The organism is Clostridium muellerianum (assembly GCF_012926525.1).
In the GTDB taxonomy this organism is placed as follows: domain Bacteria; phylum Bacillota; class Clostridia; order Clostridiales; family Clostridiaceae; genus Clostridium_AM; species Clostridium_AM muellerianum.
Window position 1 is genome coordinate 57,672 of the sequence record NZ_JABBNI010000036.1, and the last position, 57,671, is coordinate 115,342.

At 30.0% G+C, this 57,671-nt stretch carries 59 protein-coding genes and 2 riboswitches (2 of these 61 cut by a window edge); of the genes, 46 read left to right on the plus strand and 13 right to left on the minus strand.

Going from position 1 to position 57,671, the window contains the following annotated elements:
• The 4 genes from HBE96_RS16380 to HBE96_RS26410 form a co-directional block, all read left to right on the plus strand.
• Nucleotides 1–381, plus strand: the final stretch of a protein-coding gene (locus HBE96_RS16380) for a WXG100 family type VII secretion target (protein WP_169298806.1). It extends 1,476 nt beyond the left edge of the window; only the last 381 of its 1,857 coding nucleotides appear in the window; the start codon falls outside the window, past its left edge; it ends in the stop codon at nucleotides 379–381.
• Nucleotides 371–745 (plus strand): hypothetical protein, encoded by a 375-nt coding sequence (locus tag HBE96_RS16385; protein WP_169298807.1) that lies wholly within the window; start codon nucleotides 371–373, stop codon nucleotides 743–745. Before HBE96_RS16380 ends, HBE96_RS16385 begins: the two co-directional genes overlap by 11 nt.
• 366 nt (nucleotides 746–1,111) lie before the next feature.
• Entirely contained in the window at nucleotides 1,112–1,339 is a 228-nt protein-coding gene (locus tag HBE96_RS26405; RefSeq protein ID WP_169298756.1) for a hypothetical protein, read from the plus strand.
• Nucleotides 1,340–1,353: 14 nt separating this feature from the next.
• Nucleotides 1,354–1,596, plus strand: coding sequence for a DUF4176 domain-containing protein (locus tag HBE96_RS26410; RefSeq protein ID WP_342590197.1), 243 nt, complete (start codon nucleotides 1,354–1,356; stop codon nucleotides 1,594–1,596).
• Between the two features lie 658 nt (nucleotides 1,597–2,254).
• Here the strand turns inward: HBE96_RS26410 and HBE96_RS16400 are convergent.
• Both HBE96_RS16400 and HBE96_RS16405 read right to left on the minus strand, forming a co-directional pair.
• The gene (locus tag HBE96_RS16400; protein ID WP_169298808.1) at nucleotides 2,255–2,962 is read right to left on the minus strand and encodes a vitamin B12 dependent-methionine synthase activation domain-containing protein; all 708 of its coding nucleotides are present in this window, start codon (nucleotides 2,960–2,962) and stop codon (nucleotides 2,255–2,257) included.
• Between the two features lie 428 nt (nucleotides 2,963–3,390).
• Complete coding sequence (locus HBE96_RS16405; RefSeq protein ID WP_169298809.1) at nucleotides 3,391–4,026, minus strand: 5-methyltetrahydrofolate--homocysteine methyltransferase; 636 nt, start codon at nucleotides 4,024–4,026, stop codon at nucleotides 3,391–3,393.
• A gap of 118 nt (nucleotides 4,027–4,144) precedes the next feature.
• A riboswitch (FMN riboswitch) is annotated at nucleotides 4,145–4,263 on the plus strand.
• Nucleotides 4,264–4,523: 260 nt separating this feature from the next.
• Here HBE96_RS16405 and ribD point away from each other — a divergent pair.
• The 4 genes from ribD to ribH all read left to right on the plus strand — a co-directional run bounded on the left by ribD (nucleotide 4,524) and on the right by ribH (nucleotide 8,266).
• Nucleotides 4,524–5,603: a bifunctional diaminohydroxyphosphoribosylaminopyrimidine deaminase/5-amino-6-(5-phosphoribosylamino)uracil reductase RibD gene (ribD, locus tag HBE96_RS16410; RefSeq protein ID WP_206154982.1), complete on the plus strand. Its 1,080-nt coding sequence runs from the start codon at nucleotides 4,524–4,526 to the stop codon at nucleotides 5,601–5,603.
• Between the two features lie 40 nt (nucleotides 5,604–5,643).
• Complete coding sequence (locus HBE96_RS16415) at nucleotides 5,644–6,297, plus strand: riboflavin synthase (RefSeq protein ID WP_169298811.1); 654 nt, start codon at nucleotides 5,644–5,646, stop codon at nucleotides 6,295–6,297.
• 177 nt (nucleotides 6,298–6,474) lie between these two features.
• Nucleotides 6,475–7,677, plus strand: a complete 1,203-nt coding sequence (locus HBE96_RS16420; RefSeq protein WP_169298812.1) for a bifunctional 3,4-dihydroxy-2-butanone-4-phosphate synthase/GTP cyclohydrolase II — start codon at nucleotides 6,475–6,477, stop codon at nucleotides 7,675–7,677.
• Between the two features lie 124 nt (nucleotides 7,678–7,801).
• The gene (gene ribH, locus HBE96_RS16425; protein ID WP_169298813.1) at nucleotides 7,802–8,266 is read left to right on the plus strand and encodes a 6,7-dimethyl-8-ribityllumazine synthase; all 465 of its coding nucleotides are present in this window, start codon (nucleotides 7,802–7,804) and stop codon (nucleotides 8,264–8,266) included.
• A gap of 650 nt (nucleotides 8,267–8,916) precedes the next feature.
• On the opposite strand, the gene HBE96_RS16430 is transcribed toward ribH, so the two are convergent.
• Complete coding sequence (locus HBE96_RS16430; protein WP_169298814.1) at nucleotides 8,917–10,257, minus strand: Na+/H+ antiporter NhaC family protein; 1,341 nt, start codon at nucleotides 10,255–10,257, stop codon at nucleotides 8,917–8,919.
• Nucleotides 10,258–10,483: 226 nt separating this feature from the next.
• Here HBE96_RS16430 and HBE96_RS16435 point away from each other — a divergent pair, with 226 nt between their 5' ends.
• On the plus strand, nucleotides 10,484–11,008 hold the full coding sequence (locus HBE96_RS16435) for a phosphatase PAP2 family protein (RefSeq protein WP_169298815.1): 525 nt from the start codon (nucleotides 10,484–10,486) through the stop codon (nucleotides 11,006–11,008).
• Between the two features lie 58 nt (nucleotides 11,009–11,066).
• Here HBE96_RS16435 and HBE96_RS16440 read toward each other — a convergent pair whose 3' ends face one another.
• Entirely contained in the window at nucleotides 11,067–11,822 is a 756-nt protein-coding gene (locus HBE96_RS16440) for a TSUP family transporter (protein ID WP_169298816.1), read from the minus strand.
• 82 nt (nucleotides 11,823–11,904) lie between these two features.
• Nucleotides 11,905–13,761 carry an LTA synthase family protein gene (locus HBE96_RS16445; RefSeq protein ID WP_169298817.1) on the minus strand — a complete coding sequence of 619 codons (1,857 nt, stop codon included), beginning with the start codon at nucleotides 13,759–13,761 and terminating at the stop codon, nucleotides 11,905–11,907.
• A gap of 341 nt (nucleotides 13,762–14,102) precedes the next feature.
• Here HBE96_RS16445 and HBE96_RS16450 point away from each other — a divergent pair, with 341 nt between their 5' ends.
• From HBE96_RS16450 to HBE96_RS16460, 3 genes are all read left to right on the plus strand, one after another.
• Nucleotides 14,103–14,657, plus strand: coding sequence for a hypothetical protein (locus tag HBE96_RS16450; RefSeq protein ID WP_169298818.1), 555 nt, complete (start codon nucleotides 14,103–14,105; stop codon nucleotides 14,655–14,657).
• A gap of 3 nt (nucleotides 14,658–14,660) precedes the next feature.
• The gene (rlmD, locus tag HBE96_RS16455) at nucleotides 14,661–16,013 is read left to right on the plus strand and encodes a 23S rRNA (uracil(1939)-C(5))-methyltransferase RlmD (protein WP_169298819.1); all 1,353 of its coding nucleotides are present in this window, start codon (nucleotides 14,661–14,663) and stop codon (nucleotides 16,011–16,013) included.
• A 486-nt stretch (nucleotides 16,014–16,499) separates the two neighbouring features.
• Nucleotides 16,500–17,015 (plus strand): GNAT family N-acetyltransferase, encoded by a 516-nt coding sequence (locus tag HBE96_RS16460; protein WP_169298820.1) that lies wholly within the window; start codon nucleotides 16,500–16,502, stop codon nucleotides 17,013–17,015.
• Nucleotides 17,016–17,289: 274 nt separating this feature from the next.
• On the opposite strand, the gene HBE96_RS16465 is transcribed toward HBE96_RS16460, so the two are convergent.
• A complete protein-coding gene (locus HBE96_RS16465) occupies nucleotides 17,290–18,069 on the minus strand; it encodes a dimethylarginine dimethylaminohydrolase family protein (RefSeq protein ID WP_243186970.1) in 780 nt (259 codons plus the stop codon).
• Between the two features lie 131 nt (nucleotides 18,070–18,200).
• On the opposite strand from HBE96_RS16465, the gene HBE96_RS16470 reads away from it, so the two are divergent.
• Nucleotides 18,201–19,091: a LysR family transcriptional regulator gene (locus tag HBE96_RS16470; protein ID WP_169298822.1), complete on the plus strand. Its 891-nt coding sequence runs from the start codon at nucleotides 18,201–18,203 to the stop codon at nucleotides 19,089–19,091.
• A gap of 189 nt (nucleotides 19,092–19,280) precedes the next feature.
• A complete protein-coding gene (locus tag HBE96_RS16475; RefSeq protein ID WP_169298823.1) occupies nucleotides 19,281–19,706 on the plus strand; it encodes a hypothetical protein in 426 nt (141 codons plus the stop codon).
• 491 nt (nucleotides 19,707–20,197) lie between these two features.
• Here the strand turns inward: HBE96_RS16475 and HBE96_RS16480 are convergent, their stop codons facing one another.
• The gene (locus HBE96_RS16480; RefSeq protein WP_206154970.1) at nucleotides 20,198–21,352 is read right to left on the minus strand and encodes a recombinase family protein; all 1,155 of its coding nucleotides are present in this window, start codon (nucleotides 21,350–21,352) and stop codon (nucleotides 20,198–20,200) included.
• Nucleotides 21,352–21,522, minus strand: coding sequence for a hypothetical protein (locus HBE96_RS16485; RefSeq protein ID WP_169298824.1), 171 nt, complete (start codon nucleotides 21,520–21,522; stop codon nucleotides 21,352–21,354). The genes HBE96_RS16480 and HBE96_RS16485 overlap by 1 nt, the downstream gene beginning before the upstream one ends.
• Nucleotides 21,523–21,747: 225 nt before the next feature.
• On the opposite strand from HBE96_RS16485, the gene HBE96_RS16490 reads away from it, so the two are divergent.
• The 5 genes from HBE96_RS16490 (at nucleotide 21,748) to HBE96_RS16510 (ending at nucleotide 26,997) form a co-directional block, all read left to right on the plus strand.
• The gene (locus tag HBE96_RS16490) at nucleotides 21,748–22,401 is read left to right on the plus strand and encodes a helix-turn-helix domain-containing protein (protein WP_169298825.1); all 654 of its coding nucleotides are present in this window, start codon (nucleotides 21,748–21,750) and stop codon (nucleotides 22,399–22,401) included.
• Between the two features lie 265 nt (nucleotides 22,402–22,666).
• Nucleotides 22,667–23,614 carry a hypothetical protein gene (locus tag HBE96_RS16495; protein ID WP_169298826.1) on the plus strand — a complete coding sequence of 316 codons (948 nt, stop codon included), beginning with the start codon at nucleotides 22,667–22,669 and terminating at the stop codon, nucleotides 23,612–23,614.
• A gap of 400 nt (nucleotides 23,615–24,014) precedes the next feature.
• Nucleotides 24,015–24,605: a hypothetical protein gene (locus HBE96_RS16500; RefSeq protein ID WP_169298827.1), complete on the plus strand. Its 591-nt coding sequence runs from the start codon at nucleotides 24,015–24,017 to the stop codon at nucleotides 24,603–24,605.
• A gap of 5 nt (nucleotides 24,606–24,610) precedes the next feature.
• Nucleotides 24,611–25,636, plus strand: coding sequence for a hypothetical protein (locus HBE96_RS16505; protein WP_169298757.1), 1,026 nt, complete (start codon nucleotides 24,611–24,613; stop codon nucleotides 25,634–25,636).
• 647 nt (nucleotides 25,637–26,283) lie between these two features.
• The gene (locus HBE96_RS16510; RefSeq protein ID WP_169298828.1) at nucleotides 26,284–26,997 is read left to right on the plus strand and encodes a class I SAM-dependent methyltransferase; all 714 of its coding nucleotides are present in this window, start codon (nucleotides 26,284–26,286) and stop codon (nucleotides 26,995–26,997) included.
• Between the two features lie 513 nt (nucleotides 26,998–27,510).
• Here the strand turns inward: HBE96_RS16510 and HBE96_RS26415 are convergent.
• Nucleotides 27,511–28,317, minus strand: coding sequence for a DUF5661 family protein (locus HBE96_RS26415; RefSeq protein WP_243186971.1), 807 nt, complete (start codon nucleotides 28,315–28,317; stop codon nucleotides 27,511–27,513).
• A 611-nt stretch (nucleotides 28,318–28,928) separates the two neighbouring features.
• On the opposite strand from HBE96_RS26415, the gene HBE96_RS16520 reads away from it, so the two are divergent.
• The 8 genes from HBE96_RS16520 to HBE96_RS16555 all read left to right on the plus strand — a co-directional run bounded on the left by HBE96_RS16520 (nucleotide 28,929) and on the right by HBE96_RS16555 (nucleotide 37,314).
• Nucleotides 28,929–30,995 (plus strand): methyl-accepting chemotaxis protein, encoded by a 2,067-nt coding sequence (locus tag HBE96_RS16520; RefSeq protein ID WP_169298829.1) that lies wholly within the window; start codon nucleotides 28,929–28,931, stop codon nucleotides 30,993–30,995.
• Between the two features lie 729 nt (nucleotides 30,996–31,724).
• Nucleotides 31,725–32,432, plus strand: a complete 708-nt coding sequence (locus HBE96_RS16525) for a response regulator transcription factor (RefSeq protein ID WP_169298830.1) — start codon at nucleotides 31,725–31,727, stop codon at nucleotides 32,430–32,432.
• 7 nt (nucleotides 32,433–32,439) lie between these two features.
• Nucleotides 32,440–33,357 carry a sensor histidine kinase gene (locus HBE96_RS16530; RefSeq protein ID WP_169298831.1) on the plus strand — a complete coding sequence of 306 codons (918 nt, stop codon included), beginning with the start codon at nucleotides 32,440–32,442 and terminating at the stop codon, nucleotides 33,355–33,357.
• Between the two features lie 158 nt (nucleotides 33,358–33,515).
• The gene (locus HBE96_RS16535) at nucleotides 33,516–34,439 is read left to right on the plus strand and encodes an ABC transporter ATP-binding protein (protein ID WP_169298832.1); all 924 of its coding nucleotides are present in this window, start codon (nucleotides 33,516–33,518) and stop codon (nucleotides 34,437–34,439) included.
• The gene (locus tag HBE96_RS16540; protein ID WP_425350754.1) at nucleotides 34,426–35,163 is read left to right on the plus strand and encodes an ABC transporter permease; all 738 of its coding nucleotides are present in this window, start codon (nucleotides 34,426–34,428) and stop codon (nucleotides 35,161–35,163) included. Before HBE96_RS16535 ends, HBE96_RS16540 begins: the two co-directional genes overlap by 14 nt.
• Before the next feature lie 10 nt (nucleotides 35,164–35,173).
• The gene (locus HBE96_RS16545) at nucleotides 35,174–35,908 is read left to right on the plus strand and encodes an ABC transporter permease (protein ID WP_169298833.1); all 735 of its coding nucleotides are present in this window, start codon (nucleotides 35,174–35,176) and stop codon (nucleotides 35,906–35,908) included.
• 12 nt (nucleotides 35,909–35,920) lie between these two features.
• Nucleotides 35,921–36,064 carry a hypothetical protein gene (locus HBE96_RS16550; protein ID WP_169298758.1) on the plus strand — a complete coding sequence of 48 codons (144 nt, stop codon included), beginning with the start codon at nucleotides 35,921–35,923 and terminating at the stop codon, nucleotides 36,062–36,064.
• 323 nt (nucleotides 36,065–36,387) lie between these two features.
• Nucleotides 36,388–37,314, plus strand: a complete 927-nt coding sequence (locus HBE96_RS16555) for a DUF6263 family protein (RefSeq protein ID WP_169298834.1) — start codon at nucleotides 36,388–36,390, stop codon at nucleotides 37,312–37,314.
• Nucleotides 37,315–37,786: 472 nt separating this feature from the next.
• On the opposite strand, the gene HBE96_RS16560 is transcribed toward HBE96_RS16555, so the two are convergent.
• Nucleotides 37,787–37,888: a putative holin-like toxin gene (locus HBE96_RS16560; RefSeq protein ID WP_169298835.1), complete on the minus strand. Its 102-nt coding sequence runs from the start codon at nucleotides 37,886–37,888 to the stop codon at nucleotides 37,787–37,789.
• Nucleotides 37,889–38,397: 509 nt separating this feature from the next.
• Here HBE96_RS16560 and HBE96_RS16565 point away from each other — a divergent pair.
• From HBE96_RS16565 to HBE96_RS16595, 7 genes are all read left to right on the plus strand, one after another.
• Nucleotides 38,398–38,961: an L-2-amino-thiazoline-4-carboxylic acid hydrolase gene (locus tag HBE96_RS16565; RefSeq protein ID WP_169298836.1), complete on the plus strand. Its 564-nt coding sequence runs from the start codon at nucleotides 38,398–38,400 to the stop codon at nucleotides 38,959–38,961.
• A 194-nt stretch (nucleotides 38,962–39,155) separates the two neighbouring features.
• Nucleotides 39,156–39,404, plus strand: coding sequence for an AbrB/MazE/SpoVT family DNA-binding domain-containing protein (locus HBE96_RS16570; protein WP_169298837.1), 249 nt, complete (start codon nucleotides 39,156–39,158; stop codon nucleotides 39,402–39,404).
• Between the two features lie 268 nt (nucleotides 39,405–39,672).
• Complete coding sequence (locus HBE96_RS16575; protein ID WP_169298838.1) at nucleotides 39,673–39,894, plus strand: YdbC family protein; 222 nt, start codon at nucleotides 39,673–39,675, stop codon at nucleotides 39,892–39,894.
• A gap of 155 nt (nucleotides 39,895–40,049) precedes the next feature.
• On the plus strand, nucleotides 40,050–40,478 hold the full coding sequence (gene hepT, locus HBE96_RS16580) for a type VII toxin-antitoxin system HepT family RNase toxin (RefSeq protein WP_169298839.1): 429 nt from the start codon (nucleotides 40,050–40,052) through the stop codon (nucleotides 40,476–40,478).
• A gap of 73 nt (nucleotides 40,479–40,551) precedes the next feature.
• Entirely contained in the window at nucleotides 40,552–40,950 is a 399-nt protein-coding gene (gene mntA / locus HBE96_RS16585) for a type VII toxin-antitoxin system MntA family adenylyltransferase antitoxin (RefSeq protein ID WP_169298840.1), read from the plus strand.
• A gap of 337 nt (nucleotides 40,951–41,287) precedes the next feature.
• Nucleotides 41,288–41,908, plus strand: a complete 621-nt coding sequence (locus HBE96_RS16590; RefSeq protein ID WP_169298841.1) for a hypothetical protein — start codon at nucleotides 41,288–41,290, stop codon at nucleotides 41,906–41,908.
• 10 nt (nucleotides 41,909–41,918) lie between these two features.
• A complete protein-coding gene (locus tag HBE96_RS16595) occupies nucleotides 41,919–42,473 on the plus strand; it encodes a hemerythrin domain-containing protein (protein ID WP_169298842.1) in 555 nt (184 codons plus the stop codon).
• 196 nt (nucleotides 42,474–42,669) lie between these two features.
• Here HBE96_RS16595 and HBE96_RS16600 read toward each other — a convergent pair whose 3' ends face one another.
• On the minus strand, nucleotides 42,670–43,365 hold the full coding sequence (locus HBE96_RS16600; protein ID WP_169298843.1) for a Crp/Fnr family transcriptional regulator: 696 nt from the start codon (nucleotides 43,363–43,365) through the stop codon (nucleotides 42,670–42,672).
• Between the two features lie 118 nt (nucleotides 43,366–43,483).
• Here HBE96_RS16600 and hcp point away from each other — a divergent pair, with 118 nt between their 5' ends.
• Both hcp and mutT read left to right on the plus strand, forming a co-directional pair.
• Nucleotides 43,484–45,187, plus strand: coding sequence for a hydroxylamine reductase (hcp, locus tag HBE96_RS16605; protein WP_169298844.1), 1,704 nt, complete (start codon nucleotides 43,484–43,486; stop codon nucleotides 45,185–45,187).
• A 217-nt stretch (nucleotides 45,188–45,404) separates the two neighbouring features.
• Nucleotides 45,405–45,797, plus strand: a complete 393-nt coding sequence (gene mutT / locus HBE96_RS16610) for an 8-oxo-dGTP diphosphatase MutT (protein ID WP_169298845.1) — start codon at nucleotides 45,405–45,407, stop codon at nucleotides 45,795–45,797.
• A 118-nt stretch (nucleotides 45,798–45,915) separates the two neighbouring features.
• Here mutT and HBE96_RS16615 read toward each other — a convergent pair whose 3' ends face one another.
• On the minus strand, nucleotides 45,916–46,206 hold the full coding sequence (locus tag HBE96_RS16615; protein WP_169298846.1) for a hypothetical protein: 291 nt from the start codon (nucleotides 46,204–46,206) through the stop codon (nucleotides 45,916–45,918).
• A gap of 294 nt (nucleotides 46,207–46,500) precedes the next feature.
• Here HBE96_RS16615 and HBE96_RS16620 point away from each other — a divergent pair, with 294 nt between their 5' ends.
• The 3 genes from HBE96_RS16620 (at nucleotide 46,501) to HBE96_RS16630 (ending at nucleotide 49,963) form a co-directional block, all read left to right on the plus strand.
• The gene (locus HBE96_RS16620; protein WP_169298847.1) at nucleotides 46,501–47,439 is read left to right on the plus strand and encodes a M15 family metallopeptidase; all 939 of its coding nucleotides are present in this window, start codon (nucleotides 46,501–46,503) and stop codon (nucleotides 47,437–47,439) included.
• A gap of 590 nt (nucleotides 47,440–48,029) precedes the next feature.
• A complete protein-coding gene (locus tag HBE96_RS16625; protein ID WP_169298848.1) occupies nucleotides 48,030–48,953 on the plus strand; it encodes an MBL fold metallo-hydrolase in 924 nt (307 codons plus the stop codon).
• 239 nt (nucleotides 48,954–49,192) lie between these two features.
• The gene (locus HBE96_RS16630; protein ID WP_169298849.1) at nucleotides 49,193–49,963 is read left to right on the plus strand and encodes a DUF2087 domain-containing protein; all 771 of its coding nucleotides are present in this window, start codon (nucleotides 49,193–49,195) and stop codon (nucleotides 49,961–49,963) included.
• 257 nt (nucleotides 49,964–50,220) lie between these two features.
• Here HBE96_RS16630 and HBE96_RS16635 read toward each other — a convergent pair whose 3' ends face one another.
• The gene (locus tag HBE96_RS16635; RefSeq protein ID WP_169298850.1) at nucleotides 50,221–51,615 is read right to left on the minus strand and encodes an amino acid permease; all 1,395 of its coding nucleotides are present in this window, start codon (nucleotides 51,613–51,615) and stop codon (nucleotides 50,221–50,223) included.
• Nucleotides 51,616–51,757: 142 nt separating this feature from the next.
• Nucleotides 51,758–51,845: riboswitch (glycine riboswitch) on the minus strand.
• Between the two features lie 260 nt (nucleotides 51,846–52,105).
• On the opposite strand from HBE96_RS16635, the gene proC reads away from it, so the two are divergent.
• From proC to HBE96_RS16670, 7 genes are all read left to right on the plus strand, one after another.
• The gene (proC, locus tag HBE96_RS16640) at nucleotides 52,106–52,891 is read left to right on the plus strand and encodes a pyrroline-5-carboxylate reductase (protein ID WP_169298851.1); all 786 of its coding nucleotides are present in this window, start codon (nucleotides 52,106–52,108) and stop codon (nucleotides 52,889–52,891) included.
• 54 nt (nucleotides 52,892–52,945) lie between these two features.
• Nucleotides 52,946–53,353: a hypothetical protein gene (locus HBE96_RS16645; protein ID WP_169298852.1), complete on the plus strand. Its 408-nt coding sequence runs from the start codon at nucleotides 52,946–52,948 to the stop codon at nucleotides 53,351–53,353.
• A 186-nt stretch (nucleotides 53,354–53,539) separates the two neighbouring features.
• On the plus strand, nucleotides 53,540–53,800 hold the full coding sequence (locus HBE96_RS16650; RefSeq protein ID WP_169298853.1) for a YkuS family protein: 261 nt from the start codon (nucleotides 53,540–53,542) through the stop codon (nucleotides 53,798–53,800).
• Nucleotides 53,801–54,240: 440 nt separating this feature from the next.
• On the plus strand, nucleotides 54,241–55,194 hold the full coding sequence (locus HBE96_RS16655) for a GTP-binding protein (RefSeq protein ID WP_169298854.1): 954 nt from the start codon (nucleotides 54,241–54,243) through the stop codon (nucleotides 55,192–55,194).
• A 123-nt stretch (nucleotides 55,195–55,317) separates the two neighbouring features.
• Nucleotides 55,318–56,187 (plus strand): uroporphyrinogen decarboxylase family protein, encoded by an 870-nt coding sequence (locus HBE96_RS16660; protein WP_169298855.1) that lies wholly within the window; start codon nucleotides 55,318–55,320, stop codon nucleotides 56,185–56,187.
• Nucleotides 56,188–56,230: 43 nt separating this feature from the next.
• On the plus strand, nucleotides 56,231–57,301 hold the full coding sequence (locus HBE96_RS16665; protein WP_169298856.1) for a uroporphyrinogen decarboxylase family protein: 1,071 nt from the start codon (nucleotides 56,231–56,233) through the stop codon (nucleotides 57,299–57,301).
• A 32-nt stretch (nucleotides 57,302–57,333) separates the two neighbouring features.
• Nucleotides 57,334–57,671, plus strand: partial view of a corrinoid protein gene (locus tag HBE96_RS16670; protein WP_169298857.1) — the 5' portion only. Its footprint extends 319 nt past the window's final position; the window shows 338 of its 657 coding nt (coding positions 1–338); the start codon lies at nucleotides 57,334–57,336; its stop codon lies beyond the right edge, outside the window.

The following is a 57,671-nucleotide window of genomic DNA, read 5'->3' on the forward strand; positions in this document are numbered from 1 at the left end:
TTAGAACGTACTATGGTTAATGAAGAGACTATAGAGATACCAAGGAAAAGGAATATGGCAAAGGCATTTAAAGAAAATCTGCCAACGGAAATTATGGTTACAAGACAAGCTAGTCAGACAGTATACACTACTCAAATAATTGATGAAAACAATCCAACACCAATGATATTAAAACGTGTAATAGTTAAAGATCCAACATTTAATGTTAGAAAATTTAATCCTAATAAAGCAAAGAAAGTTGATTTTATCTCTACTATAATTGATATGCGTAATACTTTTAACGAAAATGGCACAGTGAGATCCTGGACTGACTCAGGTGATACTTATATTAAATCTAATCCAGACTTAGCAAAGGTATATGGTGGCAATAATGAAAAATAATAATGAAAAGGAAACAAGTTTAAAACAAGAAAATACTTTAAACAAGAATAAATATGAATACAAATTAATTTATTATGTAATTTGTTATGCAATCGGATATGTTATATCATTATGTGTTACTGGTGTACCTAACTTAATGTATTTAATACCTATTAAACTAGACGCATTGGCTATATCCGTAATTACAGGTACACTTTGGAATACGATTCATTATAAGATAACTGGATATGATGCACGTAGATATGGATTTCTTCCAGCAATGGTAGTATTATTATTACTATTCATAATACTTATCTTAATTAAGGTATTACTTTTATTTGAATTAATTGTAGACCCCAATCCTTTTTTGGGTTTTACTGCATAAATTGAACGTAGCTAAGGCTTTGCAATGCCCCACGGGGGCATTAACAATATTGTGACATCTACAAATAAATATATGAAAACAATACATTCAACACATATAGAATCGACTTTAACAAGAAAAGGCGTTGAAATATAAAACAAAATCCTTCCTACATATAAACTTGTTAGCAATACAAAAAAATATTATGAGAGGGTCAAAAATATATATAGCGAATCTATAGAATCAAGTTATAAACCAATATTAACAAAGTATGAAGGGATTACAATAAAAATATATGATAATAATAAGAAAGAAAAAAATAGAAAGCAAATGAAGACACAATTTAAATGTTTTTTTATAGTAGCAACCATTCCATTTATTTTTAGTATGTTTTTCAAATCAGTAAGAAGTGATCTTACTATTAAAATAGCAATCCAATTATATGGTTGTTTCTTTATATTTGCAATGGTAATTGTACTTTTAGCAACATATTTTATGGAAGATTTAAAAAAGTTTATTTATGCAAATACAAAAACAAAGATAGGTATGTTAATAACATTTATTTTAGGTGTATTAATTGTAATTTCAAAGGTAATGGAGCGACATGGAAAATAACAAGTTTATTACCAATAGGTTCAGTTGTATTAGTTAAAGATTGTGAAAAGAGACTAATGATTTATGGTATTAAGCAAAAAAATAAGGAAGATAATCAAGAATATGATTATGTAGCTTGCGGTTATCCAGAGGGAAACATAAGTGCTGAATATAATTATGTTTTTAATCATGAATCTATTGAGAAAATCGAATTTATAGGTTTTATAGACTCAGAATTTCAATCATTTAGAGCAGCTTTAAATGAAAATGTGTCATAAGAAGATGTTTAAGTTTAAGAAATAAATTATTATATGAATAGGGTTAAGGTGGTATAAATTTAACTTTAGTTTGGTCATATCTTTCTTATTTAACAATTTAATTCTGAAAATCAAATAATTTTTATGAACACTGTATTATTCAGTTGTGAATTTTGAAGTGGTTTTAGTTGCTTTTTCAAAAGTCACATTTTAATATTGATATATTAAAATAAACAGATAAATTTATAATATAAAAATAATGTGACGCAAAGGTGTAGTAGCAGTTTGGATTTTAACTTTTATTCCATGATATATGGTAAGTATTAAGAAAGCTACGCTTTTTTATTGAGATCTATATCATAATGTATTATAAGCAATTTTTAATATTAGAATTACAATAGTTACTACACAACTTTTTAGGTGGAGGGAGCTTTGAATATATGGTGTATAAAAGCTTTTGAGAGAATTTAGGAGCTCTTATGTCTAAAATTTAAAAAATCCCGTAATTTGAATCAGGACGATTCAAGCCGCGAAAGTCCCAGGAGGGGACATTTGAGCGGGTAGAGATTTTTTGAATTTTAGGCATTAGAGCTCCTTAATAAACGGTCAGCTTTTTTACACCATATATTCAATGCGGACTCCACCTAAAAAGTTGAGTTGCAATATGCTTAAAATCTTATTACATTCCAATGAAATTTTGATAATTTTCCGCATAATAATTCTTATCATAAGGTACTTCCCTTAGAGGACAGTCCGTTCCAGGACACATAAGACAATTCTTATAATTAGTTTCATTATGAAAGTAAATTCCCGAATAGGCTTTAGAAGGAGTCATAAAAAAGTTATCATTAAGAGATACTCCTATAAGTTCTTTAGGATCTCCTAAAATATTAAATATCTTTTTTAATTCTTTCATATCCCAATCTATTGTAGAACCAGGATTTACTCTAGCTAATGAACCAGTGTTAAATTTGTTTTCTATAAATTTTTGGAGTTCAAGGTGTACTCGTATTAAAATAGATTGATTGATATGTTCACTTATTTTATTAACAAACTTGTCTTCTTTTGATTCACACCATTTTTGAAGCTCTGTGCCTGCGGTAATTATATATGGAAAAGCTATTAGTTCATTACTTAGATTCACACGTATAACTTTACTAAAGAACTGTTCATTACCAAGTATTGTTGAATCATTAAGTTTTTTTTCTATATTACATTTTTTTAATAGTGCCTTAGGACTAGCAATTTTTTTTGCCTCTACTATAAGTTCTTTTACTATGTTAGATTCGATATCACTAGTGATCTTCAACTCATCACATAGTTTTGAGTGTTCTAGATTAAATTTTAAATCGTCTAATATAATACATCCATTAGTTAACGTTTTCATAATATTGATCAACTCCTTAATATATTTTAGTGTATATATTTAACACAAAATAAGCAAAATGTCACGCAAGGTTCGGTGAAAGTTTTGAAATCTATGCTTTTTAAATAAAGATATACACAATGTACTAAGAAGTAACTTTCAGAGGTATGAAGGCTGATATATGTTGTGCAGGAACATTCGAGCAAATTTTAGAAGTTATTTGCTTGATATATTGAAAAATACCGTAATTTTTGCCAGGACGGCAAAAGCTCCGAAGGTGACAGGACGTCACATTTGAGGAGGTAGGTATTTTTCAATATATCAAGCATTAGAACTTCTTAAATGAAGTGAGTATTCCTGCACAACATATATCAGGCGTAATACATCTGAAAGTTGCTTCGGTTACTTGCGTCACATTATTTTTTAAACTCCGAAAGTTGAGTTATTTGCTATTTCTTTCTCATGCTGCATTGATCTTTGTTTTTACATCTGATGCAATCATGATCTATATTACTTAAAGGCTTATTTTTATCTGCGCCATAAATGTAAGCCATAGACCTGAGTGATGTAAGCATAAAGTCTTCATTTACATAAATGTCAAAAAAGTTTTTAGAATCAAGCTTATCCAGGATGTTTTTTTGGTACCATAAAGGAATTTCTCCATCTCCAGGGGATATTCTATAACTAAGGCCTAAACTCAATTCTTCAGCTTTTGTATGTATATGATTAAATAATTGAGAACTTATTTCAAACATATAAGAGGTGGCCATAGCATCTAATACCATGCCTTCCTTCATTTTTGCGTAAGAGAAAAATTCATTTACTTTTTCAGAAATCTTATCACCAATAGTAATTAAACAGTAAACAATATATTTATAATCTTTTATTACCTCAAAGGTAAAGTCTGTATTTTTTTCTGATATAGTAAACATGGCAGCAGGTTGTACACATTCATATAAATTAGGTAAAAGTTTTTTATACAAAGAATTTATATCTTCAACAGTTATAGTTTCACAATATGATTTTAAAGTATGAATAACTTGCTGTTTATCCAATTTGAAATCAAAATCTAGTATTACCTCCATTTTCGTACACCTCCATAAATATATTATACACTATTTAAGCTGCTAATTTAGATAAGAATTAATAATTGACAAAATTATTAGAATAGTGTATATTGAAAGTGTAATAAAAATTTAATATATAAACTTTCGGGGCAGGGTGTAATTCCCGATCGGCGGTAAAGTCCGCGAGCTGATATGTCAGCATGAACTGGTTAAATTCCAGTACCGACAGTAAAGTCTGGATAAAAGAAAGGTAAAGCAATTATGCAATTGAGTGATTTAAGTAATTAAATTAAGTAGTTGAGTAATTAGCGTTTAAGTATGCTTTTAAGTATTTTGCATATAATAATCCCTGAAGGTTTCTTCAGGGATTTTGTTTTATAAAATTTTATAAAATTTAGGAATAGCTATACCTATACAATTCAATAAAATTGAAAATCAGTAATTAAATTCAAATAAATATATTAAGGAGGGGTAAGGATTTGGAGAGTCAGGAGAAAACTTTAAATAAACATTATATGAAAATAGCACTAAAATTAGCCTTGAAAGGACAGGGAAATGTAAATCCTAATCCTCTAGTAGGAGCAGTGATTGTTAATGATGGAAACATTGTTGGACAAGGGTATCACAAGTTCTATGGAGGACCTCATGCAGAAGTTTATGCTTTAAAAGAAGCAGGAGAAATGGCAAAAGGAGCAGATATTTATGTATCTTTAGAACCATGCTCACATTATGGAAAAACACCTCCTTGTGCAGAAGCTATTTTAAAAGCTGGTATTAAAAAGGTAATAATAGCTATGAAAGATCCCAATCCTTTAGTAGCAGGAAGAGGAATTGAACTCCTTCAAAAAAATGGAGTAGAAGTAGTTACAGGAATTTTAGAAGAAGAAGCAAAAAAAATCAATGAAGTATTTATAAAGTACATAACAAAAAAGATTCCTTTTGTGCTTTTAAAAACTGCTATGACATTGGATGGAAAAATAGCTACACAAACAGGGGAATCAAAATGGATAACTGGAGAAGAATCTAGAAAATATGTACATAAAATTAGAAATAGTTTAATGGGAATAATGGTTGGAATAGGAACTATTAAAAAAGATGATCCATTGCTTACAACCAGGCTACCAGGAGGTGGCAGAAGTCCTATAGCTATAATTTTAGATTCCAAGCTTTCAATATCTTTAGAATCTAAAATTATTACCACTTTAGATAAAAGAAAAATTATAATAGCATGTACGGAAGGCTTTGATACTGAAAAGTCAGAAATACTAAAAAACAAGGGAATAAAAATAATAATTACTCCTAAAGATAAAGATAATAGAGTAGATTTAAAGTATTTGATGAGGGAATTAGGAAAAGAAGGAATAGATGGTATTCTACTGGAAGGTGGAGGAGAGCTTAATTTTTCAGCAGTAAATTCTGGAATAGTAGATAAAATATTATGTTTTGTAGCTCCTAAAATTATAGGTGGTGCTTTATCAAAAACTCCAGTTGAAGGTAAAGGCGTTGAAATTTTAAAGGGCGCTGCATTAATTAAAAATATGAACTGCAAAAATATTGGAGAAGACTTACTTATTGAGGGATACTTCAATAGTTAAAAATAGCAAGTAAAATTAATATTTAAAAGGAGGGGGCTCGTTGTTTACCGGAATTATAGAGGAAGTTGGAAGAGTTTTAAATATATCTAAAGGCTTGAACTCTGCTCAGATTAATATAGAAGCTAAGAAGGTTATAGAAGATGTTAAGCTTGGCGACAGTATTGCTGTAAATGGGATTTGCCTTACGGTAACAAGTTTTAAACAAAATAATTTTACTGTAGATGTTATGCCTGAAACTATGAGGAGAAGCAGCTTAAACAGTTTAAAAAAAGGAAGTTTAGTAAATTTAGAAAGAGCACTGGCTTTAGGTGAAAGATTAGGTGGTCACATAGTTAGCGGGCATATAGATTGCACAGGAAAAATAGTTAGTATAAAAAATGAGGATATAGCTACCTGGGTTACTGTAGAAGTACCTGATGATACGCTAAAGTATATTGTACTAAAGGGTTCAGTAACAATAGACGGAATAAGCCTTACAGTAGCAGAATTAAAAGAAAAATCCTTTAGTGTTTCTCTCATACCTCATACCAAGGGTGAAACTACTCTTTATGAAAAAAGTGTAGGTGAAGAAGTGAATATTGAGTGTGATTTAATAGGAAAATATGTAGAGAGATTAATTTTCATGAAGGAAAAACAGGAAAGTAAAGAGTCTAAAATAACAGAGGATATGTTAAGAAAAGCTGGATTTATGTAATATTTCAAGTAACTACTGGTTTAACTTAAGATGGAAATGTTATTAACCATAAAAACTGCTTTGAATTAAAGTGTTAAAGTACAGATGTTTTCTTAATCTATACAAAATATTAAAAACAAATAAGTATATAGCAGTTATTTAACTGACTATAAATTCATTATACGGGGAGAGATAAAGATGGAATTTAAATTTAATACCATAGAAGAAGCGTTAGTAGATATAAAAGAAGGAAAAATGGTAGTAGTAATAGATGATGAAGATCGTGAAAATGAGGGAGATCTTCTTATGTCTGCAGAGAAGGTTACACCAGAAGCTATAAATTTTATGACTAAGTTTGGAAGAGGACTTATATGTACACCTATGACAAAAGAAAGACTTAAAGAACTTAATATAGAGCTTATGGTAAGCGATAATAGTGAAAAATTTTCAACAGCTTTTACAGTGTCTGTTGATGCAGTAGGAACTTCTACAGGTATATCAGCTTACGACAGAGCATTAACAATACAGAAGCTTGTAGATTCAAAGTCAACTGGAGAAGAGTTTGAAAGACCAGGACATATATTTCCTCTTGAAGCTAAAGATGGTGGAGTACTTGTAAGAAATGGACATACTGAGGCCGCTGTGGATTTATCAAGATTAGCAGGACTTTTTCCAGCAGGTGTAATTTGCGAAATAATGAATGAAGATGGTACTATGGCAAGAACTCCAGAGCTTATGGAATTTGTAAAAGAACATAATATTAAAATTATAACTATAAAGGATTTAATAGTTTATAGAAAAAAAACAGAGAAATTTATTGAGAATGTAGCACAAGCACATATACCAACAAGGTTTGGAGATTTTAAAGCTGTAGGATATAAAAATATTTTAAATGGAGAACATCATGTAGCTTTTGTAAAAGGTGAAAATTTTGGAGATGAACCAGTACTAGTAAGAGTTCATTCAGAATGTCTTACAGGAGATGCGTTCCATTCTTTGAGATGTGATTGTGGAGATCAATTAGCAGCAGCTTTAACTCAAATAGAAAGAGAAGGAAGAGGCGTGCTTGTATATATGAGACAGGAAGGAAGAGGAATAGGACTTTTAAATAAGTTAAAAGCTTATGCTCTTCAAGAGCAGGGTATGGATACAGTAGAAGCTAATCTTGCATTAGGATTTCCAGCTGATTTAAGAGATTATGGTATATCAGCTCAAATTCTTAAGGATTTAGGAATAAATAAGGTAAGACTTCTTACTAATAATCCTAAAAAAGTATCAGGTCTTTCTGAATATGGAATAGATATAGTAGAAAGAGTGCCAATAGAAATGGAATATTCAAAAGAGAGCATAGAGTACATGAAAACAAAGAAAGAAAAGTTAGGACACTTACTTAAATTATAATTTAGAAAGTGATTAAATTAACTTTTGCACATACAAAATTTTGACTTAATACAAGCAAAATGCCATATAACTTTTTAGAGGAAAATTGAGTAATTAATTTATTTAAAATTTGGAGGTATAAATTATGAAAATATATGAAGGAAAGTTAAGTGCAGAAACATTGAAATTTGGTATAGTAGTTGGAAGGTTTAATGAATTTATAGGATCAAAGCTTTTATCAGGAGCATTAGACTGTCTAAAAAGACATGGTGCTTCAGAAGATAATATAGAAATAAGCTGGGTTCCAGGAGCTTTTGAAATTCCATTAGTAGCAAAGAAAATGTCAGCAATGAAAAAGTATGATGCTGTTATATGTCTTGGAGCTGTAATTAAAGGTTCTACACCTCACTTTGATTATGTATCTAGTGAAGTATCAAAGGGAGTTGCTCATGTATCTTTAGAAGCAGAAATACCTGTAATATTCAGTGTACTTACTACAGATAATATAGAGCAAGCTATAGAAAGATCAGGAACTAAAGCTGGTAATAAGGGCTGGGATGGAGCTATGTCTGCTATAGAAATGGCTAACCTTATGAAAGAATTGAAGTAACATAATGCGACGCAAGTAACCGAAGAAACGTTAAGCTGTATTCCGGCTGATATATGTTGTGAAGGAACACTCGCTTCATTTAAGAAGTTCTAATGCCCGAGATATTAAAAAATGACTACCTCCTCAAATGTGACCTCCTGTCACTTTCGGAGCTTTTGCCGTCCTGGCAAAAATTACGCCATTTTTTAATATCTCAAGCATAAGAACTTCCGAAATTTGATCGAATGTTCCTTCACAACATATATCAGTCTTCATACAGCTTAACGTTTCTTCTTAGTGCATTGCGTATAGCATTATTTCAAAAGGCTTTTAGCTCTATATTTAAAAAGCGTAGCTTTCATAATGTTTATTGCTTACATAAAGACATACAAATCATTTAATAGAAAACTGTCTAACTTGTTAATCATTTTCGAGATATTTATATAAAATAAAAAATAACTTCTACATAAATTTAATATATTAGACAACAGGCTCCGCCTCAATTTTTTTAGCGATATTAACTTTTAATCAAATACAATTTTGATTAAGCCAAATTATATATAACAATGAACCTAAACTAGCACTGCACTTTAATATCTAGTTGCGTCGCAATATTTTTAAACTGGGAAAGTTGAGTGATTATAATTAAAAAGTATATAATTTATATATTCTTAAGTTCCAATGGAGGAAGAATCTTGGTCTTCTAGTTTTAATCCGCTTTTAGCTGGGGTTTTAAACTTTGGTACTCCAAGTATTATAGCTAATATTGATGCAATTCCTAAAAGATATGGGTAACAAAGATATTTCATTATTAAAAATGGTGAAATTGCTGCAAGGCTTGAAGCAACTAAAAGTTGAGCTCCATAGGGAATACATCCCTGAACAAAGCATGCAAAGGTATCCAAAAGACTGGCAGCTTTTCTTCTATCTACACCATAGCTTTCTGACATGTCTTTAGCTAAAGAGCCAACTATAATTATAGAAACAGTGTTATTAGCAGTGCATAAGTCTACTAAACTAACCAATATTCCTATACCAAATTCAGCACCTTTCTTAGAGTGAACTCTTTTCTGTATTGCATGTAATATATAATCTATACCTCCGTTGAACTTTATTAATTCGCCTATGCCTCCGATTAATATAGATATCATGGATATATCCTCCATACCTGCAATACCTTTTGCACAAAGTTGAAATACTGTGAATATATCAAAAGATCCATAAATAAGACCTATTATAGATGCCAGTACAATACCACCAACTAATACTAATATTACATTAAAACCTGTTAAGGCTACTGCAAGTACGGCTAAATAAGGCAGTATTTTAATAAATTCATAGTTGTATGCTCCTGTATGATTGATGTTTATGCCTACAGTTAAAAAGGCATATATAATCAGTGTTATTAAAGCAGCAGGAAATACTATTTTAATATTAGCTTTGAACTTGTCTACCATTTCGCAATCTTGGGTTTTAGTAGCGGCTACAGTGGAATTTGATATCATGGATAAACCATCACCAAACATAGCTCCACTAACTACAGCTGCAATTAAAAATGCCATAGGCAAACCTGTTTTGTGTGATATTCCAACTGCAATAGGGGTTAGGGTTACTATGGTTCCAACAGAAGTTCCAAGGGACATAGATAAAAAGGAACCAATGATAAATATACCAGCTACCATAAGACTAGACGGGAAAACAGATAGACCCAAATTTACAGTAGAATCTACAGCTCCCATAGCTTTACTGACTTCTGCAAAAGCACCTGCTAAAATAAAAATTAAGCACATAAGTATGATGCTAGAATTACCAGCACCTCTGCAAAATCTTTCAACTTTTAATTCTATAGGTATTTTTCTGTTTTGAAGTATAGCTATGGTGGATGCAATAATTAAAGCTACAACTACAGGCATCTTATAAAAGTCTTTCATTATAATTGAAACGCCGAGAAAAAGCAGCATAAATACTCCTAATGGTAATAAGGCTGCGGCACTTCCTTTTTTTTCATTCATTAATCAGAATACCTCCTTAACTTTAGTAGAAACTTTTAATAAAAAGCCATATGAAATAAATATTTCATATGGCTTGAAATATTTTATTAATTAAAGCGAAAAAAATATTTATAATTACAAACATAATATTTAAACAATGTGTAAACTGTAGGTGTGTACATTGTTTATACAATTTGTATATAGTATAATATATTAGTTCAAATTAGGAAAGGAATATTTTATAATAATGCATTTAATACAAAATTTAGATACGAATTTGCTAATTTTCATACAAGAAAATATGCATACAGCATTAATGGACAAGATAATGCCTGTAATAACTTTTATGGGAAGTAAAGGATTAGTGTGGGTATGTATAGGAGCATTGCTTTTAATAAACAAGAAACATAGAAAAGTAGGAATAATGCTAGCATTAAGTTTAATATTAGTTACTATTTTAGGAGAAGGAATAATAAAACATGTTGTTCAAAGAACAAGACCATGTGTAGATATACCTACAATGAAAATGATTATAAAAGGCCCTACGACTTATTCATTTCCATCAGGGCATACAGCTGCTAGTTTTGCAGCAGCAGGGGTACTTATGAGTAATTTTAAGAAATACGGTTTATATGCACTGATATTAGCAATTTTGATTGCTTTTTCAAGATTATATTTATTTGTTCATTATCCTTCAGATGTATTTGTTGGAATGATATTAGGATTAATTTGTGCTAAAATATCAAGTATGATTGTTAAAAAGTTTGTTTAAAGTAATAGGGGACTTCTCAAAATGTATATGTGTATTCTGAGAAGTCCCTTTTTTATTGTTATTTAATAGCCCCATAAAGTATCTTTAAAGCCACACATAAGGACATAGTTACGAAAAGTGGTTTTATGATTTTAGCACCATTTTTAAGTGCTACTTTAGTACCAAACTTGGCACCTATTATCATGAAGATAGCTACAGGTATTCCTACCTTATAATTAATTTGTCCTCTAAAAGCAAACATTATTAAAGATGCAACGTTACTTCCAAAGTTTAGAACCTTTCCATTTCCAGCAGAACGTACAAAATCAAAATTATATATACCTATAAGTCCAAATATTAAAAAAGAGCCTGTCCCAGGTCCGAAGAATCCATCATAAAAGCCTAAAGATAAAGCAAGTAGTATACCTAAAATTAAATTTTTCTTAGTTAACGCTTTAAACTTATCTTCTTTTCCAATTTCTTTTGAAAATAAACTATATATGCCTACAAATAATAATAAGGTAAGAACTATCATGTTAAGATATTTTGCATTTATTATAAGTACTGTATTAACACCTAAAACAGCACCAATAAGTGTAAAAGGTAATAAAAATCTTAAAATTTTTAAATCTACTTTTCCAGACTGCATAAATTTAAGAGAACTAGTAAATGATGCGCAGGTAGAGGAAAACTTATTTGTACCTAAAGTTATGTGAGGAGGAATTCCTGCCAAAAGAAAAGCTGGTACGCTTATAATACCTCCACCTCCTGCTATAGAATCAACAAAAGCTGCAAAGAATCCAGCAATGCATAAAAAAATTAAACTAATTGTCATAAAAAGTCACCACCAATATTTAGTTGTTTACTCTGATTTCTTTTAATTTTAACATAAAATTTGAAAATTCGCTTAAAAAGTTCTATTTTTTAGATTCAAATTTTTTTAATAAGTTATGTTTTAATATTTCATCTGAATATTGAAGTTGATTTACTACATGCGTTTTTTTATTTTTTAGAAAAGCGTTTTCACTAACTTTTTCTCCTGTAGATATATTATAGTAAGTATTTTTTTGACTCATGTAATAATAGTTACCATCTATAAAAGAACTATTTCTAAAGATTATATTACCTTCTGAAGAGTTAAAAAGATCTTTTCCCATGAATGTTGTATAAGGCAAATTAAACAGGTTACACATTGTAGGGTATATGTCCATTTGACCACTACAAATGCTATTTACTCCTTTAATAGATTCGCCAGGAAAATGTATCATCATAGGAACCTTTTGAAGCTTCATCCATTCTATATCAGATAAATAGTTCTTTCCTAAAAATTTGCTTAATTCCTGCTGATGATCCTTAGGAATAGCGTAATGATCACCGTACAGTACTACTACAGAATCTTTTAAAATTCCTTCTTCTTCTAATTTACTTAGAAACATTCCAAGCTGCGTGTCTGCATAATGTATGGATTTTAAATAATTTCCCAGGAAAGTATCTTCGTAGGCACCTACATTAAAATCTCCGTAATTTTCAACATCATCATAAGGAAAGTGGCTGCTTAAGGTTATTAAAAATGAATAGTATGGTTTATTTAGTTTTTTCATTTTATCTATTGATTGATTAAAAAATGATTTATCACTTAATCCTAAACCAATATTTTCATCAATGTTATAATCTTTTTCGCTATAAAAATTATCAAAACCAAATCTTTTATAGATTACATTTCTATTCCAAAAGCTTTCTCTGAATCCATGAAATGCAAAAGTAGAATAACCTAAATTTTTAAAACTTTTGGGCATAGAATTAAATTCATTACCGCAGTATAAAAAATAAGCAGCACCAGATGAAGCTGGATATAAGGAGTTATTTGACATAAATTCAGCATCAGAAGTTCCTCCAGCAGATATTTGATAATAAAAATTATTAAAATATTCACTGCGGTTTGCCCATTTATTTAAGTTTGGAGTAATTTCCTTATTATTAACCTTAACATTAATAACAAATTCTTGAAGAGCTTCTACTTGGATCATAATAAGGTTTTTTCCTTTAGTCATCCCTTTTAAATTATTAGTAGAAGATAAGTTGGTTTGGAAAAAAGTTTGTATTTCTTTTTCCTCTGATTTTGATACAGGGGTTTTTTTACTTAAATCAGCATATAGGAAGTTATAGAAATCTAAATAGTGATAATTAATGGTTCCTAAGTTCTTAACTATATATACTTTGTTGTACATAGTAGTCAAAAGTTTTGGCTGATCTTTTGATAAGCTATAAAAGTTTTGAAAGTTGATGACTATTCCCATAGTTAATAAACCTAAAAAAGCAAAAAATTTTACAGACTTTTTTTGAGGAATGGTTTTTCTATATTTATATTTGGTAAATAAAGGAGGTATAATTATAAGATCTAATGCATAAAAAAAATCGGTAAGTTTTATAAGACTGCTTACACTAGATTTTACAGCACCAAGTTGAAATCCATTTATAAGAACAGAAATAGATATTACATCTTTAAAATATCGAAAATAGGTTAGATCACTTATGATAAAAATAGTTATAATTAAGTTGCATATATATAAAAAAGGAGCACGTATTTTATCACTTAAAATAAAGGATAACGCTGCAATTATTATAACAGAGGCAAACACAGGTGAAAGTAATGAAATATATGAAAAATATCCTGATTCCATTTGTCTTCCATATACGATCACTTTTACGCATACCAGGAATACAAATAATATTATATCTATATATGTAATAATGAGTGGTTTTATTTTTTTCATTTTATACCTCCTGGATGTAAAAAATTTACCATTACGCTTATAAGATTAGTATATGCATAATTTTAATACATTAATAAATTGTTTCAAAAAAATTAACACTTGTCAAGGAAAACACTATTTATATAGGTTTTGCAATTTAGATAAATATTGTTTAAAATTATTAATAAGCGCAGTTGTAGGCCAAATTTATAGATGCTTTAAATTTTTTTATTATTAGAAATATGTATCGAAATGTTAAGTTATGTGGGGGGTATTTACTAAAGTGACTATTTACATAAAGAGAATAGTATAGCATAATATACTTGTTATAGTAACAGAAATTTTTAGGAGGAATAAAAAAGATGGATGAAAATAAGGAAGATATTAAAGAAGAAATAGTAATAGATGAAGAAGAAGCTAGAAAGCAGTTTTTAGAAGAACTTAAAAGTAAGAATAAAGAAGAACAAAAAAAATTAATAGAAATGAAAGAAGCTAAATTAGCAGAAGCTAAAGCAGCGGAGGAAGCTAAATTAGCAGCAGAAGCCAAGGCATTAGAAGAAGCTAAAGCTCTAGCATATAAATCTGAAGCAATAGAAGAAGTAGTTGCTGCAAAGGAAGAAGAAAGTACTCCAGTAAGTGATTCTGATAAACCTCATGCAAAATTCAGCTGTAATTCTTTAAAAGCAACTGTCATTGATACAGCAGTAGTAGGTGTAGTTTCAATTGCAGGCGTAGGGTTACTAGATCTTATATTAAGACTTGTATTTGGATATTATATTGTAGATTATAAAGGATTTTGTTTAATATTTTTAATAGTATTATTAATTTTATATCCATTAATAATGGAAAATACGAAATTAGGAAAAACTTTAGGACAGAAGTTAAATAAAAAGGAAGTTCAAGAAAGGAACGAATAGGAATTGAGAAAAGGCAAGGAATATGAATTTTATATAGAAAACACCCAATTCCCAGGTACTGGAGTAGCAGTACAGGATGATGTTAAAGTACTTATTAAAAATGGAGTTCCAGGACAAAAAGTACTAGCTAGAATTACCAAAAAGAGAAGAGATAAAGCAGAAGCTAAAATATTAGAAGTAATAGAAAATGTAGATTATGCAGTAGAACCTATATGTCCACATTTTAATTTATGTGGTGGTTGTACAACTCAATTTCTGCCTTATGAAAAACAATTAGAATTAAAAACTCAGCAGGTTATAGATCTTTTCCATAATGCAGGCATTGAAGATTATGAATTTTTGGGTATAGAAAAAAGCCCTGAAGAATTTGAATATAGAAATAAAATGGAATTTACCTTTGGTGATGAGGAAAAGGGTGGAGAGCTAACTCTTGGAATGCATATAAAAGGAAAAAGCTTTGGAATAGTTAATGTAGATAACTGTAAAATAGTTGATGAAGACTTTAGAAAAGTTTTAGATACTGTAATAAGTTATTTTAGAAAAAATCCCCTTCCTTATTATAGGGTTATGAGAAGAGAAGGATATTTAAGAAACCTGGTAATTAGAAAAGGTAAAAACACAGGTGAAGTATTAATAAATTTAGTAACAACTTCACAAATAGATTTCAATTTAGAAGAGCTTAAAGAAATTCTTTTAAATTTAAATTATGTTGGAGAATTAAAAGGAATATTACATACTATAAATGATAGCTTTTCAGATACAGTTCAGGCAGATGAGGTAGAAATACTTTATGGTAGAGATTACATAATTGAAGAACTTATGGGTCTTAAGTTTAAAATAGCACCAGAATCCTTTTTCCAAACAAATTCAAAGGGTGCAGAAAAGTTATATGGTATAGTTAAGGAATTTTTAGGGGATGCTTCTTCAAAAGTAGTTTTTGACCTGTACTGCGGTACTGGTACTATTGGTCAAATAGTAGCACCTAATGCTAAAAAAGTCCTAGGAATTGAACTTATAGAAGAGGCTGTTAAAGCTGCAAATGAAAATTCCAAACTAAATGGTTTAAATAATTGTGAATTTATAGCTGGTGATGTAGCTAAGGTTATAAAAACCGTAACTGAAAAACCGGATTTAATAATACTAGATCCACCAAGACCAGGGGTTCATCCTGTGGCATTGGATTATGTTATAAAATTTAATGCCCCTGATATAGTTTATGTATCATGTAATCCTAAAACTTTGGTTACAGACTTACAGGTTCTTATAGAAGCTGGTTATAAAGTTGAGAAGATTAAGATTATGGATATGTTTCCCAATACGCCGCACGTTGAGACAGTTGTTAAGCTAAGTAAGTAAAATCAAGGTATATAGAAATTAATAGTATATTAAAATAGATATTTTCCACCATTTTTCCACCGAGATTTTATGCTTGGTGGAAAAATTTTAATATTATAATAAAAAGTGTGTTGCTACTATTTATTGATATTGATGTATCAATAAATATGTAGTTGCATAGAATAAAATTGCGTAAGAATATCAGATGGGGAAACAAGTAGCTACTACTATGCAGAAATGCGGTAGGATATGTAGATTACAACTTACCTGTATTCCAACAAATTTATTCCATGGTGCATTTGTGCCGTGGAATTTATGTTTTTAAAGTAAAAAAATTATTTAGCAGTATATGGTGTTCTTATAGCTAAAATAAGAGCTATAATGGATATTACAAAACAAGATATAATATCTTTAATATTTACACCTACAAGATGAACAATTGTAAAAAAAGTATAAAATATAGTCAAGTTGTAATCAAATAAATAGTAGTTTATAGGAGGAATGAATATGATTATTAGACCAGTAATAGATGATGATATACAGGCTATTGCTAAAATATATACTGATAATTGGAAAACCACATATCAAAATATCTTACCAGATTCTTTTTTGAAAAGCATGACGTATGAACATTCAAAAGAAAAATGGTCGTCATATATTCATACAGATAAACAAGGGGCTTTTGTTGCATTAGACGAAAATGATATGATTATTGGTTTTTCAGCCTACAAGCCATATTCTGACTTGAAGAAATGTCTATTACTTGATTCATTACATATTATACAATCAATTCAAGGTAGTGGAATCGGCAAGAAATTGATTTTTACAATTGGTAAATATGCTTATAATAATGAGTATGAAAAAATGTACATCTGCATTGTAAAAGGAAATGATAGGGCAGAAGGAATATATGCTCATTTGGGTGCAAAGCATTATAAAGATTTTATTGATGATTTTGAAGGGACACCATCTAATTCATCGGTTTTGCTATGGGACGATTTAAACATGTTTATTTCTAAATAAAAAATTAATAAAAACTGGAAGTGAAACAAGCAATATTTGTTGCTATTGAGCGAGAGAATTACAATAAACCGAAGTCTGAAAATGGCAAACAGCCGAAATGCCCACCTGAAAAGGAACGGGTAATCACGGAAGCATTGAAGCTTTAGACTTAACAATAGCCACGATTGCTGCTCCAAAAACAGAGTATTAGTCGTGGCTCTGCTTTCGCTTTTAGTCTTTCTTCCTGCTCGTAAAAATAACGCAGCCGAAGCTGCGTTAGAAATATGAATTAGTATCAGAATCTTAGTGACAAGCAAGTGAGGCTGCCGTCGATTTTCTTGAACTCGCTTGTATCAACTAGCCTTACCTGGTAGCCTAGGTTCTCGATGATTTTAAGAGTCTTAGGATATCCTTCAGGAACAAGAACTGTACCGTTAATGTACAGACTGTTGATTGCGTAAAGTTCGTCAGGGGCTACAACGAAGCGGTTAAAGTCTTTGAAAGCTTCTAGCTTGTCAACGGTTTCTGTAACAAGCATATTGTTGTTTTCAAGGTAGATTGCGAAATCCTTTAGATGAAGGCCTTCTGTTACAGGTACTGTGGATGAAGTGTAGCCGAATTTTGTAACTATTTCGTTGAACTGGCGGGCACCTTCTGCGTTTGTTCTGTCGCTCTGACCAACGTAGAAGTGATCTCCTACACGCATTACATCACCGCCTTCCATTGTTCCTGGAGCTTCGATGTGAAAAATCTGGTCATCTGAGTAGAACTTACGAATAGCTGGAAGGATTTCTTCCTTTTCGCCATTACGGGAGTCCCTTGCAGGGTTTGTGATCACTGCACAACGTTCCATAACAACGGCTGGGTCTTCTGTAAAACATGAGTCAGGGTAACGCTCATCGGCTTCTAAATCTAAAACTTCTAATCCAAGAGATTCAAGAATCTCAACATATTTATCATGCTGTCTGGAGGACAATCCGTATTCTGGCTTTTCGCCTGGTTTTACGAACTGAGCTGTGGATATTCCGTCGATTAATGCTTTGCAAGGTTTCTTAGTAATAGCTTTTGTAAACATATTCATACCTCCGTAAAATTAAGTCGATTTTTTCTATGATCTGAGTATATAATACAAATAAGGATTTGTAAATTGCAAGTATATCATGGTTTCCATGAATAATTATCATATAATGGGCAAGGAGGTTAATCATGAGTTTTTCACAATACGAGGCATTTATCAAAGCTGTCGAGACTGGAACAATGACTCAGGCGGCGGAGGAGCTTGGCTACACACAATCAGGGCTTACTAGAGCATTAAATACACTAGAAGAGCAATGGAATGTAAAACTATTAACTAGAGGACGAAACGGTGTACAACTTACGACAGAAGGGCAACTGCTATTGCCATATATAAGAACAGTCCTTCATGACCAGCGTAGACTTTCCGAGCGAATCGGAGAGATCAATGGTCTTCGTGAAGGTCTTATTAGAATTGGAACATTTAACAGTATCTCCGCACAGTGGCTCCCTGGGATGATAAAGAGATTCCAACATGATTACCCTGGAATCAGATTCGAGCTGCTGCACGGAACAGATACTCAGATTGGCAGTTGGATAGCTGATGGACGAGTGGATGTGGGTTTTGTTGCATACCCAACTTTACCAGAACTTGAGTCCGAATTCCTGTACCGTGACCCCATCGTAGGCATTTTTTCCGAAGATTCTCCCTATGCCAGAATGGAAAAACTCAACATTTCCGAGCTGCCAAATCTGCCATATATTGCGCTTAACGAGGGTGTGGAGGATGAGATTACAGCCATTCTGGACAAAAACAGGATTACCCTAGACGCGCGTTTCGTAGAAAGCGACGATCACGCCGTAATCGCTATGGTAGAGAAAGGGCTGGGCATTAGTCTTATGTCTGTAATGATGATACAGGGTTTTGACCGACGAATTGTGGCGATTCCATTGGACCCTCCGGGCTACCGCGACCTTGGAATCGCTTGCCGAAGCCATAACCTTCTGTCTGGCGCAGCATCAAGGTTCTACGAGTATGCCCGTCACTGGGTAGCTGAGGAGTACAAGCCTATCGAACTATGACATATTTACAAGGGACTATGCGTCCACAAAATAGCATCGCAAAAATTGCAAGAAAATAATTGCCGAACAGCACACAGTCCGGCAATTATTTTGGAATTCATAATGGAATGACTTTGTTTGGTATTGGACTATTGCGCTTTTGTAGAGTGTGTAAAATGAAGTTATACGCATACAAAAGGAGGTGTGATTGTGATTGAAATTTCCAAAATAGTCATCAAGGGTGCGTCAGGATATTGTTGTGTGGACGAGGCTTACTATGATAAGGTTATAGTAACAGGGGAGAGCATAGCATACGAATATCATCCTATGCTTGAAACAGAAATAAATCCTTCAAGGAAGTGGTCTTATAAAACTACCAGTCCAATATTTAAAAAGCTGTATGCCGATTTGGTTAAGGTCATGCCTATAATTGTAAATCATGACACAGATATGTTCTGCACAGATATAGGTGGAATAGAATTTATTATTACATATTCTGATAAAACTAAATTCAAGAAGACATTCTTTCTGCCAGGGGATGAGTTTAAGGATTGTTTTCAAATCATAAAACGCATGGTTCCTGAATGTGAGTATGTTCCGGCAGTGTTGATAACAGAAGATGATTTTGAGAACTAGATAATGGATATATTTACGACAACTGTTAGGAGCAAAAAGTCGGTGGATATATTTCCATAAATAGAAAGAAGTCAGTAGATATGTTCCCGTAAACGAGAGGTAGCATATGACGTACTTGCTATCCTATCGAGCCATGTGGAGTGCTGTGTGTTGCTAAAAAAAGCTGAAAAATAAATGGATGACTCCGAGAATCTATAAAAGATTTTCGGAGTTCCATCTGCTTTAACTTCAATACGTTCAACAAATCTATTTAAGACTTCTGGGGTAAGTTCTTTCAAATCAATAATCTTTTCTTTTAGCTTGTCTAATTCATCTATAAGAGTTGTGTTAAATCTTTCAGCGATAAGTGATTTATATTCGTCCTCTTTTTTAGTGAGTTCATTAATTTTAAAATCTATTGTAAATTTAAATGTGTCATAATCTTCTTTTGTTAGTTCATCATTTATAAATTTGCTTAATGCTTTACTCTTTTTATTTGTTAATTTTTCTATTTACTTAGAGTAATTTTTAAGCTCTTTTTCTAATTTCTTCTTCTGAGTAGTGACTTTCTTATTTATTTCAGATATAAATTTTTCGTTTTTAATATTAGATAGCATAAATTTAATATCGCTCAATATAGCATTAGCAAGTTCAGCTTCTCTAATAATATGGTCACTACAAGCTTTTTTACCATGTTTATTGAAACTTCCGCAGACATATCCTTTTCTATTTTTTTTAAAGTGCATACCATGCTCACAATCCGAACAAAATAGAATATTAGTAAAAAGGTGTGTGTTTTGCTGTGGTCTAATTTTTTTTCGAGAATTAATTAATTGTTGAACAGATTTAAAATCAGTTTGTGTAATGATTGGCTCATGTGTACCTTTAATTATAATACATTCTTCTTTACTCTTTTGATTACGTTTATTAGTAGTAACACTTATTGTTTCTGTCCTACATTGAACCAAATCACCAGTATAGTGAGGATTTTCTAAAATTAGTCTTACAGATGAACCATGCCATTTATCCGAAGCGTCAGATTTTCCTGCTACTTCCCCAGGAGTTGGAATACCTTCTTCATAAAGCTCTCTCGCTATCCTGTCAAAGCCTTTTCCAGATAAATAATCTTTAAATATCCTTTTTACTATAGTTGGGGTATTATCTTCACTGATATACAGCTTTTTGTCTTTCATATAATAGCCATAAGGGGCAAAAGAACCTTTGAAATAACCTCGCTGAGCTTTAGTTTTAAGTGCTGACTTCATTCTAATACTAATACGTTGTGATTCTTGTTCGTATAGCCATGCGTACATACCAAACATGTTGGCATTGCCTTCCATTGTGTTTATTGCGTTATCTAAGGTTATTATATGAATATTATTATTTTCAGCAATATCTCTTATCTGATATGAAAGTTGACCACTACGAGCCAAACGTGAAAGTTCTTTTGCAAGAATAACATCAAACTTTTTTGACTTAGCGTCTTCAATTAGTCTTTGAAGATTCTTTCTCTTAGATTTAGTTCCAGATTCTACATCTTCATAAAAGTCATATAAGTCCCAACCGTTATCTTGTATACATTTTTCAAATAACTGTTTTTGATTAGTTAAAGAAGTTTTTTGTTCTTCTCTATTAGTTGATACTCTTATGTATACTGCACATTTCATTACGCAACATCTCCTTTTAAACTTATTTCATATGTTGTAGTTAAATTCGCTTTGTTTGAATTGGAGTATTCAACAAAGTTATTTTCGATATATTCTGTAATTAGAGAATCCATTATATCGGTAAGGGTTAAACTATTACTGTTACTAAATATTCTTTCAATTTTTAGCATATACATCACCTCATTAGTTTGTTTTTATAGGAATAGGGGGAGACTTTTTAGGATATAAGGTAAATTTATTCGGGAGAACAATTTACGTATCGTCAAAATAATTTACAATTTGACTATAAGTAAATTATAACGATATATTACGCATTGTCAAGAAAAAAAATAAATTGTATATCGGAAAAGAGTGTGGTACTATATGTATATAGGAATTAAAAAGGAGTTTTTTAAATGAAATTCGGTAATTTGGTTAAATTGAAAAGAACTAACAAGAACATAACTTTGACAGACTTAGAAGGAAAAACGAAGATAAGTTCATCATATATCAGTCGTATAGAAAATGACTTAAATAAAACCCCCTCCGCAGAAACAGTATTCAAACTCTCGAAAGCTTTGGATATATCAATTCAAGATTTGCAAGATTGTTTTGAAGTAAAATTAAATGAATCTGATGAAAATAGTACATTGAAGTTAATAGAAGAAACTGATTATGTGCTAATAAAACAAGCGGAAGAGTTAATGGTTAGGATAGCTAATAATAAAGAGGAATACTATAATGCTATTAATAAGCTATTGAATATAACTAATAGACTAAGAAAAACACAGGTAAGGGTAATATGTTCTGTAAAACATGATGACAAAAATGTGGACTATGTGGTAAATATAAGGATTTATGAAAATCATATAGTAGAAGCAGTTAAAGATATGTTAAAAAGTAGGTTTAAAAATGGGAGAATTAAAGTAGTAGAAGGACGTTTTTTAGAAAATAGTGAAGCATATTATTATGATTTGAATGAATTTATAGAGTCTATGCAAGAATTGGACTGTGTCAACGAATTTGAGATAGAAGAGTTGCTTAACTATTTAAAAAAAATAAATTACTAATTGCGTATTGCCAAAAGCATTTATTTTTATTGACTATTAAATCAATAAAAATAAGTGCTTTTTTGTTTTGTCTATTGTCAGACATCATTCCAATTATAAAAAGCATATGTACTGTCTATTATGAATTAACAACGTCTATAAAAAGGTGTAGAGGGGATATAAATATATTCTGTTCGGGAAAATAAAATCACTAAAAGTACAAGCTTAAACATTGAAAATAAAGGGATTATAGAATTCCCTATAAGAAACAAAAGGAGAGATAATTATGATACATACAGCAAAATTTTATTTAAAATTAAGTAATGAGGATATAAATTTTCTTGAAAATAAATATTGGGAGTTTATATCTCTAACATCATGTAAAATAGATGATGTATATAAGGAAAAAGGTATAGCGACCACATTCACTAAGATTTATAGTAATTGGTATATGTACTGCACTATTGATTTTATTAAGTTAATAGGTAAAGCTGATATTAAAGAAGCTGATTATTCAAGGGTTCAAGATAAGATAAATCAATACCTTTATGATATATTTCAAGATAATAAAAGGGAGTTAATTTTAATACGATTAGATTATAGATTAGATGTAAAGATAGAAACTAAAAAAGATAGAGAATTAATTATGTATTTATATAATAAGACAGCAGAAAAATACAAATTTAAGAGGAAGTATAATCAGTATGATATAACAATCTATTTTAATTCAAAAAGTATTCAATCTAAGTGTTATGACAAAGAAGCTGAAAGAATATCTAAATCGCAACCGATTGAAAAATATGAAGAGGATGTTTTACGGTTTGAGGTTGTACTGGAAAATAAGCATTTGAATTATATGAAAAGGCAACACAATATTGAAAAGACTTTAAAAAAGTATTTTAGTGACACATTATATAAAAAATATATGGAAGAAAATTTGGGGGTGCTATTGTATGAGGGTGACTACTATAAAATCTATCTTGCTGAAAAAATAATTAAAGAGAGTGAAATAAAAGAAAGTGATAAAAAGGCACTAAGAGAATTACTTGTTGATATATCAAAGCATACAGTTACGGGTGCAATGGAAATCACCAATGATAAAGATGAAAAAAAGTATAGCAAATATAAATTTGCAAAATATCTAAGATTATTAGGAGCAATGAAAATAAATCCTATTTTAATACCTAAAAATATGAAATCTCCTTCATATGTAAAAAATCCATTCTGCTTATAATATTCGCCATATAAAATAACTAAGTCCAGTATTTTTACTGGATTTTTATTTACTTCTATCTATTAGTTATAAAAAATGTGGGAACATACTACAATAATATAAAATAAAGAATGTACTATTATATTAGTATTTATTTTATTGGGAATGATACTTACGGGACGGGAGACCTCATCGCAGAGAATACTTCCCACCAACTCTCTAAAGTCGTTTGTGGAGTATTCTTGCACTTAGAAATCGCCCTTTGGGACGGTTGCTTGGACAACACTCGAATTTCTTTCGTTCTGCTCTTCGTCCCTTTGTGGGAATATTGCTCCTAATGGAGCAAGGAGCTAAAGCTCCAAGAGGATAATCTTAATGTATATTACTTTATTTAATAAATGTAAATGATATAAGGAGAAAAATGAGTAGGTCATATATTGCAAAATTTTATAATAGAGATAGATTGGCACTGACTTCACTAAGTAAGTGTGGTCATTGCACCAATGAACAATTAAAAAATTATGTAGCTGATACAAGAATTAAACATTATGTATATGATGGATATGTAAAAAAAGAAGTATTTAATAAGAATAATGGAGAACGATTAATTGGGTACAAGCTAACAAATGAGGGACGAAAATTATTAGAAAATGAATGGGGCGTTAAGAGCCACTATATAGCTCAAAGTATAAGACATGACATTGGAATAGCTAACAAATATTTTAGTCTTTCACAAGAACAAAAAGAAACATGGAAAACTGAAACAGAGTTAAGACATGAGTTTATAGAAAGATTAGAAGAAATAAAGAATGAAGATTATAGTAGGTATGAGGAATTATATAATATGTTAGAAGAAAGACAAATCAGTATTCCAGACGCAAGTTATGAAATTGAGAATGAAATTGAAGTTTGCTATGAAGTTATTACAAACTCATATGGGCAAGATGAAATTCTTGCTAAAGAAAATTATATAGAAATTATGAATGTAAAGTATGAAACAGTGAGGGTATGAGAAAAATGATTACAAATGATAAAAAGCAAGAATTATGCGAAAAATATGATATATATTTAAGGGTAATTGATAAGATTGGGAATAAAATAATGTTACAGCAACATTTTGTTGAATTAGCATTAGAATTGAATATAGAAAAAGATAAATTTAAAATAGTAAGAGCATTATTAGAACTTGAAAATGGGGAGATAATTAAGAAAATAAAGTTCAGTAATACAAATAATAAATTTATAGTTTTTAAAAAATATGCAATTAGATATTTAGCAAACGCAAATAGCTCCCAAGCTGTTTCCGCAGTATCAAAAGTTAATAGTAATAAAAAATACTATGATAATATATTTAAAACAAAATTTATAATAACATCAATTATTCCCGCAATGAAAAAAAGAGATTTAATTATAAATTTTGATAGTTTGTTGAAATTCTTAGAAGATATAAATTGCAACATCCTATATTCAAAAAATCACATTGATGTATATTATAAGCATATAGGAGTTGGATTAAAAAATTATATTGATACTGAGGAATTTGTATATGATTTAAATATATTAGTAAGTGAAAGGGAGACACGATTAAAGAATTTAAAAGGAGTGGAGGTTCAAAAAGTAAAATTAAACAGAAGAGGAAAGGAAGAGTCATTATATAATAGCACAATAGCCACGTTGGTTAGAAAAAAAATATATATCGGTGAAATAAGATATTCGACCAAGGATAACTGTTTAAAAATATCAGCATATTATTTAAATTCATCTAACAATCAAAGTGCCTATGATATAGCGTTGAATTATAGCATTTGTTACAATGTGCTTAGTAAAATTTTTAATTGTGATATAAAATTGTTTTTTAAGGTAGTAGTATCTAATGAAGCAACAAAGAACAATTTACAGCATGAATTAAATAGAAGGGTAATAAATCCAGTTACTAAAGAACTTCGAGATGATAATTATTTGATTGAATTACTCAAAGCAAATAATTTAAGTGAGATAGACTTTAGTAAAATGACCATAAGCTTAGTTAGCTATTCATTATAATAAATGAAATAAATAAAAGGTAGCGACAGCTACCTTTCATTCTTTTAAAGATAGAATTTCTATCTCTACCTTTTGATAAAAATACTTATAAATAAGTACCAATCCTTTTATATTATTAACCCTAAATAGGATTAAACCTTTTTTAATTTGATGTTAAGAGGTATTAGCTAATTTTTATCTCATATTAAAAGAGAAACCTCTTAACATTATTATATGCTAAAATAAGAATAGTATAACTTTTTAAGTTAGTAAAGCTGATGGATATGCACAATTGATATTGGATGTTAAAAGTTAACGAATTCACGTATAATATCAGATAAGATAGAGGATTAGTTGTATTTTAAGCTCTTGTTTTATATCTTAGTAAAAAAATAAATTATTAATTAACGATTTTTTTTTACTGATTTATATATTTATTGCAAAGTATATGTAAATATATTTGATTTAGGAGGGATTAAAAAGCATGTATAAATATTCGTACAGTTATATTAAAGATATGGATAAAATGTGTTGAGTGCTTTAATAGACCTGCTACAAGGAGTTTTAAATCTTGATATATATATAAATTAAAAGTGGTAATTTGGAGTTATTTTTAAGATATGGTATAATTTATAAGTAAGTATATTGAATATATGGAGGTGTTAGTAATGCCTGATAAAATTAATTCTGAGATTATTAAAACAGAAAATGACATCCTTATTATGTTAGATAATCTTTTAGAGAAACGAGATAATGAATGGTGGGATAAATTCTATTCTGATAAAGAGAAGCCAGTTCCATTTTTTGAAAATATTCCTGATGAAAACCTTATTTCATATTTTGATAGAGGGTTATTAAAACAAGGAAAGGCACTTGATGTTGGTTGCGGAAAAGGCAGGAACTCTTTTTATCTTGCACAGAAAGGTTTTGAAGTTTATGGAGTGGACTTTTCAAAAACATCTATTGAAATGGGAAAACAAATAGCAAAAGAACAATCTTTAAAAGTAAATTTTTTATGCCAATCAATATTTGATTTTAAAGGTAAACCAGAGAGTTTTGATTTTATTTATGATAGTGGATGTCTTCATCATATGAAGCCACATAGAAGAAATCAATATATAAAAACAATCTTAAAATACTTAAAGTCAGATGGGTATTATGCAATGATATGTTTCAATTTAAAAGGTGGTGCAAACATATCTGACTATGATGTTTACAGAGATAATTCAATGCAAGGAGGAATGGGATTTTCTGAATATAAGCTAAAAACTATTTTAGAACCTTATTTTGAGATAATTGAATTTAGAGAAATGATAGAGTCTGATAATAAAAATGTATTTGGTAAATCCTTTTTATGGACGGTTCTAATGAAGAAAAGGTAAAATGTCAATGATTTATATACGAAAAAGCTTACCTTTAATGGTAAGCTTAAATTTATGAATAACATTATTTTGATTAGGTAAACTTAACGACATTTAACTTATCTACAGTCAGCACTCTACACACGTTGAGACGGTAGTAAGGCTTAAAAAGAAACACAGTTAAACCCTTGAAATTTCAAGGTTTTTTTCTTGTGCAAAAATCAATATGTTCACTGATACAGAGGAAGGAAACAGCAAGTATGGTACCTCTCGTCTCCATGTTAACATTCCCTGGCAGGCTGTGAGAAAACTAATTTATGATTCAGGATTTTAATAATGATGTTGCAAAAAATATTATTATTTTATACGAAACAAGCATTTTTAATGCATTATTAGTTAATTAAACAGACTAGAACACTATTTTTTATAAAAAAACGAGAGGTACTTTCCTAAAATTGCATGCATTTTTGATTTTTGCACAGTCTGTCGGAGGTCGTTGCGAAGTCTTGGCTGAGCTTTTTATCAATAAATACCCTAGTGAGTTGACCAATACGCCTTAGCTTGTTCTTCTAATATTTTCAATCTTGTATAATAATCAGGAAACTCACTAAGATGAGCTAATGCAATTTTTCCAGTAGTAATAGGCTCATCTGCAGTGACATTTGTTTGATTATATTTTTTTCCATGTTCTAGTTCAGTGTTTACCCCTAGCCAAAATTGGTTCAAATCAAATTTACTTTTTGAAAAATTAATACCAAGAAGTAAAGCAATAGCTGCAGCTTCTTCTTTAGAAAATTCATTTTTATAATCTGGTTGGTTAATTATTTCTCTATTATTAGATTGAATTATATTTGAATTCTTGTTTAGTATATAGTTATACTTGATTGCATGCTTCATCTCATCAGTTAGGATTCTGAACACTCTATCCCTATATAGACTATATAGCCTACTTGGTAAACCTTCTCTTATAAATCTATACTTTTCCATAGCTCCTAATTCGCCGAAGACAGCATTTCTTATACCTTCAATATATGATGATGGCTTTATAAAAGCCTCACTATTTTTACTTTGAATTTCTAAGCCAGTGTAATATCTGTATATTTCTTTAAACCACTGGCGATGATTTATTTCATCATCTCTTATGGGTGCAATAATATCTTTTTCTTCTTGAGTAGGAGCTGCACTAATCAAGTAATGGTAGGATAGTTCGTCGGCCCTCTCGTCTTGTACTGCTTCCTTTATAAGGCTTAGTGCTTTATCAAAAGCGTGTTTAGTAAAATCTATGTTATGAGATGAATAATTCCTACATGTTGTCATATAAGGGTTAGCATACTTGTACAAATACATCACTCCAATAAAAGTATTCAGTATTAATATATGCTGAGGTACTATCAATGAGCATGTCCATAACAAGGATAAAAAATTTTAAAAAGTTTAAGAATTTAGCAACAGAAACTGGAAGTTTATGTTTGCTAAAGAAGTCATTCACTAAAGGAAGATTAGAATCTTGGGAAATCAGGCTTCTTTTTTTGTGCAACGAATGGCACTGGTTTTACTAGTGGTTCAAAAAGCTTATTCAATTGCACACAATGTCTGTTGTAGAAAAATTGATAGATCAGGATTTATTAACTTATAGAATAACTTATGAATCTTAAAAATTGAATAGTATTTGATAATAAAAAGAACATAAATTTTTTGATTCTTGTATTTTACAAAAAATAAAGAAAATTCGGGAAAATACCATATTTGCGTTGACAAAGACAAATATCAACATTATAATTTTAAATAACAATATAAGTATGCACTTACCTTAGTTAAAATATATTGAGTATTCTTAAACATTTCTTTAGATTCATGCACTTCATGACTTTAATTATCTGAATTTATCAAATATAACAAATATAACAAAAAAGACGAAAATAAAAACTTAATGAAAGAAGGAAGGTGATATTATGAATAAAAAGGCTATTGGAATAAAGGGAAGGATTTTACTATCTTCAATGGTAGTTCTTTTGATAACTTTAGTAAGTATTAGTAGTATCCTAATCTATCAAGTTAATAAAAAGGCTTATGAAGATTATTTTACTAATTCTAAAGAACAAATGAAGATCGTTTCTCAAGCAATTAACATTTTTTATGATCAAATTGACAAAAATATTGATATGTTAGCAACGAATCCTGTGGTAATGGCAGTTGATAATAGTATTACAACTTATAAAAATACAACTCAAGATACTCCAATGAAACCTTCAGCTAAGGCAGGAATTGAACAGGAAATTTATAAAGTATTCGAGCAATATGCAAACAGCCATAAAGGTACAAGCTATGTATATTTAGGAACAGAAGATGGAGGATATATACAATGGCCAGAAGAGAGTATACCAGCAGGATTTGATCCTTCAAAAAGACCTTGGCTTAATGATGCAATGAATAAAAAGGGAAGTGTTATTAGAACAGCTCCATACAGTTATAAGTCCCAACTGCTTACAAGTAATGCTCGTACATTTACTGATAAAAATGGGAAAATTATAGGTGCCATAGGAATCGATGTACAGCAAACTAATATTAGCGATATGTTAAATAAAATGAAAATTGGTAAAACAGGATATTCAATGATTGTACATAGTAATGGCTTAATAATGGCAGATGGGAAAAATTCCAAAAACAATTTTAAAAAGGTTGGAGAAGTTGGTATTAATGGATTAGATAAGCTTCTAGCTAAAGATCTAAAATCATTTGATGTTGTTGTTGATGGTGAAAAGTATATTGTTAATCCTTATAAAGTAGAAGGAACTGATTGGATACTAGCATCATTTATGACAGAAAAAGAATTAGGATCTGGTGCAAAAGGAATAGTAAATATAGTGATATTTTCTGCAGTGGCCATGTTAATATTGGCAACTATTTTATTTAATTTTCTTTCCAGTAGTATAACAAAACCTATCTTAGCAGTGACAAAAAGAGTAAAAGATTTTGCTAATTTGGATTTTTCAGTAGATGAAAAGGCAGACACACTAAAATACTTAAATAGGAAAGATGAAGCAGGAGATATGATAAGAGCCTTTGTAAGTATGAGAGAGAATGTATCAGAATTCATAATGAAAACTGCACATTCAACAGAAAAGGTTGCAGCTTCATCAGAAGAATTAACTGCTACTTCGGAGCAAGTAGCTACTGCATCAAATGAAGTAAGTAAGGCTATTGAGGAAATTGCAAAAGGAGCTACTGATCAAGCTAAAGATACCCAAATGGCAGCCAATAATGTAGAAGATTTAGGTAATTTATTAGAACAAGATTTAAATTATATCGAAGAATTGAATGTTGCGGCAGTTGAAATTGAAAGGCAAAAATCAGAAGGATTTTTAATTTTGAAAGAACTTGTTGAAAAAACTAAGAAAAATAATGATTCTGCAAACAATGTTTATCATATTATTATGAGTAACAATGAAAATGCAGAAAAAATTGAAAATGCTAGTACTATGATTCAAAGTATTGCAGACCAGACAAATCTTTTAGCTTTAAATGCTGCAATAGAAGCTGCAAGAGCAGGAGAAGCAGGTAAAGGCTTTGCAGTTGTTGCTGATGAAATAAGAAAGCTTGCAGAACAATCAAATAACTTTACAAATGATATTAAAACAGTAATAACTGAGTTAAAGATAAAATCACAAAATGCAGTTGATTTAATGCAGCAAACTAAGCAGATAATTGAGGAACAAGCTTCTAGTGTTGGAGAAACTGAAGGAAAATTTGAAGGGATAGCAGAAGCAATAGATTCTATAAAATCTGTAGTTAATAAACTTAATAATTCTGCCAATTCAATGACAGAAAATAAAAACAAGATCATTGAATTAACTCAAAATTTATCTGCAATCTCTGAAGAGAATGCTGCTGGAACAGAACAAGCATCATCAGCTATGCAAGAACAAGTCACTACAATTGAAGAAATTGCTAAAGCAGGCGAAAGCTTAGCTACAATTTCAGAAGAATTAAGAGTGTTAGTAGAGAGATTTAAGATCTAGTTAAAAATCCTATAACAATTATATTTAAATCAGTTTTTTAAAATTTAATGAAAAAAAGGACCTATAAGCCATTAAGTAAGGAGTATACTCTTAGGCATATTATATGATATATTTTTGAATTATTTTTATAATGATAATGAATTTATTTAAGAAAACTAAAAATTAAAGAAAAAAGTCAGAGTTGAGAACAAAACCTCAGCTCTTTTTTTGTTAGAAACCAGGCTCAAGAGATAAATATGAGAGGATTAAAGAAATATTGCATTACTGGAGAATTAAATGGTGAGTATTCCTTATAAACATCTTAAAGTTAGCTTGAGGGATAGAATAGTAGATACAATTGAAAAATTTTATAATACTATATACGTATATAGCAATCTTTTAAAAATTACTATAGAATTTATATATACATATAAGTTAATTTCATTGATAGAGATTTTAATACTCCAATTAATTAAAATAGCAGCAAAACAAATTATTAATTTAGTACCCAAGGGTTCATTGCAAAAACTGGAAGTTTATATTTGCTAATGGTGTTTTTAGAAAGCAAACCGCTATGATAATGTAGTGTTAAATGTCTTTGGATTTATCCATAAAAGAGTATAATATAAAAATAGAATGCTGTTAGAGGAAATAAAATGGACTATATGACAACAAACAAGCTTCCGAAATTTGAGATATTTCTCAAAGACGTGAAGAAGCTTGCTCATGGGAGGAGAAAGGAGTTTCGAAATGAATAGTGTTTTGATTATAGACGATGATAAAGAGCTTTGTACTCTTATGAAAAAATGTGTAGAGAAAGAGAATTTATCTGCTATTATTGCACATGGAGGTATAGAGGGGATTCGTTTGGTTGATGAAAATAAAAGTAGTGACTCTCTTTCTCTCGTAATTTTGGATGTAATGATGCCAGATATAAATGGTTTTCAAGTTCTTAAAATAATCAGAGAGACAAGCAATATTCCTGTGCTTATGCTTACTGCTAAAAGCGACGAGGACGATAAAGTTTCTGGACTACGGTTAGGTGCTGACGATTATCTAACAAAGCCGTTCAGTATTAACGAACTGATGGCTCGTGTCAATTCTCTTATTCGTCGCTATACCACTTTAAATACTACAACGGAAATAGATACGGAGTGCATGGTGCTGAAAGGAATGGTTATTGATAAAGCAAATCGCATTGTTTCTGTCAATGATATTCCAGTTGAGCTTACAAGCAAAGAGTTTGATTTGCTTTCATTTCTAGCTTCTAATAAAGGACGGGTGTTTACCAAAAAACAGATTTATACGCAAGTGTGGGAAGATGAATATGCTTTTGATGATAGCAATATTATGTCTTTTATCAGTAAGTTGCGCAAAAAGATTGAACCAGACCCCGACCGTCCATTTTATATTTTAACAGTCCGGGGTGTAGGCTATCGTTTTAATAAGGAGGCTTGACGTAAATATGAATGTTTATCTGCTTTTGGCCTTGGTTCTTGCCCTGCTTATTATAGCGTATCTTGTTTCTGTCTTACGGCGTGTCCAAATACAGCTTGCACTTATGAAAGATGCTTTAGAAGATATAAAAGATGGAAACCTTAATCGACGTGTTTTAGCAACGGAGAGCGATATGACAAGGCAAATTTGTTATGGTATTAACGAAATTGCAATGAACAGCCAATTACAGATTATTAAGCAAAAACAATCAGAGCAGGCATACAAAGGTCTAATGGCAAGTCTTTCCCATGATGTGAAAACACCACTTGCCTCATTGGTTGGTTATTTGGAAGCCATCGAAAGTAAAATTGTTGTAGGAGAAGAAAAGGACGAATATATCCATGTTGCCTATGATAAAGCCCAGCACTTAAAACATTTTGTAGAAAATCTGTTTGAATGGGTTAAATTAGATTCTGGGGAACAAATTTTTCATTTTGAGATTTTTGATTTGAATGAGTTATCCCGTAATATTATAGCTGATTGGATTCCTGTTTTAGAAAACAGCCATTTTGAATATGAATTTGATATACCTGAAACAGAGTATTTCATGTGTATAGACGCAACTGCGTATAACCGTATTCTCAATAATCTATTACAAAATATTATCACTCACAGTGAGGGTGATAATATGGCACTGAGTATCTTTGAGAATGAACAGCAGGCTAAAATTGTAATAACAGACAACGGGAAAGGTATATCTTCTGATAATCTCTCACTTATTTTTGAAAGAATGTACCAATGTGATCATTCACGGGCTGCCAAAGGAAATGGGCTTGGGCTTTCTATTGCCAAAGAGCTTGTCAGCGCTCACAAAGGGACCATTACAGCATCAAGCATTCTCGGCTCTGGAACTACATTCACCATTTTGTTGCCAAAAGCCCTGTGACAGCACAGGGCTTTTTTACTGTTAAAACAAGATAAAAACAAGGTTACGGCAAGGTTTTGGCAAGGTTAATGTTGTATACTTTTAATTGTGATTGTTTCTGCCGTTATATCGGTTATCACATTGGGAGAACATAGTTATCGAAAGTGAGGAATTTTTATATGAATGATTTTGTGATTGAAACGAAACAACTGACAAAAATTTACGGAGAGCAGACAGTAGTTAACTCAGTCAATCTCCATATAAAAAAAGGTCGGATTTATGGTTTGTTAGGGCGCAACGGAGCCGGGAAAACCACTATTATGAAAATGATTTTAGGGTTAACTCAAATAACATCTGGTGAGATAGATGTGTTAGGACGAAATATCAAAGGTCAAGAAAAACGGGTATATCCTCGTATCGGTGCTATTATCGAAACACCAGGATTTTATCCAAATTTGACAGGAACGGAAAACTTAGAGATTTTTGCGAAGCTGCGTGGTACAGCCGCCCCACATGCAGTTGAAAACGCATTGAAAGTAGTAGGATTACCTTATAAAGATAAAAAGTTGTTTAGTAAGTATTCCCTTGGAATGAAGCAGCGTCTTGGTATTGCCAATGCTATTTTGCATGACCCAGAACTGCTTATTTTGGACGAGCCTACAAACGGTCTTGACCCTATCGGCATTGCAGAAGTAAGAGATTTTATTAAGAATTTGAGCGTTGAGCGTGGAAAGACAATTCTTATTTCCAGCCATATTCTCTCGGAAATTTCATTGCTTGCGGATGATATTGGAATTATCGACCACGGTGTTCTGCTTAAAGAAAGTAGCATGGAGGAACTTAAACGAAAAAACAGTAAGTATATTCTACTTCAAGTTTCTGATGTTTCTAAAGCAACCTTAATTTTGGAACGTCAATTCGGCTTGAAAGAATATTCTGTGCAAGATGATCATACGTTGAAACTCTATGACACCTCACTAGATATGGCGTCTGTCAATAAGACACTTATGCTTAGTGAGGTATCGGTTATTAGTTCGGGGATTTGTAATGATACTTTAGAGGACTATTTTAAAAAAATTACAGGAGGAGATGGCATTGCTTAGACTTATTCAAATAGAATTTCTTAAACTAAGACGTAGAAAATTTGTGTGGATTATGATGTTGTCAGCTTTCATAATGCCATTTCTAGCATTCTTATTATTCAAATATGCAAAAAAAATAGGTGTTGATCCTTTACAATTTTATAGATGGTCAGCGTTTGGTTATACGATGTTTATTATCCTGCCCTTCGTTTTGGGAGTACTTTGCACCATGCTTATGTATGAAGAAAATCAGTATGATATGCTCAAACAACTTTGGATTGTGCCTATCAGCAAAATGGGATACTTTTTCAGTAAATTTTTTGTTGTTTTGATTTACTCCATTTGTTTCATGCTGATTACAGCTGTTGCTTCTGTTATGTTCAGCATGCTTTCCGGATATGTGGTATTTCAATGGGGAGGCGTTTTATTCTTGCTGAAAAAATGTTTAGAAATCGGTGTTATTACTGCTTTTGCAATGCTGCCTATATTTGCAATAGCTGCGTCGCAAAAAGGATACATCCTCCCAGTTTCTATATCATTGGTTTATGCCTTTCTTGGATTTATTTTAATGCCGATAAATATGTATCTACACCCATTATCCAGTATGTCAGTTATTGTCCTTGGAAATATTCCGAGTATTGCAGTTCCACGACCAATTAACGTTCCTTTAGCGTTTCTTTGTATTTGCATTTGGGATGTTATTGCAATATTACTTGTAAATGTAACGTTGAAAAGAATGAAATGAGGTGTGAATAATGCGAATTTTACTTTGGGCTGAACTTCAAAAGATTCGCCGTTCAAATATTGTTTGGATTACAATTTTTGCAACAGTTATGATAGCTGTCATTGTTTTTATACAAGGATGGTTTACGTATAATGGTTCAAGGGATATAGACAGTGCAGGATGGTATATGACTACGACTCAGCCTTTGGCAACAATTTTTGTTCTTCCCGCAGTTATTTCTCTTTTGGGAAGTTATATGATTTGTCGTGAAGAAGATGAGGATACTATAAAATCTTTGCTGCTTATTCCCGTAAATGAAACAAAATTAATTGCGGCAAAAATGATTATTACTTTTTTATTCAGCATTTTCATTTATTTACTGCTCTTTGCAATAGCATTTTTCACTGAGGCAATATTACACCTTTCCCATTTATCGGTAGGAATGGTTTTAGATTTTCTGAAAATATATTTTCTTCTAGGTGTGGGTATATTCCTTGCTATCTCGCCCATTGTTGCCTTAGTATCGTATATGAAAAAAGGTTATTGGATTGCATTATTATTAACTGAAATGTACTCTTTTGCTGGAATGTTCATGAGTATGTCAAATAATCTAAAAACATTCTATCCGATTACGGCAGCATTTGGAGTTGCCGGTTACTATGAAACTACTGTTCAAAATCGTATAGGAAGTATTATAATCTTGTTACTATGTGGCTGCCTTTCTGTTTTTATACTCAAAAATTTCAAATATAGTGAGAAAAATTAGTTATATGCTTAGATGTATGGCAAAAAACAATTACAAAAAGGTATGGATAATGAAACAATAAAAGAATTAACGGATTTGGATATTGATGAAATAGAATTGATTGCAACTGATATATTTAAATTGAACTCAATAGAAGAGTTAGAACAATATTTTTAGAATAGATAAATATAAAATTAGCTTATTATGCATATAGTGAGCTAGTTTTTTTATTGCCTTAAGTTAGGGCAAAGAGGTGATAGCAAGCTCAGCCAAGGTTTTGTTATAACATCAGCATATGAAAAAATTATGGTAGAAACAGTTTGTTATGTGGCTGATTTAGCTGGTTCTTGAAAATGATTTTGAAAAATTTCTAGAATAACAAATATAAATTTCAATTATTGCTAAAATTTTGCTGACGATATATAAATTATGGTAAAATAGCATAATGTGAAATAAAATCAACAAGTAGTAAAAAATATCAAGAAAATAAGGGGGACCAAATGAAAGCAAAAAAGATAATGGCTGTACTTTCTGTAACAACAGCACTGTTATTTTTGACAGGCTGTAATATTATGAATAGTTGGAGATTAAATGTAGAAAAAGGTGACAAATATAATTTTCATGAAGTAGTTGATCAAGACGCTGCTCTGATAATTGACGAGCTGGAGGATCACGCAATTACAGTAAAGGATATGAATCTTACAATGGAAATACAAGATGTGGACAAAGACAAAAATGTAACGATAGCTTATAAGTATGATTCTATAAAAGTATCTACAGGAAATAGTGAGAAAATGAGGGAATATGATTCTAAAAAACCAGATCCAAGCGATTCTTTAGCTGATATATATGGAGGTGTTGTTGGAAAAGGCTTTACTGTAAAAGTTAGTAACAAAGGACAAGTATTAGAAATTAAGGGTGCAAATGAGTTAGTAAGTTCATTAATTGGCAAAGTTCCACCTGCTAATCAAACAAATCCTTTGAAAGGCGCCATAAAACAAAGTTTTGGTGAGGATGCTGTTAAATCAATGGTTAATCAAAGCATGAACTATAATCCATCAAATAAAGTTAAAACTAATGATACATGGGAAAGCAAATATAGCATAGCAGCATTATGCCCAATGGAAAGTAACAATAAATTTAAGTTTTTAGGTGAAAAAGATGGATTATTAAATGTTGATGTACAATCAACAGTTGCAGCAGACACTAAAGGTAAGCAAGTACAGTTTATGGAATTTAAATCAGATGTGAAGTTAAAAGGTAATGGCAAAGGAACAATAAATATTAATAAGAAAACTGGTCTTATAGAAAAAGGTGATTTTAAAGAAAATATGAGTGGAGATATGGAATTTACACTTGGTAGTAAAAGTAAAAGATGGCCGGTGGAAATATCACAAAAGATAACTTATGAAACTACAAAGAAATAAACGGATTTACAAGCATAAGAGGGAGTTTGTCTGTGACCACTGGGCAATTTTTTTGAAAATAATAATGAAAATGATTTAATTTACGATGAAGATGTATAGTTAGTCTACAAAGGGCTAATACTCAATATCTATGAGAAAAGCTTTTATAAAATTTGATTAAGTGTATTAGAAAAGATAGAAAAGGAATTAAATACTTAAAGTGCTTAATTAAATAATTTTATAGACATATATAAGGTATTACTTCAAAAAGCATAAATATATGAATCAGTATTTGCATAATTTTTATATAAAAGTTAAGAATAAAATAATATAAAGTTTTTCAACAATATGTTATAATGAAATCAGTAAATCAACATAATAAAAACAGGGTACTGGTAATACCCTGTAGTATACAATTCTAGTTGCTTAGGCAGCTGGTATCACTAATTTTTATTAGTTAAAAAATAGTAGCATCCACTTGCGTACGGGGCTACTATTTTTTTGAGATTTTTTCTATAAGCAACACTATTAGTGTTAACAGTGCTATTAAGAACAAACCTGCTTGAAATAATAACGCTAATACATCATTATTCATAAGTACCACCTCCCTTCAAAGAGGGATGAATGATACTAGTAGCCCGCCCAACTATATTGAATTGTATGTAAACAGTTTAGCATATTTGTATATGGGCAGCAATATTTTACTTAGATATGAATTGGTAGTATGCTACCAATTTGCTACTAATGAACAGACAAATAAGAAAATTTAAGAAATTTTAATATGGTAACAAGAGTATTACAAATTAGAATGGTTCTATTGGAACTTTGAGTTTTATGAGTTCCAAAAATCCATTCTTTTTCTTTTTTTATAATTATTTTTTCAATGGTAATAGTTTTGATATCTAAGTCTAAAAAATCTCAGATAAGACCACAAAATTCTGCTATTTTCATATCTGTATTAAATGCAATGTGTAATGGTATATAAAAATAGGTGTGTCAGCTGTATCTTACAAAAGTGCGTCATATTCAAATAAAATGTTATAATTATAAATGGCAGGATATTATAAAAATGAGGTTATTTACATAATTTATGGGGTGATAGGTATGAAGAACTTTTTAATGAATGAATTTGGAAAAGAGCAAGGAGAAAAAATATATCAACAACAACAGCAAAAGTTTTGTGCTCTTGTTAAACAGAGTATAGGAAAAAGTGAAAGTCAGTTGAAAACTTTAAAAAATAGTATTCTTCCTAGAATAGCACTTTACCAAGCTTTGAAGGAACTACCTTTGAGTAAGGAAATAGCTTTTCAAATTGTAGAGAAAGGTTTTCTACAGGATTTGCAAGAAGTAATAAAAAATCTTCATAAAATGGAAGAAAGTCAATGTTTCTATAAAAATTTTTGTATGTCATTTAGTAAAGATTTAAAAGGTGATAACTGGGAAAGTACAATTATACAATGTGACAATAAAGCTATGATATTCACTATGAAAAAATGTTTGTGGCATGATACTTGTGTAGAGAATGATTGCCTAGAATTGTGTAAGATGTTTTGTCAGGGCGATAATGTATGCTATAGCTCTATGAAAAAAATAACTTTTAAAAGGACTCAAACTTTAGGCATGGGTGGAAACTGCTGCGATTTCAAATTTATAAATAATGAAATTTAATGTAAAAAGTTTGCAAAATGATTATTAAGAATAAAAGTATAAACAAAGCTTTTTAATAAATTGAATGATGTAGCATTAAAAAATAATTTATTAATAATTGGGAGGTATTTACCATAATTTGAAAATATCAATCTGTAAATTACTTTTAAGATGTATTATAATAATAACATAATATGCTTAGGAGGGATGAGACTATGAAATCAACAGGAATTGTAAGAAAAGTCGATGAGCTAGGAAGAGTAGTTATACCAAAGGAGACAAGACAAATGCTCTTAATTAATGAAGGAGATTCATTAGAAATTTTTAAAGATGATACCTCTATATATTTAAAAAAGTATTCTCCTGGTTGTACATTTTGTGGAAACATGAATAACCTTACTATTTTTAAGGGAGTACATATTTGTGAAGAATGTAAAAGGGCTCTAAAATCTTTAGATTTATAAAGTAACTTCTTATTTTGGTTAACTTACATATAATAAGTTTAGAAACACTGTATTATTCAATTGAATTTTACAAGTGTTTCTATTTTGCAATACAAATTTAAAATGTGAATATAATATTAGCTTATGTTTAAATTATTGTAATGATTTAGACAATAGATATTTTTTGTAGTAAAATTCAAATTATTAAAGTAGATAGAAAGATCTTAGATAATAAGGTTATTTTAAGATTAATGAATAAATATATTTAATAAATCAAGGAGGTATCGGTATGGCAAATATAAAATATGAAATAAAAGAAACTATAGGAGATCTTTCAGAATCATCGAAGGGGTGGAAGAAAGAATTAAATTTAATAAGCTGGAATGATAATATACCTAAATTTGATATTAGAGATTGGTCTCCTGACCATGAAAAGATGGGTAAGGGCATAACTTTAACAAATGATGAATTGAAAAAGTTAAGGGATATTTTAAATGAGATGAAACTATAAAATAATTAGGGAAATTTATAATTGATAATAGTGTAAAATAAAAGAGTTAAGCCCTAAAATTTTATAATACTATATATATATAAATACATATAGCAATCTCTTAAAAATTACTATAGAATTTATATATGCATATAAATTAATTTGGTGGTGAGTTTATGATTGATAATATTGATTTGAATAAAATAAAACAAAAAATAATGTTCATGCAGGGTAATATAGATAAACTAAAAAAGCTTCAGAATATTTCTAGGGATATATTTATAGAAGACTTTAGAAATGTAGATAGTGCTAAATATTTATTACAAGTTACAATTGAGGCTATACTAGATATAAGCAATCATATAATAGCTAGAAATAGATGGGGAAAACCAGAAACTAATAAGGAAAGCTTTGAAATACTTGCAAGTAAAGATATTATTGAAAAAAAATATATAGACGTGTATTTTTTTATGGCTAAGTTTAGAAATAGAATTGTTCACATGTATTTTGATGTTAGTGACGAAATGATTTACGATATAACTCAAAATAATTTAGAAGACTTTGAAGCTTTTATCAAAGATATAGTTAGAAATCTTAGTATATAAGTAACATTTAAGAATAAGTGTACATATTAAGGCGGCTTTAGGAAAATAAAAAAAGGGATTTGGAGGTGACACAATGCTAAATATAGAGAATAAAATAGGCAGCTTGAAAAAATATTTTAGTGATCAGCCTAATGTTCTAGGAGCATGGATAATAGGTTCATATGGAACTGAGTATCAAAGAGAAGATAGCGATATTGATTTTGCTATACTTTATGATAAAGATATAAATGATCTAGAAGAAATGAAATTTGCTGGTGATATTACAGAATTACTTAAAGTAGAAAATATTGATACTATAAATTTAAAAAAGGTGCCAATCACCCTTCAATTCAAAACCATAAAAGAAGGTAGAACTTTGTATGAAGCAGATTATATAAAAGTGTGTGATTATATAGAATACGTAATAAGTAATTACCAAAATAAAAAATATTATTTAGATCAATTTGATAAAGATTATTTTGCTAGCTTTTAGTTAAGACATGAATAGAGAATAGCAATCGCACTAAAGAGAAGTAATAGTAGGAAGAGAACATAAGATTGTTGATCTTGAAGAGTATTGGAAATTTAGAAAAAGAATTAATCACTTAATGAGCTAGTGATTTAACAAGAAAAGTGAAGGTTTAGATGACTTAATGTTACCTTCACTTTTCTTGTTTTTTGCGCAAGTATAAACAATATTTACAATATAAACTAATAAAATTCAATATTTTATTTATAAATGTTTTAAATTTTTGTATCTAGGGATACTGAATATAAAGAAGGTTAATCCTATAATTAAAACATAGATTTATTGAAAACGGAGGGATAACATGAGCGCATTTTTAGGAAAAATTCATTATTGGTTATATAATAAAATTCAATTGCATGAAAAATTCATAGATGAAATAATTGGTTTATCTGAAACTAAAGGTTATAACAGTGATACGATGGTAAACGAAAGTTATTCTAGATATGGTATACCTGTAAGAGGTGTATTAGAAAATGAAATAGAACATTCTAATATTCATGGCTGGCTTCAGGAAAGAATAATAAGTGTAGAAAGCAGATTAGCATATGTTGTAACTGAAGTGTTAAATAATAATGTTGTTAAGAAAGAAGAAATTGCTGATATTTTTTATAAAAACGCAGAAGGTATTATGAGGGAACTTGGAGTTAATGAAGGCTTGCCAGAGGATTTCTTTAATTTAATTTTTGATTACATGCTTGAAGGAATGCCATGTGACAGAGTAAATGATGTAATTGAAAATAATGAAACTGTGATTCAGTGGAAAACTACAAGAGATATTCATAAACAATATTGGGATGCAGTTCAGGGAGATGTTAATAATTTTTATTTATTAAGAGATGCTTGGATTAATGGATTCTTAGAAGCTAGTGGTATGGGATATAAATACACTAGAACAGAAGATGGTGTAAATACAATAAGGTAGGTGTAATTATATGGATGGAATTGTATTAATGGTAGGGGAACACAAAAATATAAAGAGAATGCTTAAGGTAATTAGAAAAGCTTGTATAGGTGTTATGAATGGAAAAGAAATTGATTTTAAAGATTTTGAAAGCATAATTGATTTTGTAAGAAATTATGCAGATAAGCATCATCATGGAAAGGAAGAAAAAATTTTATTTACCAGAATGGTAGATGAAATCGGTGGTGCAGCTGAGAAGTTAGTCAAATTTGGAATGCTTGTTGAACACGACTTTGGAAGAATGTACATTAAGGATCTTGAAGAAGCTCTTGGCAAAGCTAAAACTGGTGATGATGAAGCAAAACTTGATGTAATAGCAAATGCTGTATCATATGCAAATTTATTATCTAGACACATAGATAGAGAAGACAATGTTGCATATCCTTTTGCTAAGAGAGCACTATGTGAAGAAACATTAAACAAGATTAATATGGAATGTGATAGTCTTGAAGAGGAAACTAGCAAGGCAGGAGTGCAAAATAAGTATATTAAAATGTTAGAAATGTTTGAGGAAAAATACAAGTAATTTAGAAGATGAAGTATTCATTTTTGAAATAATTAATGCTTATAAATATTAATGAAAGAATTCTTGTTTAATTATAATTGAGAAAAAATCAGGCTGTCATATTAAGAAATTTATATACAATGTATTGTTTGGAAAACCAATGACAAACACAATACGTTGTAATATTTATTCTTAATGTGGCAGCCTTTTTATATGTTTAATATTCACAAAAATCTTTTAACGTTTCAATATTTTTTATTTTAAATGTGGATAAATGAAAATCAATAATACCTTCATCACGCATTTCACACATTTCTCTAGACAGTGATGGTCGTGATATATTTAAAAAATCAGCAAGTTCATTTCGTTTTAGGGGGATGGTAAAGGTACTGTTTTTCACATGTTCATATTGATCAAATAAGTATAAACAAATTTTACTTCTTATGCTTTTAAGTGAGAGATATTCAACTTTTTTGTTTAGCATTAAGCCTTTATCGGATATTACGTTTATAAAGTTTGCAAGCATTGAAGTATGCCATGAACAATTTTTACCACATCTAGCTATAAGGTCTGAATTGGCAAGAAATAAGACTTTGCAAGATGATTGTGCCATTACTGTTACAGGCCATATTTTACGACTGGAAAATACAAACATTTCACCAAATAAGCCGCCTTTTTTTATTATAGACATTACAACTCTGTCTCCCCTTATGTTTTCTTTAGTTATAATTATTTCCCCTTCTAAAACTAAACCAAATTTATCAATTGTTTCACCAGAATTTATTATGAACTCATTCTTATTATAGTCATGTATTTGGTGGTTTAAGCAGTGGAATAGCGAAAATATTTCGTCTGTATCTATACCATGAAATAAAGGTGATTTCTTAATTAGATTAATATATTGATTTATCATATAAATACCATCCTTTTGTATCCTCGGATACCGAATTGCTTTAATAAATATAATATAATAATCACATAGAAATAACAAGACTTCAATCAAAATAAGATAATAAAGTAGGAGGTACATCATGTCAAATATGTTTTGTTTTCAATGTCAAGAAGCTGCAGGGGGAAAAGGCTGTACAGTAAAAGGTGTTTGTGGTAAAACTTCAGATGTTGCAAAAGCTCAGGACTTATTAATTTTTGTAACAAAAGGACTAGCAATAGTTAGTAATGAGGGAAGAAAAGTTGGCGTAATTGATGCTAAAGTGGACAAGTATCTAACAGAAAATTTATTTTCTACAATAACCAATGCTAATTTTGATAGAGAAGTTCTTTTAAATAGAGTAAGGGAAACTTTAAAATTAAGAGAAGAGTTGAAGACTCAAGTTATAAAAGCAGGTGGACAAATTGGAGAAACTAAAGGTAATAGTGGTTTCTTTAAAAAATTATTTGGATTGGCATCAAGTGAAGTAGTTATTCCTGATGCTGCAGCATGGTCAGATAAAAGTGTTAGCGGATTTGATGAAAAGGCTGAAAAAGTAGGAGTGCTAGCAACTGAAAATGAAGATGTAAGAAGCTTAAGAGAACTTGTTATATATGGACTTAAAGGTTTATCAGCATATATGAAACATGCTATGAACTTAGGATACAATGATGTAGAGGTTCACGGATTTATGGCTAAAGCTTTAGCTGCTACAGTAAATGATGCACTATCTGCAGATGAATTAGTAGCACTTGCTTTAGAAGCAGGAAAATATGGTGTAACAGCAATGGCTTTACTTGATAAAGCTAATACTGAGACTTATGGAAACCCTGAAATTACAAAGGTTGATATTGGAGTTAGAAAAAATCCTGCAATATTAATTTCTGGTCATGATTTAAAAGATCTTCAAATGTTATTAGAGCAAACAAAGGGAACAGGAGTAGATGTTTATACTCATAGTGAAATGCTTGCAGGACAATATTATCCAGCATTTAAGAAGTATGATCATTTTGCAGGAAACTATGGAAATGCATGGTGGAAACAAGGAGAAGAGTTTGAAAAATTTAATGGAGTAATTTTAATGACTACAAACTGTGTAGTTCCTCCAAAGGATTCATATAAGAACAGATTATTTACAACAGGAGCTACAGGTGTACCAGGTTGTAAGCATATTGAAGCAGATGAAAATGGAAATAAGGATTTTTCAGAATTAATTTCTTTAGCTAAAAAATGTAAAGCTCCAACTGAAATAGAAAAAGGAGAAATTATAGGTGGATTTGCACATAATCAAGTATTAGCTCTTGCTGATAAGGTTGTAGATGCTGTTAAGACTGGTGCTATAAAGAGATTCTTTGTAATGGCTGGTTGTGATGGTAGAGCAAAATCAAGAAGTTACTATACTGAATTTGCAGAAAAGCTACCAAAGGATACAGTTATATTAACTGCAGGATGTGCAAAATATAAATATAACAAATTAAATCTTGGTGATATTGGTGGAATACCAAGAGTTTTAGATGCAGGACAATGTAATGATTCATATTCATTGGTTGTTATAGCATTAAAACTTCAAGAAGTATTTGGACTTGATGATGTAAATAAACTTCCTATATCATACAATATAGCTTGGTATGAGCAAAAAGCTGTAATAGTATTGTTATCATTATTACACCTTGGAGTTAAGAACATTCATTTAGGACCAACACTTCCAGCATTCCTTTCAGCAAATGTAGCTAAAGTTTTAGTAGAGAACTTTGGAATAGCAGGAATTGGAACTGTTGATGAAGATTTAAAAATATTTTTAGGATAATATAGATTTTAAATTATTCTTAATTAGGAACTAGGCGAAAGTCTAGTTCCTTTAACTTTGTAATAAGGCATTTGAATCAAACTTGTATGGTGGAGCATACATAGATTTGTATAAATCTATGTAGTATACTTTAAAAGTACATTATATATAAATCTAATATGTATTTTTATATAGAGCTATTGCATAAGTGTATAGCTTTATTTTAGGAGGAAAACAAATGAAAACAATACAAGTAGTTGCTGCAGTAATAAAGCATAATAATAAAATATTAGTCACTCGCCGTAGTTATGGTGAGTTTGAGAATATGTGGGAGTTTCCAGGCGGAAAAATAGAAATTGGAGAAACTCGAGAAGAAGCTCTTATTCGTGAAATCAAAGAAGAATTAGAATTAAATATTGATATATCTAACTATTTAACAACAATTGATTATGATTATCCAAATTTTCATCTTACAATGCATTGTTTTGTATGTACTATATGTGGTGGTGAATTACATTTAAATGCCCACAATGATGCTAAATGGACAACTTTAGAAGAATTAGATAAGCTTAATTGGATACCAGCGGATGTATTAGTTATTGAAAAACTTAAAGCTTGTAATAAAAGATAGAAGGTTTTATTTGGGATGTGTTTAAGAATTATGTTGAAATTATAAAGGCAACTTTGATTGCCTTTACTTCATATAAACCTAAATAAAGTTGTTTTTTCAATTTTAAAGTATATATCTGTTAATTACCTTTTTTAATTACCTCAATTACTTCATAATCCAGTATATGCTCCATATCATAGCCTAATTGTTTAGGTAAATCAGAATAATTAACCATGGCTCTTACTAAAATTTTATCTTTATGCTTAATTTTTTGATAGGCTCTATATGCTTCAATCTCAATTTCTGTACTTTTTCTTATTACTTTATTACATTTCCCATCATGTTCTATAACCATAAATCTTTCCCCTTGTTGTGGGTCTAACATTTCTTCTGTTATTATTGTATCTGGTGGCATCTTAGTTATATCCATGTTTAAAACGTCCTTTCAATCCATAAAATTTAATTATTTATTGCGTATTAGGCTTACAATAATTATATCATTTTCAACAGCCTTCTTAAACATAGGCTTTATTTAATATTGATGCTGTTAAAGAACTTTCATCTATGGAAGACTTCCAATATTGAATATACAATTATAGGTTAAAGTATGTTTTATACTAAACTTTTACATATAAACAAATCCCAAATCCAACCATTGAGTGAATAAGTATATTAAAAATGAGAGAAATTAAATAAATCAATAATTAAGAAAGGTGAGTATGATATGAAGAAAACACTTATTTATATAATAACTTTTTTTCTACTGGTTAACTCAACCTGTGGAGTAAAAGCTTCTGCTATTAGTACTAATGTTACAGGCATAAGTGTTAATGAATATGATATCAAAATGAAGCAGGACCTGTTATGCTTAATGATGGCTTATCCAGAATATATAAAGGATATTAAATGTGATGATAATAATTATGTATATTTAATAATGAAATCTGGTAGAAAAATTTTATATGATGACAAAAAAGTAAAAACGCCTGAGGAGAAGCTTGGAAATGCAGATTTACAGGATACTATGGAGCAGATTTATCCTTTAACAAGTATCTCTAAATTAATGGATAAAAATTATGATCCTGGAAGATACAGATCCTATGATTTATTAAAAGAAGTATACGGTTCTTCAAGACAGCAGATAGAAGGAAATTTGAAAAGTGTAAATTTAAAATACACACATGTTCTTTTTAACAATAATAACAAAGCGGCTGAATCACTTCAAAGTACTATGCAAAATCTCATACCTCTTTTAAAAGAAAATGAATCTGTTAGAAGATGCCTATTTCCCTGCATGGGTACTTTTAACTATAGATTAGTTGCAGGTACTAATAGACTAAGTCCTCATTCTTTTGGTATTGCTATAGATCTTGCAAGTGATAAAAGAGATTATTGGAAATGGTCTTCACCTAAAGCTGGAGAAGAACGCTTAAATTCATATTCTAAAGAAATAGTTGAAGCCTTTGAAAAAAACAACTTTATATGGGGTGGGAAATGGGGACATTTTGATATTTTACATTTTGAATATAGACCAGAGATTATTTTAAAAGCTAAATATTTTACTAATGTTAATGATGATAAATCACCATGGTATAATGGAGTGAATTTAGAAGATGCCTCTATTAAGGAGTATATTGATAAAATTAATCAATCATTAAAATAATATGAGAATAAGTTCTAAAAATAAATATGAATTATTATCAATTAATTGAATAATAGTGATTTGTAAGAATTTCTGCTATGATCTAATCGTTTTTGAATATCTTTTATGTAGGCACCATGCTTTTAAAAGTATGGTGCCATAATTTTTTCATCAGTTATATCCAATCACTTTCTACATTAATGATAAATGTAGTTTTTAAAGGCTTAAGAGAAATGATTTAGATAGCTAATTTGAATATTTTTTTATATGTAAACGATATATGATGTTTATTTGCAATAAGGTTGTTTCAATGTTTGCTAAAAAATGATAGTATTATCTTGAGGGTTATGACAAATTGGTAATATTAAACAACCTAAATTACATTATTCTCTCATATTTTTGTTATTTTATAATTTATATTTAATATAATCATAATACTATATAAATATTAACTTATTACAATAATATACAAAATGTTAAAATACAAAATAAAATCCGAGGTGATTAAGATATATGTCATTAGTATTATGATACCTTAAAACTTAAATATAAAGAAAACAATAGATAAAAACTGTACTTATAATATTACTTGAAAGGAAGGAGAAATTTAATTGGATATATTAAAAGTTAAGGGAAATACATATTGCATTGATACTGGAATGACGTACATACCTTTTTATAAAATTAATGATGAAGAAATTATCATGTTGGATACAGGCTGGAAAAAAGGAGAGCGTGAGGGTATAGATGAAGTTTTGGAAAGCAATAATTTTAAAGTTAGAGCTATCTTAAACAGTCATGCTCATACAGATCATATTGGGAACAATACACATTTAAAAAATAAATATAATGCTATAATTGCTATGTCTGCTTATGAAGCTATTATTTGTAGTTCTGATGTTAACCTTAAGGTTTATTATGGAAGTCAAACATTAACAGAGATAAGGAAACACTATGGACATATGGTTTGTAAAACAGATGTTATCATAGATGAAGATCAGAATGAGGTATCATTATGTGGGGTTAATTTTGGGATTATTCATACACCAGGTCACAGTCCTGCCAATATATGCATTATAACACCTGATGATGTTGCATATATGGGAGATACTCTCATAAGTTATGAAGTAATGGAGGGGGCAAAAATGCCCTATGCATATATATTAAGCGAAGACATGAAGAGCAAGGCAAAAATTTATGATTTGAAGTGCAGCAAATATATAGTAGCACATAAAGGAATGTATGACGACATTAAAAAACTAATAGATGATAATATCGATTTTTATGAAAGTAGAGCAATGAGAATATATGAAGTAATAGATGGAACTATGACAATGGAAGATATTATGAAGGTTGTCATTAAAAAGTTTAACATCCGTATACAAGATACGTATAAGTATTACTTTATAGAGAGAATGTTAAAATCCTATGTGGATTATTTATATGAAATAAAAAAACTTAAGCTGATTATGGAAAATGGATTTCTTAAATATACAAAGATGACAGCTAATGCTGTTATAGATATGACTTTTTAAAGTACAGAGGACAATGAAGGTTGATTTTTGAGTATAGCTAAAAATCGACCTTTACTGTTCTTCCAAAAAAGTTGAGATTACATTGGGTAGTGTAAATAGTACTTCTTATATAGAGGTACTATTTTTTTATTGTTATTAATAATTAGTAGACTTTATATTAAAAAGTTTATTTATATATAGACATACTATTAAAATGAGCATATAATGAATATAAAATAAGTGTAGAGGTGTCAGATAATATGAATAAAAATAATAAAGAACTATTTTGGGATGCAACTATTGAAGAGGTAAAAAAAGGTTATGTTGAGTTAGAAGAAAGTTATAAATGTATAATTTGCGAGGAGGAATTTACAAAGGGAAGAATATATGAAATAGATTCTATGCTCTATGATTGCAAAAAGGCCATTGAGCTTCATATATCAGAAAAACATGGATCTACTTTAGAATATTTATTAGGTATGAATCCTTCATTCATAGGAATATCACAGGTTCAAAGAGAGTTGTTAGTATTAATAGCATCAGGACTAACTGATAAGGAAATTGCGGTAAAGCTAGGGGTAGCACAGTCTACTATAAGAAATCATCGTTATAAACTACGTGAAAAAGAAAAGCAAGCACGATTATTTTTATCAGTGATGGAATTAATATCATCAAACACAAAAAAGAAAGTAAACATATTAGACAAAGATATTTTATGTGATGCTCACAAAACAGCAACTACCATAGATGATAGATATAACATTACTGATAATGAAAGAGAAAGTACAATTAAAAATTATATAGATGAAAATGGAGCAGTAAAAACATTCCCATCTAGAGAAAAGAAGAAAATAATAGTTTTATCTGAAGTAGTTAAGAATTTTTCTAAAGGAAAGAAGTACTCCGAAAAAGAGATAAATAGAATTTTACAAAGAATAAATGAGGACTATGCTACTACTAGAAGAGCCTTAATTGAGTATGGGTTTATGGAACGTTCTAATGATTGTAGTAGTTACTGGGTAAAAGAATAATGTTTAGAATACAGTATAAAGGAAAAATTTAGATAAAGACCAATGTAAATTTATTTTATTAAAAATGTGACTGTGGCATTAGGAATAAATATTATTTTTAGAGGACATAGTGCAACAGAGAAGGAAGATTTTGTATAACTCGTTTCGCTAAAGCGAAATATTGTTGATTTATATAAATTTAAAGATTATTTTGAGTTAGCAAAAAATCAACCTTCAATGTTCTCTGTCCTTTGTCAATTGTCCTATGAAAAAATAGCCTATGCTAAATTTCTTTCGACATCTTCTTCAATTTTCTTTTTTGATTTAAGAATTTTATAAATAACCCCAAGCATTATAAACCATACAGGTGTTACAAATAAGGCTACACGAGTTTCATTATTAAGTACCAATGTAACTAAAACAAATACAAAGAATGCTAAAATTATATAGTTTATTACTGGATAAAGTGGCATTTTGAATTTGTTTTTAGAAGCAAGTTCAGGCCTAGTTTTGCGATATCTTAGATGGCAGATAACTATAACTGCCCAAATGAATATATAGCAAAATGTTGATATACTTGTAATAAGTACAAATACGCCTTCTGGCATAATATAGTTCAGAATAACTGAAATCAAGATAACAGTTGCAGAGAATACTGTAGCATTACAAGGTATGTGATTAGAAGTTAATTTTTTCATTGATTCAGGTGCATTATTTTCTTTAGCAAGAGAATAAACCATACGGCTTGTACTAAAGATACCACTGTTGCAAGCAGATGCAGCTGATGTTAATACAACAAAATTTACAATGCTTGCTGCTGCTGCGATTCCCACTGAAGCAAATACTTGTACAAATGGGCTTTTAGCAGGATTAATTGAATTCCAAGGGTATATACCCATAATAACAGTAAGTGCTCCCACATAGAAAATAATAATTCTAATTGGAATGTTGTTAATAGCTTTTGGAATAACTTGTTCTGGATTTTCAGTTTCACCAGCTGTAAGTCCAACTAATTCAATTCCGGTAAAAGCAAATACAACCATTTGAAAGGAAAGTATAAAACCATTTACCCCGTTTGGAAACCAACCACCGTGACTCCAAAGGTTTGTAAAGCTAGATGTACCAGCATTTGTAGAGAATCCTTTAATAATCATAAATGTACCAACTATAATTAATGCTAAAATTGCAACAACTTTAATTAGTGCAAACCAGAATTCCATTTCACCAAATAACTTTACTGCGGTAAGGTTCATGATTAGCAAAATCACAAGAACTATAAGGCTTGGAACCCATCTAGATACATTAGGAAACCAGTATTGTATGTAAAGTCCAGTGGCAGCTACGTCAGCCATAGCAAGTGAAACCCAGCAAAACCAGTAGGTCCATCCAGTAATAAAGGCTGCTCCTTCTCCTAGATAATCATACACAAACTCTACAAAAGAATGGTAGTTTAAATTAGAAAGTAACAATTCTCCAAGGGCACGCATAACAAAAAATAAAATTGTTCCTGTTATCATATACGCAAATAAAATAGATGGACCAGCCAGGTGAATAGACCTGCCTGAACCAAGGAATAACCCGGTGCCGATTGCACCACCAATTGCAAGTAATTGAACATGTCGATTTTTTAGTCCTCTTGATAAGTTTTGATTTTTTGACGTTAATTGATCCATTTTATCCCTCCATCTTAGTCAAAAGACATGTAAAAATGTCTTTCCCTATATAAGTGTTTTGTGATTGGAGATACAAATGGGAATAGATAAGATCTAAACGAAGTAATTGATGTTGATAATGTATTACTTTTGTAAGATATGTTACCTGTCCCCTGTCCTTTTACCTGAGAGTTTGACCTTTCGGCTTTCTCCTTCGGTGCTCTATTAAGAGTCTCTCCAAGGGTTCATCCAATAGCGGTCATCTCTAATTAAATTAGGTACCTGAAAGATTTACTTCTTCGGTGAATGGCAATAGCCATAACTCTCCCACTATCTTCATCTGAACTATTAAATTTTAATTTATATATTAATACATATTTAATAGAATTGCAACAATTTTTCATTTTTAATTAAAATAAAGAGGATATTTGACTACAATTGATGAAAATATTTATAATGACTAAAGAGTATTTAAATAATAATATTAAAGCCTAATGTGAGGAGGATACAAATGAAAATAGGATTTATAGGATTTGGAAATATGGCACAAGCACTTGCCAATGGTTTGATTTATAAAAATGCAATGAAAGCTGAGCAGATATATGCATGTGCAAAAAATTGGGATAAGTTATGCAGAAATACTAATTCAAAAGGATTTATCCCTTGTAAAGATTCAAGTAAGTTAGTAGACAATGTAGATATGGTGGTTATTGCTGTGAAACCGTATCTTGTTGAAGAGGTGATTACACCAATTAAAGAAAAATTAGTTGGTAAAATTGTTATTTCAGTGGTAGTAAATTATACATTTGACAAATATGAAGATATATTAGCACCAAATACTCACCATTTAAGTACGTTACCAAATACTCCAGTGTCAGTAGGAGAAGGGGTTATTGTTTGTGAAAATAAAAGCTCATTAACATTTGAAGAAAATGAGTCCTTTGTAAATTTATTTTCACAAATCGCACTTATTGAAAATGTAGAAACAAAAAATTTAGGTATTGCAGGAACAATAAGTGGTTGTGGTCCAGCTTTTGCAAGTATGTTTATAGAAGCATTAGCAGATGCTGCAGTAATGCACGGTTTACCCAGAGATGTGTCATATAAGCTAGCAAGTCAAATGGTAGTTGGAACAGGAAAATTACAAGTGATTACAAATACACATCCAGGAGTAATGAAGGATGCAGTATGTTCTCCAGGAGGAAGCACAATAGTTGGGGTGGCAGCATTAGAAAGAAAGGGCTTACGTAGCTCCATTATTGATGCAATAGACGAAATACAAAAAAAGAAAAATTAAAAGTAATAGACTCAACTTTTGAGAGGACAGAGGACAGTGAAGGAGAATATTTTAGTGAGTAGAGAATTTTATCTAAAAAAAGTATATGCATATGCATTTGAAGATATTGATGTATATTTTAAATACAATAATACTGTTATATATAGCACAGATAAGATAAAAGTAATGAATGATGAAAATGGTACATTTAAGGCAAGAATTCTTGAATTAATTTCTACAACATGTATAGAGGATCATGAAACAGAGCAAGATGGAATACGTCATTGCATACCAGAAATTTTAAAAGTACAAAACGTAGTATCTTTTTTTACTGGAATGCCTATTACTGTATACAATGAAATAGATTCTTGTTTTAGTATGGAAGAAAAGTATGAGTATGTAAAAAGAGGTACAACACTAGTAATTGAAGGGAAAGATTATAAAAATCAATTATTAAAATTAATCGATAAACTACAAAGTTAATTACAAAAAAGAGCTAGGATGAAAAACTTTAGCTCTTTTTTCATGTTAAGAATTTAGGCATCTGAAAGAAAATAACAAGTCCAATATATGACGGATATTTTTTGAAGATGTCTTTTAAGTAATTAACAAAATAAGCATGCATATTGATAACTATCAGTGGGAAAAATACAGATGAGGTGATAACATATGAAAAAAATTGGTATAGAAAAAGGTTTGTCTAATATTGCAGATTATTTAAGTTCAGAAGGATATTCAGTGCAAACTTTGAGTGGAGATATTAGTAACAATGCTTCAAAGTATGAAGGTTTAGATGTAATTGTTACAGCAGACTATAATACAGATATGATGGGTTTTAGTAATACTTCCACAAAAGTTCCTGTTATTAATGCTAGTGGATTAACACAAGAAGAAGTAAAAAATATGATTCAACAGAAAACCACTAGATAATGGTTAATGAATGATTGTATAATTATTAATGAAGAAAAAGTATGTTTATTTATAGAGGGCTGATAAACACACTTTTATGAAAAAATATTAGTGATTATACCAATTTATTCAGACTACTAAATACTAAAAATATTATGCTTCAAGAATCAAATCTATCTATTGCGAATTTGCTTTAGATAGATTTTTTTATATACACATCAATTTAGAAGTGTAAAATTATAATTTTGCTATAAATATAACTTATAGACACATAGAAAGTAATAATTAATAATAATTAGACTAATAGTATTTTAAATGTTAAAATTATTCAGTATATATAAAGAAAATAGTATAGAATTGTCTATAAAATGATATGACATAAAAGGCATACAAATTCGTTTTTAAACAAAATTGTTAATTTCTTAACATATAAGTAAAAATATTCATGAAGGAGGCTCACATTGAGTATCAATGTAAATATTATTTCTGGATTTTTGGGAGCTGGAAAAACAACATTTTTAAAAAAAATCATTCCTAATATGAAAGGTAAAATTGCTTTAATTGAAAATGAATTTGGTGATATTGGCATTGATGGAGACTTAATTAATGACAACCTACCTATTAAAGAAATCTATGCTGGTTGTATTTGTTGTAGTTTAGTAAAAAATTTTAAAGATAGCATAGAGGAATTAGCGTTAGAATATAAACCTGAACATATATTTATAGAACCATCTGGTGTAGGGAATTTGTCAGACATCATAAGGGTTTGTGGTAAAATTTCTGAAAATTCAAATTCCGATATAAGAATAAATCATCTTATAACTATTGTAGATGTAAGTGCATTTGATGATTATTTAGAGAATTTTGGTGGATTTTATTTAGATCAAATTGGAAATGCTAATATTATCTTTTTAAGTCATATAGATAGTATAGATGACGAAAAAGTGGAAGAAGTAATTTCCAAAATAAAATTAAATAATGAAAAAGCATATATCCTTAAGGATGATTGGTATTCTTATGAGGGTGAAAAAATAATTGAAATATTAGATACAATTGAAGATTTTGAAATTGATTTAAAAGGAGAAGCTGTATCAACACCTGCAGATAAAGTGTTTAGTACTTTATCTATTTCTAATACCAAAACTTTTCTAGAGAAGGATATGGATAAAATTTTATCTTCTCTAAAGAGTAAGGAATATGGTTATATTTTGAGGGCTAAAGGAATTTTAGAGCTTGATACAAAAAGATTTATTTATTTTGATTTCACTCCACATCATTTTCAGTGGAACTATGTGGAAGAATTTAAAGAGGCTAAGGTGGCTTTTATTGGAAATCACCTAAAAAAACAAAAAATATTACAATGTTTTACAAGTAGGCATGTATCTAAAGTTTTAAGCAGATATCCAAAATTTTAAACAGGTATATTTAATCTATAATTTTTATCCGAATAAGCAAACTCTATGTGAATTTAAGAATCACTTGATATAAAATGCTAAGTTTGGTATAGTCATTTACTAACTTAATAAGGAGGGATTAACATGAGTAAAATTATTGACTTTAATTGTACCTATGATAATTCTGTAGGGATTAATGAAGAGGTTACAGAAAAAACGGGATTACATTTTCCAGAAGCCTATAAGCATTGGGACAGCATGGCTGCATTAGCAGAAGAATTAAAGAAATATGATAATGCAAATTTTTGTGGATTACCATTCTGTCATACCGTTGAGGGAGAAGCTATGGGCGGAATAATTAATCTTGGAAATGAAAAAACAGGTCCAAGGGCAAAAGATTATATTTGCACAAAAGCACAAGAGATATTAAATCTACCTGAAATCGATTACTCAAAAGGACGTATATCAGAGGTTCTAAAAGCTTGTAAATATTTGAGAGACAAAGGAGAGAATGTTCTTCTATATATTTCAGGACCATTTACAATAATGAATGTTTTAATTGATCCTCGTCATGTTTTTAAGTTATTTAGAAAAGATTCAGATACTATGAAGGCTATTTTCGATAAATTCCAAAAGGAAATATTACGCTTTGTTGAAGAAGCTAAAAAAGCAGGAGTTAACATGATTAGTTATGCTGATTCTTCTGGAGGATTAAATATTTTAGGACCTAAATATGCTGAGCAGACTGTAGAAATGTTTACTTATCCGTTATTAAAAAACATTGAAAAAATGATTGATGATGAAATGATAGTAATGCTTTGTCCTAAGACTACTTTTGCACTATTAGGAACAGATAAAGCAGTGTGGAAGGATATTAATTTAGGAGGATCTATAAAATATTCAGAAGCTTGTGTAAAAGTTATGGGACAAGCAAAATTTGTTGGACAAATGTGTATTAAAAATAAAGATTTTGAATTGAAGGATGGAACAATCAAAACAATTGCTTTACTTTAATTATTAATATAAAAAATTAAAAAAAGTGTGGAGGGTAAAACACATGCACAAGAATGATAAAATGACACCAAATGAAAGATTAGCTGCATTTATGACAGGAAAACCTATGGATAGAATTTTAGCTATGCCAGTTGCTTGTTCTATGTCTGGATTAGCACTTGGAATGACTCATAAGGAAAAAAGAAGTAGTGCTTTAAATGAAGCAAAAGCACAGATAGCTTGTTATGAAAGATTTGGTAATGACTTAACTATTGTTGAGTATGGACTACATGGTGTAGGTGCAGCTTTAGGTAGTGAAATGAGTGATCCAGAAGATTCAGTACCAGCAATTATGAAATATGCTTTAGAAGATTTGAATGACGTTGATAAGCTAGATATGTCAAAATTAGAACTAAAAAATGATAAAGCATTCCAATTACATTTAGAAGCTGCACGTATCATAATGGAGAAAATAGGAAATGAAGTTCCAACTGGAGTATTAATATCTGGACCTTTTACTGCTGCTGCAAGTATTTACAAAACAGAAAACTTGCTCAGAGCAACTAGAAAAAATCCTGAAAAACTTCATCAACTAATTAAATTCTGTAATGATGCATTGAAAATGATTTGCAGAGAGTTTATAAAAGCAGGTGTTCTTATTTTATTATGTGATCCTATTGCATCAGGAACTATTCTTAATAAAAAGCAATATTTAGAGTTTGTTTTACCATACACTCAAGAATTAATGAAAGAGATTCATGATGCAAAGGGAATGGTTTGTTATCATATTTGTGGAGATACAACATCAATTGTAGGAGAAATGGTGAAATCAGGCTGCGATATGATGAGTATAGATAATAGAGTAGATTTAGCATATACAAAACAAGTAGTAGGAGACAAAGTACCTATACTTGGTAATGTAGATCCAGTGGAAGTATTGATTTTAGGAAATACCAATGATGTAGACTCAGCAGTAAAAAATTGTATGCAAAAGGCCTATGACAGTCCTTGTGGATATATTTTGGCATCAGGCTGCGATCTTTCAGGTGCAGTTCCATTAGAAAATATTGATCAGTTTATGGCTTCTGCTAGAAAATATGGAAAATGGCCACTAGATCCAAAAAATTTCTCTTAGAAGATAAATTTATAAAAAATGGAGGGAAAATAATGACAGTATCAAAGGAAGAATTATTAAAAAGATTATCTGATGGTGTATTTGAAATGGAAGAGGAAGATACGATTGAAGCATCTAAGGAATATGTAGAAGCAGGATATGATATACTTGATGGTATTATGGAAGGTCTTGTAGATGGTATGAATCGTGCAAGCAAATTGTATGAGGAAGAAGAATATTTTGTTACGGATTTATTATTATGTTCAGATGCAATGTATGAAGGTTTAGCAATTTTAAGACCTCATCTTCCAGCAGATGAAGCAAATAGAGAAAAACCAAAGGGAGTAATTGGAGTTGTAGAAGGAGATACCCACGATATAGGAAAAAATTT

Excerpts from the sequence above, each read along its gene's own strand:
- HBE96_RS16615 (WP_169298846.1), bottom strand. The coding sequence starts at position 46,206 with ATGGATATAACTAAGATGCCACCAGATACAATAATAACAGAAGAAATG.
- HBE96_RS16520 (WP_169298829.1), top strand. The coding sequence starts at position 28,929 with ATGAATAAAAAGGCTATTGGAATAAAGGGAAGGATTTTACTATCTTCA.
- HBE96_RS16595 (WP_169298842.1), top strand. The coding sequence starts at position 41,919 with ATGGATGGAATTGTATTAATGGTAGGGGAACACAAAAATATAAAGAGA.
- HBE96_RS16480 (WP_206154970.1), bottom strand. The coding sequence starts at position 21,352 with ATGAAATGTGCAGTATACATAAGAGTATCAACTAATAGAGAAGAACAA.
- HBE96_RS16575 (WP_169298838.1), top strand. The coding sequence starts at position 39,673 with ATGGCAAATATAAAATATGAAATAAAAGAAACTATAGGAGATCTTTCA.
- HBE96_RS16450 (WP_169298818.1), top strand. The coding sequence starts at position 14,103 with ATGGATGAAAATAAGGAAGATATTAAAGAAGAAATAGTAATAGATGAA.
- HBE96_RS16560 (WP_169298835.1), bottom strand. The coding sequence starts at position 37,888 with ATGAATAATGATGTATTAGCGTTATTATTTCAAGCAGGTTTGTTCTTA.
- HBE96_RS16530 (WP_169298831.1), top strand. The coding sequence starts at position 32,440 with ATGAATGTTTATCTGCTTTTGGCCTTGGTTCTTGCCCTGCTTATTATA.
- HBE96_RS16435 (WP_169298815.1), top strand. The coding sequence starts at position 10,484 with ATGCATTTAATACAAAATTTAGATACGAATTTGCTAATTTTCATACAA.
- HBE96_RS16565 (WP_169298836.1), top strand. The coding sequence starts at position 38,398 with ATGAAGAACTTTTTAATGAATGAATTTGGAAAAGAGCAAGGAGAAAAA.
- HBE96_RS16495 (WP_169298826.1), top strand. The coding sequence starts at position 22,667 with ATGATACATACAGCAAAATTTTATTTAAAATTAAGTAATGAGGATATA.
- HBE96_RS26405 (WP_169298756.1), top strand. The coding sequence starts at position 1,112 with ATGTTTTTCAAATCAGTAAGAAGTGATCTTACTATTAAAATAGCAATC.
- HBE96_RS16385 (WP_169298807.1), top strand. The coding sequence starts at position 371 with ATGAAAAATAATAATGAAAAGGAAACAAGTTTAAAACAAGAAAATACT.
- HBE96_RS16490 (WP_169298825.1), top strand. The coding sequence starts at position 21,748 with ATGAAATTCGGTAATTTGGTTAAATTGAAAAGAACTAACAAGAACATA.
- HBE96_RS16505 (WP_169298757.1), top strand. The coding sequence starts at position 24,611 with ATGATTACAAATGATAAAAAGCAAGAATTATGCGAAAAATATGATATA.
- HBE96_RS16630 (WP_169298849.1), top strand. The coding sequence starts at position 49,193 with ATGAATAAAAATAATAAAGAACTATTTTGGGATGCAACTATTGAAGAG.
- HBE96_RS16590 (WP_169298841.1), top strand. The coding sequence starts at position 41,288 with ATGAGCGCATTTTTAGGAAAAATTCATTATTGGTTATATAATAAAATT.
- hcp (WP_169298844.1), top strand. The coding sequence starts at position 43,484 with ATGTCAAATATGTTTTGTTTTCAATGTCAAGAAGCTGCAGGGGGAAAA.
- HBE96_RS16660 (WP_169298855.1), top strand. The coding sequence starts at position 55,318 with ATGAGTAAAATTATTGACTTTAATTGTACCTATGATAATTCTGTAGGG.
- ribH (WP_169298813.1), top strand. The coding sequence starts at position 7,802 with ATGAAAATATATGAAGGAAAGTTAAGTGCAGAAACATTGAAATTTGGT.
- HBE96_RS16445 (WP_169298817.1), bottom strand. The coding sequence starts at position 13,761 with ATGAAAAAAATAAAACCACTCATTATTACATATATAGATATAATATTA.
- HBE96_RS16545 (WP_169298833.1), top strand. The coding sequence starts at position 35,174 with ATGCGAATTTTACTTTGGGCTGAACTTCAAAAGATTCGCCGTTCAAAT.
- HBE96_RS16405 (WP_169298809.1), bottom strand. The coding sequence starts at position 4,026 with ATGGAGGTAATACTAGATTTTGATTTCAAATTGGATAAACAGCAAGTT.
- HBE96_RS16555 (WP_169298834.1), top strand. The coding sequence starts at position 36,388 with ATGAAAGCAAAAAAGATAATGGCTGTACTTTCTGTAACAACAGCACTG.
- HBE96_RS16635 (WP_169298850.1), bottom strand. The coding sequence starts at position 51,615 with ATGGATCAATTAACGTCAAAAAATCAAAACTTATCAAGAGGACTAAAA.
- HBE96_RS16600 (WP_169298843.1), bottom strand. The coding sequence starts at position 43,365 with ATGATAAATCAATATATTAATCTAATTAAGAAATCACCTTTATTTCAT.
- HBE96_RS16665 (WP_169298856.1), top strand. The coding sequence starts at position 56,231 with ATGCACAAGAATGATAAAATGACACCAAATGAAAGATTAGCTGCATTT.
- HBE96_RS16460 (WP_169298820.1), top strand. The coding sequence starts at position 16,500 with ATGATTATTAGACCAGTAATAGATGATGATATACAGGCTATTGCTAAA.
- HBE96_RS16650 (WP_169298853.1), top strand. The coding sequence starts at position 53,540 with ATGAAAAAAATTGGTATAGAAAAAGGTTTGTCTAATATTGCAGATTAT.
- HBE96_RS16420 (WP_169298812.1), top strand. The coding sequence starts at position 6,475 with ATGGAATTTAAATTTAATACCATAGAAGAAGCGTTAGTAGATATAAAA.
- HBE96_RS16430 (WP_169298814.1), bottom strand. The coding sequence starts at position 10,257 with ATGAATGAAAAAAAAGGAAGTGCCGCAGCCTTATTACCATTAGGAGTA.
- HBE96_RS16550 (WP_169298758.1), top strand. The coding sequence starts at position 35,921 with ATGTATGGCAAAAAACAATTACAAAAAGGTATGGATAATGAAACAATA.
- HBE96_RS16620 (WP_169298847.1), top strand. The coding sequence starts at position 46,501 with ATGAAGAAAACACTTATTTATATAATAACTTTTTTTCTACTGGTTAAC.
- HBE96_RS16525 (WP_169298830.1), top strand. The coding sequence starts at position 31,725 with ATGAATAGTGTTTTGATTATAGACGATGATAAAGAGCTTTGTACTCTT.
- HBE96_RS16465 (WP_243186970.1), bottom strand. The coding sequence starts at position 18,069 with ATGTTTACAAAAGCTATTACTAAGAAACCTTGCAAAGCATTAATCGAC.
- HBE96_RS16470 (WP_169298822.1), top strand. The coding sequence starts at position 18,201 with ATGAGTTTTTCACAATACGAGGCATTTATCAAAGCTGTCGAGACTGGA.
- ribD (WP_206154982.1), top strand. The coding sequence starts at position 4,524 with ATGAAAATAGCACTAAAATTAGCCTTGAAAGGACAGGGAAATGTAAAT.
- HBE96_RS16510 (WP_169298828.1), top strand. The coding sequence starts at position 26,284 with ATGCCTGATAAAATTAATTCTGAGATTATTAAAACAGAAAATGACATC.
- HBE96_RS16400 (WP_169298808.1), bottom strand. The coding sequence starts at position 2,962 with ATGAAAACGTTAACTAATGGATGTATTATATTAGACGATTTAAAATTT.
- hepT (WP_169298839.1), top strand. The coding sequence starts at position 40,050 with ATGATTGATAATATTGATTTGAATAAAATAAAACAAAAAATAATGTTC.
- HBE96_RS16570 (WP_169298837.1), top strand. The coding sequence starts at position 39,156 with ATGAAATCAACAGGAATTGTAAGAAAAGTCGATGAGCTAGGAAGAGTA.
- mntA (WP_169298840.1), top strand. The coding sequence starts at position 40,552 with ATGCTAAATATAGAGAATAAAATAGGCAGCTTGAAAAAATATTTTAGT.
- proC (WP_169298851.1), top strand. The coding sequence starts at position 52,106 with ATGAAAATAGGATTTATAGGATTTGGAAATATGGCACAAGCACTTGCC.
- HBE96_RS16440 (WP_169298816.1), bottom strand. The coding sequence starts at position 11,822 with ATGACAATTAGTTTAATTTTTTTATGCATTGCTGGATTCTTTGCAGCT.
- mutT (WP_169298845.1), top strand. The coding sequence starts at position 45,405 with ATGAAAACAATACAAGTAGTTGCTGCAGTAATAAAGCATAATAATAAA.
- HBE96_RS16540 (WP_425350754.1), top strand. The coding sequence starts at position 34,426 with ATGGCATTGCTTAGACTTATTCAAATAGAATTTCTTAAACTAAGACGT.
- HBE96_RS16485 (WP_169298824.1), bottom strand. The coding sequence starts at position 21,522 with ATGCTAAAAATTGAAAGAATATTTAGTAACAGTAATAGTTTAACCCTT.
- HBE96_RS16535 (WP_169298832.1), top strand. The coding sequence starts at position 33,516 with ATGAATGATTTTGTGATTGAAACGAAACAACTGACAAAAATTTACGGA.
- HBE96_RS16500 (WP_169298827.1), top strand. The coding sequence starts at position 24,015 with ATGAGTAGGTCATATATTGCAAAATTTTATAATAGAGATAGATTGGCA.